Here is a 57,671-nt window from a genome sequence, read left to right as displayed (position 1 = left end):
ACCCTCTCCTCAATACTCATAATATCACCTTAAAATATCCGGTCTTGGGGATGGGCAATGATGTTGTATTTATTAACAGATTTACAGGCAATACTTGAGACATCGTAAGCAATCAGAATTGCCCCCAGCACTGGAATTGTGCGGCCAACAAAGGTTGATAATTTTTTAACCATCACAATTTTCATCTTAGGTGGGAAGTAACCTATTATCGTAGGTAACTTTATGGGCATCATTTTTCCACGAAGATATTTTCTGATAGTTTTCGAAGCCCTTGATGTCCCCGGAGTGGCATCGGAGGGTTTACCTGGCACATCGATATTATTTTTTCCTGAATATAGGAGTGAAACACCCACTACATCATTTACACCGAAATGATCAAGTGTTTCATCAACCATAATCCAGAAAAATAGTTCGCAGGCAGTAAGATTGGAGGTTCCATCGTAGAAATAAGTTCCATTTAGTTCTTCAACCGTATCCATCGTAAAAAACTCCCTTTATGAATGAGGAGTTACGTTATGCCTTTGAACTATAATAAACAATTATCGATGGTTATTTAACGAGATTTTCAGAAAGTTATTATGGATAAATATTCATTAGCGGAATCCCTATTATCACGATTTCAAACATCCTTCTCCCGCAGCGTCTTGCCGACATTTCCGCCCGGATGGACTTTCAGCAAACGCTGCTGGTCGAAACCGTTGCGCAGCATAATGTTGCCGCACAACGCATCGAACACCGCCAGCACCAGCACGATAGACGTCGTGGCCAGCATATTGAGCGGGTCGATTTCGCGCTGAATGTGCGTTTTCACCACCAGCGTAGCGGCGCGGGCAATCGCCGAATCCAGATTCTCTGTCACGCTGATGATTGCCACGCCTTTAGCTTTCAGTGTCGGTAGCAGGCGCGTCAGCTCTTCAGAGTTGCCGCCGCGGGAAATCAAAATCATCAGGTCATTGCTGCGCATAAAACCTAAGTCACCGTGGGCCGCATCGGTAGCACTCAAATACACCGCAGGCTGTTCGACGCACGCCAGCATATGCGCGATTTTCCGCGCTGCAATGCCCGATGTGCCCACGCCGGTGACGGCAACCTTGCCCTTGCAGCCCGTCACCAGCGTCAGTAACTGCTGCCAGACATCCGCATCGAGATTATGCTGCAATGCCAGCAGTTCCTGGCTGTAGGTCTGCCAGCCCTGACATGCCAGCGAGAATTCTTCCTGTGCATTCATTCAGTTTCCCCCTGCATCAGGCGGCGATATTTCATGCTGTCGTGGTACATCTCATGGAATACGCGATATTTACGGTCGTAATACTCTTTGATTTTATTGGTTTGCGGTGTAACGGTTTTGCCGATACGGCTCATGGCGGCCATCGCTTCCGGCAAAGAATCGTATGCGCCTGCCGCGACGGTGCCCATCATGGCGCTGCCAAGCAACATCGCTTCGCTTTCTTCCGGCAATAACATCGCGCAGCCGGTGGCGTTGGAATGTTCCTGCACAAATACCGGGTTTTTGGTGCCGCCGCCGCTGGCCATCATGGTATCAATGCGGTAACCGCTCTGGTTCATGGTCTCGATAATGTGACGGGTGCCGAGCGCCAGCGCCTGAATGGTCGCCAGATAATGCAGGGCCATGTCTTCCGGTGTGCGCGACAGTTTCAGGCCGGTCAGCGTACCGGTCAGCGTCGGATTGGCACGCGGTGAGCGGTTGCCGTGGAAATACGGCAGCATATGAATGTCTTTGGTCAGGAAGGCGATATTCTCCGGTTCACCGGCCATTTTTCGCAGAATGCCGTTGAGCACTTCGTAAATGGTTTTGCCGCTGTCTTTGCCCTGTTTCAGCAAGTCCTGATAACAGGGATGCGACTGGATCACGTGGTCGATCAGTGCGCCGGTGGTAGATTGCCCGCCTTCGTTCAGCCAGTAGTCCGGCAGAATGGCTGAGTAATAAGGCCCCCAGATGCCGCTGATATAACGGGCGCTGCGCGACATCGCCATATGCGCCGTAGACGTGCCGCCAATCAGCGCGATGCGGTTGTCGAAATCCGCTGATTCACCGGAGGCGCCGCTGGCACCGAGAATACCGAGGCTGCCGGCGTGGGCATCAATAATCGAAACGCTGACTGCCGTGCCAGCCATCAGCCCCATTTCGGCGGCAGCGCGCTGGGTCAGACCGTGTCCGAGCGGTTCACCCATGGTTTTCACTTCACTGCCAATTTTCGCCGCATTGTTTTCCAGCAAATCTTCCAGCCCGATCTGGCGGAAATAGCTTGGATCCCAGCGGTCTTCATGGCCGATATAGGTCCATTTGCAGACGGTGGAACACAGCGAGCGGGTGGTGTCCTGCGTGGCGCGCCAGGTCAGGAAATCAGGCAGATCAAACAGGTGACCAACGTTGTTCCAGGTGGTTGGCATATGCTGTTTCAGCCACAGCAATTTCGGTGTCTGCATTTCCGGTGAAATAATCCCACCGACGAATTCCAGCACGCGGTGACCGGTGGCATTGATACGCTCGGCCTGAGTGATGGCGCGGTGATCCATCCACACAATAATGTTCTGCTCGCTGCGCCCGGACGGACTGACGGTCAGCGGTTTGCCTTCTTTATCCAGCACCACCAGCGAACAGGTGGCGTCGAACCCGATACCTTTCACCTGAATCGGGTTGATGTCTGCCTGATTCACCGCGTCTTTCACGGCATTGCAAACGGACTGCCAGATTTCATCGGAAGACTGTTCGACGAAATCGGCTTTCGGGCGGTACAACGTGATTTCACGGCTGGCCTGGCCGACCATGCGGCCGGTCATGTCGAAGACGCCCGCGCGGGCGCTGCCGGTTCCTACGTCAACTCCAATAAAATAACTCGCCATGTTCTTTCCCTTCGGTAAAAAGCTTTCGCTTAAGATTTTCTGTTTTGCAGAGCGATAAACAGGATCAGGACGCCGCCCCAAAGCGCCATTGTCAGGTAACTGCTGACGCCCATCAGGTTCAGGCCGCTTTCCAGCATTTGCAGGACGATCAGTGCCAGTACCAGCCCGATGACCCGACCGAAACCGCCGTCGGGGTTAATCCCGCCGAGCACCGAGGCCAGAATGGTCACCAGCAAATATGAGTCGCCGTAGCCTGCTTTCGCCGAGTTAAATTTGGACATCATCAGCAGTGCCGCGCCCCAGCCCAGCAGGGCGGAAAGCACGTACACCGCGATAGTCACTTTGTGGGTGTTGACGCCGCTGAACCTTGTGGCCTGTTCGTTGGACCCCATCAGATACAGGCTGCGGCCGAGCGTGGTGTGTTCCAGCAAAACCCATAACAGCAGCGCCACCAGCAGGAATAACAGCAGGGCGACCGGAATGCCCAGCAGACTGCCGTTACTGAGATACTGAATCGCCGCCGGGAAGCCGGAAATCACCGCGCCGTTGGTCAGCAGAATGTTCAGTCCGGCAATCATCGTCATGGTGCCGAGCGTTGCCAGAATCGGCGAGACACCAATGTACGCAATCAGCGCGCCGTTTAGCACACCAATCACCACCGCCACAGCGAGACCGGCAAGCATCGCCAGCACGAAATATTGTGGCTGATCCGGATGCGCTACCAGAATCGCCGCCATTGCCAGCGAACAGGCGTTAGCTCCGGCAATCACTGAAAGGTTGATGCCGCCAGTGAGCATGGTGATGCCCATCCCCAGCGCCAGCATGCCCAGAATCGGCAACTGCGAGGAGATCGACTGGAAATTGCCGATGCTGTAAAAACTGCCGCCCAGCGTGAAAGAGAACAACACGGCCACGGCAACGATGATCAGCAACTGCAAACGGATGATGCGGTCGCCGGGGAAGAATCGGTTTAAAGTTGTCATGTCACATCCCCTTTGCCAGTTTGCGTTTTTCATTCCACGCGGTGCTGCTGATGCTGACCAGAATGATCACGCCGCTGAAAACCTGATGCCAGTAAGACGAAATACTCAGCAGAGTCAGGCCGTTTTGCAGGAAGGCCAGCAGCATCACACCGAGAATGGTGCCGGTAAGCGAGCCGCGACCGCCGGTCATGCTGGTGCCGCCTAACACCACCGCTGCCAGCACCGTCAGCTCATAACCGAGCAGGGAATTCGGTGCGACAGACTGAGTGATTTGCGCCTGAACCACGGCAGCGATACCCGCCAGTAATCCCATAAATCCGTAGACGTAAAAATGCAGCCGCAGGATGTTCAGACCAAGGCGCGACGCGGCGTCACGGTTGCTGCCCATGGCGTAAATCTGACGCCCCACGCGGGTGCGGTTCATCAGTACGCCGGTGGCGATGATGACGCCCAGCAGGCTGAGTAACGGCAATGTCAGGCCATAGTCATAACCGTCAGCAGCGGTAAAGGAGAACCAGTTAATGCCGTTCATAAACCAGTCAGGAAAACCGTACAGCCAGGTGCCGTTGGTCAGGTACACCAGCAACCCGTAGAACAGGTTCAGCGTGGCAATCGTAATAATGATGGCCGGAACGCGCAGCCAGTACACCAGAAAACCGTTGACCAGGCCGAGCAGCAAACCGGTACCCATCGACATGGCAAACGCCAGCGGGAAACTGCCGCCGTGGTGGATGATGTAGCTCGCCATCACGTACTGACCGATGGAGGTCACCGCCGGGAAAGAGATGTCGATGCCACCGGCGATCAGCACCACAAACAGGCCGCAGGCCAGAATGCCGAGAATGGCATAACTGGTGGCGACGTCGGTCAGGTTGCCGAGCGTCATAAATTCCTGGGTGCTGAGGCTCAGGCCAATCACCAAAAGCAGCACCAGTAATCCCAGCCAGAATTCGTGCTGAGAAAACAGTTTCGAGAGAGATTTGTTATCCATTGATCGCCTCCGCAATCTGCGCTTCGCTGCTCTGGTGCGGCGCGAATTCCGCCACCAGTTCGCCTTTACGCATCACCAGCACGCGGTGACTGTTGTAATAAGCTTCCGGAATTTCATCGCAAATCATCAGCACCGCCATGCCGGACTCCGCCAGATCGCGGGCGATGCGGTAAATCCCTTCTTTGTTGGCAATATCCACACCGACGGTTGGAGAATCGAGGATCAGGATATGTGGCTGCGTCGCGACCCATTTGGCGATGGCGATACGTTGCGCATTACCGCCGGAAAGCGTCTTCACGGGTAAGCCGCTGTCGGAAACTTTAATGTTCAGGTCACGGATCAGGTCTTTCACCACGGACGCCGCTTTGCGGTGATCCATCAATCCGGTGCCGGTGTGCAGCTTGTCGAAAATCGACACCAGCGTGTTGTCGTAAATGGATTGCTCCATGATCAGCCCCTGTGTCAGACGGTCTTCTGACACATAAGCGATACCGTGACGGATGGCGTCGCGGTTGCTGTGAAATTTAACCGCATTGCCGTTAACGCGGATTTCACCGCTGTCCGGCTGGCTCATGCCAAACAGGCTCAGACATAGCTCGGTGCGCCCCGAACCGAGCAGGCCGATAATTGACATAATTTCGCCCTGGCGCAATGACAGCGAAATATCCTGATACTGGCCTTTGCGGCTCAGATGGCTGACTTCCAGCAACGGCGTCACGTCGGCGGGCGCGCGGTGAGGCAGATGACTGTAGGTAAAACGTTGTCCGGTCATCAGGAATGCCAGCTCATTGCTGTCGAGTTCACTGGCCGGATAGGTGCCGACAAGTTTGCCGTCGCGCATCACGCTGATACGGTCGGCAACTTCCATCACCTCATCAAGACGGTGGCTGACAAAAACCACGCAGATGCCCGCAGCTTTCAGCTCATTCACCACCCGCAGCAGGCCGTTTACTTCGGTGCGGGTCAGCGATGCGGTCGGTTCATCCATGATAACCAGGCTGGCGTCAGCGGCGATTGCGCGGCATATTGCCACTAACTGACGGTCGGCGATCGAGAGTTTTTCGACTTTACGGTCCGGATCGAGAGAAACTCCGACCCGTTGCATCGCTGCGACCGCTTTTTTGCGCATTGCCTCGCGATGTACCCAAAAATCACCGCCTGGTAAATAACGGTGAATGGCAATATTTTCGGCCACCGATAAATTCGGGAATAAAGACAAGTCCTGATAAATAACCTGAATACCGTAATAAGAAGAAAGCTGCGGTGTCAGGGTATGAAAGAGTTTTCCGTCGAGCGTAATCGCCGCGCCTTTTTCCGGCTGATACACACCGGAAATCACTTTAATGATGGTGCTTTTTCCGCAACCATTCTGACCGGCAAGACAATGCACTTCGCCTTTATTCAGCGTCAGGCTGACATTATCCAGCGCTAATACGCCGGGGAATTTTTTACTGATTTTTTCGAGGCTGATAAAGGCCTCAGCAGGGGCAGGGGACGTGCTGAGAGTATTCATCGCAATCCTTACAACATACCCTTCCTACTTCGTGCTGTGGATGCGTTGGCTGCACTCGCTCACCCGAATCACTTACTTATGTAAGCTCATCGGGATTTACTCATTTGCCGCCTTCCCACAACCCGAATTATTTAGGGTATAAGTTTCAATGTCTGATTAGAAATTCAGATACGGCACAGCAAACATCGCCGTATCTGTTTCTATTTGCCTGGTGTGGCGCTGGAGATAAATGTATCTCCGGTAATTATCTGGTAAATAAAAGAATTAAAAAGCTAAATCAGAAGCCGAGTGATTTCGCATTCTCTGGTGTCACTTCCAGAATTTTATTAAAACGAATCACGTGTTTATCCATATCCACATCGGCTTTGCCTAAACCTTCGATGCTCAGGTCTTTGGTCACTTCTTTACCCTGCAACAGCTGGTCGGCGACGGTGACTAAGGCGTAACCGGCATCTTTCGGATCCCACAGCAGCACTTTCTTCACATCACCGCGCATCAGGTATGGCGCAGCCTGAGCAGGCATAGCGATACCGACAACGGCAATTTTGTTTTTCGCACGTTTCTGCTGAACGGCCTGACCGGCACCAATCGGGCCGAGGGAACCGAAACCGATAATCCCTTTCAGATCAGGATAGGTTTTCATTAAATCGAGCGTGGTGGAGTAAGACTTATCGATGTTTTCTGCTACCGGCAGACGTGAAGTCACTTCATGCATATCCGGGTATTTTTCTTTCTGATATTTAATCGCCGCATCTGCCCAGGCGTTATGCAATGGCACGGTCAGGGAACCGACATAAATGGCATAACCGCCTTTGCCGCCCATATCTTTCGCCAGCTCGTCCATATTGGCTTGGGCATATTTCTGGCTGTCGATGGTTTCGATATCCCACTGACCAATCTGCTGATCGGGAGATTCATGTGTTAACACCACGATGCCCTGATCACGGGCTTTTTTCAGCACCGGCTCCAGCACTTTGGCGTCGTTCGGTACCACGATAATGGCGTCGACTTTTTTGGCAATCAGATCTTCAATCACTTTGACCTGCTGGGCAGGATCCGGCGTGGATGCGCCTACCTGATAGGCGTTGACATCCAGTTTCTGCGCGGCTTCTTTTACGCCGACTTCCATGCGGGTGAACCAGGGAATGCCGGTGACTTTGGCGACGACAGCGATGTCGTAAGGTTTGGCGGCGAATGACGGTGTTGTGAATAACATGCATGCTGAAACCACACATGCACTGACTAATGCGAGGTTAAATTTCATGTCGGTACCTTTCTTATGATGTTCTGTTCTTGTGTAGGGGAACGGGCAGTGGTTATTTATTCCACATTCAGAGATTAACTTAAGGGGAAAGCGCTTTTCGCGTGGTCGTGAACGGAATGTGATCAAAGTCCTTAATTGTTAATTTGTATGTATTTAAATGTAAAAATTAGGTTAATAAAATCCAGCTATTCGACCGGAGTTCGGTCGAGTGGCAGACGTTACCGATAACAATGAAACAAATTTGGATCAAATAATTAACATATAAGACACATTGTAAAATCTATACGCGGATTTTTCAGAAAGAAAGGCGGGGGCACTGTTTTTTATTTGCGCAGAGTGTGAACAGCGTCACGGGGAACAGATGCGCCAGAACGGTGCGACATTGCACCTTCATCGGGCGCTGCACCTGAAACAGCCAGGAGCGATACGCGCCGGATCACAATCCTGCATAAAACATTGTGGCTGAAATGAAATTATTTCCCTGCATAGTCATTCTTCATCACCCGTTGCTGCAAAAGGGGATTTTTTCTTTTATTCATTTATTATGCAATTAAAGTGAATAACGGACGGTATTAAGTGGTTGTTTTTTCACGATGTCACTTTTTCTATTCACTTTTTCCCTTTGCTGGCATGAAGACTGCACTCTATGATGTGACTGAGTGAGATTATTTATTAACTTTTAAATAACAAACTAATAACCAAGTTTCCTGCCGGTATGGGGGGCGGGCTCCTGCACCCTGAATTCAGCCAGTCACTGGCCTTACATTAAGAGGTTTATATGGAACACCAACAGCAGCCACAAAACGTCAGCCGCCAGAACTTTGATGACTGGATGGTGCCGGTATATGCCCCTGCGGCGTTTATTCCCGTGCGTGGTGAAGGATCCTGGCTGTGGGATCAGGCGGGCAAAGATTATGTCGATTTTGCGGGCGGCATTGCCGTGAATGCGCTGGGTCATGCGCACCCGGAAATCCTCAAAACGCTGCACGAACAGGCGGATAAAGTCTGGCATCTGGGTAACGGTTACACCAACGAACCGGTGCTGCGTCTGGCCAGGCAACTGATCGACGCCACCTTTGCTGACAAAGTCTTTTTCTGTAACTCCGGCGCGGAAGCTAACGAGGCGGCGCTCAAACTGGCCAGGCTGTACGGCAATAAAGCTGGTGGTGAAAAGAATGAAATCATCGCTTTCAAAAATGCCTTCCATGGCCGCACGCTGTTTACCGTGACGACCGGCGGTCAGCCGAAATATTCCGAAGATTTTGCGCCATTACCGCAGGCGATTACCCATCTGCCGTTTAACGATCTGGCCGCTGTCGCCAGCCATATTTCTTCCCGCACTTGCGCAGTGATCGTTGAGCCCATTCAGGGCGAGGGCGGGGTGGTGCCGGCTGACGCTGAATTCCTGCAAGGTCTGCGTGAGCTGTGTGACAGGCATCAGGCAGTGCTGATTTTCGATGAAGTGCAGACCGGCGTCGGGCGTACCGGCGAGTTGTATGCCTATCAGCATTACGGCGTGGTGCCGGACATTCTGACCAGTGCCAAGGCGCTGGGCGGTGGTTTCCCGATTGGCGCGATGCTGACCACCGACCGTTATGCCGCGCTATTCCAGCCGGGCACCCACGGCACTACTTATGGCGGTAATCCGCTGGCGACGGCGGTGGCGGGTAAGGTGTTTGAGCTGATTAACACGCCGGAAGTGTTAGCCGGAGTCACTAAACGACATGACTGGTTTATCGCCGGGCTTAAACGCATTAACGACCGATATCAGGTGTTCAGCGAAGTGCGCGGCCAGGGTTTGCTGATCGGCGCAGTGATGAGCGAGCGTTATAAAGATCAGGCCAAACAGCTGAATACGCTGGCGGCGGAAGAAGGGCTGATTGCGCTGATTGCCGGACCTAACGTGCTGCGCTTTGCGCCATCGCTGATTATTCCGGGTGCGGATATTGAAGAAGGGCTGAACCGCCTTGAGCGAGCTGTCGCGCGCCTGTGCGTGTGATTAATTGGGTAAAATGAGGTAGAGCATCATGATGTTGATTAGACCTGTGCGGCCCGGCGATCTCGCCGATATTCTGCAGTTATCAGGCAAAACCGGCATCGGTTTAACGTCTTTGCCCAAGGATGAAGCGCATTTACGCGGGCGCATTGAGCGCTCAGTGGCGACCTGGGAAGGTCGTCTGGATAAAGGCGAACAGGGCTATCTGTTCGTCCTCGAAGACACCGAAAAGCAAAAAGTAGTCGGCGTGAGTGCCATTGAAGTGGCGGTCGGATTGAGTGAGCCGTGGTACAACTTTCGCCTCGGTACACTGGTCCATGCCTCCAAAAGCCTGAACATTTACAAACCGGTGCCGACGTTGTTTCTCAGCAACGATCACACCGGTTATACCGAGCTTTGCACGCTGTTTCTTGATGCGGATTACCGCAACGGTAAAAACGGTCAGCTGCTGGCAAAAGTGCGTTTCCTGTTTCTCGCGGCGTTCCGAGAATACTTCTCGCGCAAGGTGATCGCTGAAATGCGCGGTGTATCCGACGACAACGGGCATTCTCCGTTCTGGGACAGCGTCGGGCGGCACTTCTTTGGTATGGAATTCGCCGAAGCCGATCGTCTGACCGGCATGGGGCAGAAATCCTTTATCGCCGAACTGATGCCGAAACATCCTTTATATACCGAACTGCTCAGTCATGAAGCCCGTGAAGTGATCGGCGAAGTGCATCCGCAAACTGCACCGGCGCGTGCCGTGCTTGAAGGCGAAGGGCTGCGCTACGAAGGTTATGTGGATATTTTCGATGCCGGTCCGACGCTCGAGGGCGAAATCGATCAGTTACGCGCGGTGAAAGAAAGCCGCCTGCTGCCGGTACGGCTGGCGGAAGAACGCAGCGGTGACGATGAGCCGCTGTATCTGGTCGCTAATGAGCAGTATCAGAACTTCCGTGCCCTGCTGGTTCCGGGAGGTGACACCCCGGAAAAAAACCTGTCACTTAACGCCGCCGAAGCCGAAATACTCGGCCTGCGCGAAGGCGATTCGTTGCGTGCCGTGGCACTTTTTCCCGGTAACTCCGTTACTCCCGCAACCCAAAATCTCAAAAAGGAAAGTCTCGCATGATGCAACCTGCACTTTTTATTCAGGGCCAGTGGCGCAGCGGACAAGGCGCGCAGCTCAACAAAACCAATCCGGCGGATAACACGTTGTTATGGTCGGCGCTGAGCGCCAATGCAGAAGATGTCGACGCCGCCTGTGCGGCAGCGCGCACGGCATTCCCGGCATGGGCGCGTAAAACCCTGGCCGAACGCGCGGAAGTGATTCAACGTTTCGCGGATTTACTGACTGAACACAAAACCCGGCTGGCAGAGATCATCAGCCAGGAAACCAGCAAACCACGCTGGGAAACGCTGACCGAAATTCAGGCAATGATTGGCAAAGTGGCGATTTCACTGGAAGCTAATCAGCACCGTACTGGCGAAAAACACACCGCTATGTCCGACGGCGAAGCGGTTCTGCGCCACCGGCCCCACGGCGTGCTGGCCGTTTTCGGCCCGTATAACTTCCCCGGCCATCTGCCGAACGGACATATTGTTCCTGCCTTGCTGGCGGGCAATACGCTGGTCTTCAAACCGAGTGAACTGACGCCGAAAACCGCCGAAGAAACCGTGAAGTTGTGGCAACAGGCAGGGTTGCCGGAAGGTGTGCTGAATCTGGTGCAGGGCGGTCGTTCCACCGGCGAAGCGCTGGCGGCCTGCGGCAATATCGACGGGTTGTTGTTTACCGGCAGCGCGGGGACCGGTTACCAGTTGCATCGACAACTGGCCGGGCAGCCTGAAAAAATTCTGGCGCTTGAAATGGGCGGTAACAATGCGCTGATTGTCGAGCCGGCAGAAGACATTGATGCGGCGGTTAACCTGACCATTCAGTCGGCCTTTATTTCTGCCGGACAGCGTTGTACCTGTGCGCGCCGCCTGCTGGTGAAAGAGGGCGCGGCGGGTGATGCGTTTATCGCCCGTTTGCTGGATGTGACCATGCAGTTGCGTGTGGGCGGCTGGAATGACGATCCGCAGCCATTTATGGGGGGCGTTATTTCTGACGCTGCGGCTCGCAATATGCTGAAAGCGCAGGACGAACTGCTGGCGCTGGGCGGAAAGCCCTTGCTGTTGCTGACTCGTCCGGATCCGCTCAATACCGTGCTGACGCCGGGGATCATCGATCTGACCGGCGTGGCGGGCATCCCTGATGAAGAATATTTTGGTCCGTTGCTGGGCATTTATCGCTACAGCGATTTCGATCATGCCATCGCCCTCGCCAATCAGACACGCTTCGGCCTGGCAACCGGACTGATCTCTGCTGAGCGCTCTCAGTTTGAGCAGCTATTATTGGAAGCAAGGGCAGGCATTGTTAACTGGAACAAACCGCTGACCGGCGCATCAAGCAACGCGCCTTTCGGTGGTATCGGCGCTTCAGGCAACCACCGTCCGAGTGCTTATTATGCGGCGGATTATTGTGCCTGGCCGATGGCCTCGCTGGAAACAGACAAGCTGGAACTCCCTGCGACGTTGTCGCCTGGTATTGATTTCCGTACAACCTGAGGAGACAGGAATGTCTGGATGTGAAGCAAATTTCGACGGATTAGTCGGGCCAACGCACCATTATGCGGGGCTGTCGTTTGGCAACGAAGCCTCGACCAAAAATCAGAATGCAGTCGCCAATCCGCGTCTGGCGGCGAAACAGGGCCTGCTGAAAATGAAAGCGCTGGCTGACCTGGGTTTTGCGCAAGGGATTTTGCCACCGCATGAGCGTCCGCATCTGAGCACATTGCGTAAAATGGGTTTTGGTGGCAGCGACCGTGAGGTGCTGACCAAAGCTCAGGCGTATTCGCCACGTTTGCTGTCATCGCTGAGTTCGGCGTCTGCCATGTGGGTCGCGAATGCAGCAACCGTTTCGCCTTCAGCGGACAGCGCCGACGGGCGCGTGCATTTCACCGTCGCGAACCTGAACAATAAATTCCATCGTGCAATCGAGGCTGAAACCACATCTGCGATTTTGCGTGCCACATTCCACGCGGATAAATATTTTGCCCATCACGACGCATTGCCTCAGGTGGCGGCGCTGGGAGACGAGGGCGCCGCCAATCACAACCGTTTATGCGGCGCATACGATAAACCCGGCGTGCAGGTGTTTGTTTATGGCCGTGACGGGCTGGTGAACGACGGGAATGAACCGCTACGTTATCCGGCACGTCAGACCCGTTTGGCCAGTGACGCCGTGGCGCGTTTACATCAGCTTGATGAAAAGCGAACGGTGTTTATCCAGCAAAATCCGCACGCCATCGACAGCGGCGTTTTTCATAACGACGTGATTTCTGTCAGCAACGGCAACGTGCTTTTCCATCATGAACAGGCGTTTGTGAATTCAGATAAAGCACTGGCCGAAATCCGCAAAAAAATGGCGGCGCTTGAGCTGGATTTTCAGCCGATTGAAGTGCCGCAGTCGAAAGTGTCGCTCGATGATGCGGTGGCGACCTATCTGTTTAACAGCCAGTTACTGAGCAAAACGGACGGGAAAATGATGCTGGTGGTGCCGGAAGAGTCTCGCCAGCACGCGGGTGTGTGGGCCTATTTGTCGGCGCTGAAAGACAGCGGCGGGCCCGTCGACCAGATTGAAGTGTTTGATCTGCGGGAAAGTATGCGTAACGGCGGTGGTCCGGCGTGTCTGCGCCTGCGGGTGGCGCTCAACCGCAACGAACTGAACGCCGTGAACGTGGCCTCGCTGATGAGCGACAGTCAGTTTACCCGGCTCAATACCTGGGTGGATACGCATTACCGTGACCGGATGCAGGCGAAAGATCTGGCCGATCCGCAGCTTCTGACCGAAGTGCGTACTGCGCTTGACGAACTGACCAATATTCTGGGGCTGGGTGCGATTTATCCGTTCCAGCGCTGAACCTCAAAGGAGTGAGATATGTTTGATTTACTGGCGACGACGCTTTCCGGCGATGCTCTGACAGAGCCTGCCGGACAAACCGAAACGCTGGACTGGCAGTGGCGCGGTGAGGGCATTCTCGAGCTGTCACCGCGTCAGCCCTGCGAAGCGGCTGTGGTCATTTCCGCCGGTATCCACGGCAATGAAACCGCGCCGGTTGAGTTGCTGAATCAGCTGGTCAGTGAGTTGCTTTCAGGCGAACGGCAGCTGTGCGTCAGGTTGCTGGTTTTGCTGGGCAATCCGCCTTCCATGCGCATCAACAAGCGGTTTGTCGATGCGGACATGAACCGCATGTTCGGCGGGCGTCATGCGCGTTATACGCCGAATGATGAAACCCGACGGGCGCAGGAACTCGAACAGGTGATGGCGCTGTTTTACCGCAGTGCTGCTGCGGCGGGAGCCATGCAGCGATACCATTATGATTTGCACACGGCGATCCGCGGATCACAACATGTCCGTTTTGGTTTATTGCCGCTTCAGGCGCGCCCGAAAAGCGAAGCGATGTTGGCGTGGCTGGATGCCGCCGGGCTGGATGCGCTGGTGCATCACCGGTCGCCGGGCGGTACTTTTACGCATTTCAGCAGCGATGTGTTTAAGGCTGACAGTTGCACGCTGGAACTGGGCAAGGCGCTGCCGTTTGGCAGTAACGATCATACGCAATTCACCGGTATCCGCCGCGCACTGGAAACGCTGGTCAGCGGTGAACCGTTGCCCGCCCGTGAAACCGCCGCACCGCTGGTGCATTACCGCGTGGTGCAGGATGTGATCCGCTCACAGGAAGATTTTGAGCTGTATGTCCCGCCCGATGCCCTGAATTTTACGGCGTTCAGCAAAGGTTTTGTTATCGCGCGGGAAAGCGGCAAAACCTACCAGGTCGAAGCAGACGAGGAGGTTGTGTTGTTTCCCAATCCTAATGTCGCATTAGGATTAAGGGCAGGGCTGATGCTGGTGAAGATGTGATTTTTTGCGAGATGTCTTCCTGAATTGTTCATACAGTATTGCAAGCTAGCGACCTTGTGCGTACTTTATGCTCATCGGATTCGGCATGATGTTGAATTCATTGCATGTTTTTGTAACGTGAAAACGTTATAAAAACGGCTCAGGGAGGATCGTATGAACATGATGTATGACGAATACGATTGGTTTTAAAAGAAACTGATCTCAATAAGGCGGGGAATCCCGCCTTTTTCATGGATGAAAATCATGAAATCAGCCACTGAATGCCAAAAGAAGCCGGTTTATCCGCTGAGTACATGATCTTCACCAAAAGAAAAAGGGTCCTGATTTTCATCAGGACCCTTTTTCTTTAATTTGGCGGTGAGAGAGGGGTTCGAACCCTCGATACGATTTCTCGTATACACACTTTCCAGGCGTGCTCCTTCAGCCACTCAGACACCTCACCGTGTTCGTTACAGCGCATACGTTGCAACGGGGCGCTACTATAGGGAGACAGCCGCGAAGGGTCAAGAAAATTTTCGGCGTTTTGTGCCAGCCGCTCAGACTCTATGCAGCATCAGCCTGCTGAATCTCCACTCTGTGAAGCACCTCAATAGTCATTTTCCCTCAGTGCCATTATCGGGAACTGCTGGCAGGCAGGGAAAGGTTTCCTTTTGCCTGTTTTTTATACTCAATCCGCGTCCCTTCCTAACAATAATTTTAAATCAGGATACAGCGGAAATGACTTCAACCTCATCACCTGCCTTTGAAAAACCGTCAGAAATGTCGAAAGTTGTCTTTGGTATGCCCGTCAAACTTTTCTGGGGCTATATCGCCATTGCTATATTTATGACCGGCGATGGCGTCGAACTGGCCTTTTTATCGAAATACATCATTGATATCGGATTTAACGTTTCGCAAAGCGCAATGGTATTCACCGTTTATGCCATCACTGCCGCCATTGCCAGCTGGCTGTCCGGTGGCATCAGCGAGATTTACGGGCCGCGCAAAATCATGGCGCTGGGCGTAGTCTGGTGGGTCGTGTTCCATGTGCTGTTTATCCACTTTGGACTCGCTGCCAAAAACTATCCCCTGATTCTGGTGTTCTATGCGCTGCGCGGTTTCGCTTATCCGCTGTTCTTCTACGCATTCTATGTGCTGGTAGTACAAAGAACACCTTCACACAGGCTGGCGTCGGCGACGGGCTGGATCTGGTCGATGTTCACCATCGGTTACGGCATCATTGCGTCGTTTCTGCCGAGCGTGACCATTCCATTGTGGGGATTCCTCACCACATTGTGGATGTCACTGGCGTGGGTAATCGTCGGGGGCGCAATAGCATTGTTAACGCTGAAAGAGCTGCCCTCGCAAAATAAAACGGCGATGCCGGGCGCGGCGAAACTGCTGGAAATCAGCCGTGGTATTACCCTGATATTTGCCAACAGAGATATTTGTCTGGCGCTGATTATCCGCATTCTCTGTAACCTCGCGTTGTTTGGATTTCCTATCTTTATGCCGCTGCACTACACCTCACAAAACGTCGGTTTTACTCCTGAGCAATGGATGCGTATCTGGGGCATATTTTTCCTGGTTCAGCCGGTGACTAATGTGCTGTGGGGGATTATCGGTGACCGTATTGGCTGGCTGTTCCAGATGCGCTGGGTTGGCTTCTTCGGTTGCACCATCACCACATTACTTTTTTATTTCATGCCTTTATATTTCCCGGCAAATCTTGGTATGGCCATTTTCTTCGGGCTGCTGCTGGCCTTCACGATTACCTCTTTTGTGCCGATGGGCGCGATTTTCCCGATGCTGGCACCTGAGCATAAAGGCGCGGCGATCTCCGTGCAGAATCTCGGCGGTGGTATCGGCAATTTCATTGGTCCGGCTATCGCTACGGTGCTGTTCAGTGCCTCGTTTGATATCAAAACGGTGGTGATCTGCTACTCGGTGCTCTATTTCATCGGCGGTGTTTTGACCTGGTTTATCCGCAATCCACAGCCCGCACGGGTTCCGGCAAAGACAGAAACGGACCTGACCTCTCTCTCACTGAAGGAAGAAAAATGAACATCAACGAATTTTTTGGCATCAAAGGCAAAATTGCCGTCGTGACAGGGGCATCGGCAGGGATCGGACTGGCGATCACTGAACTGATGATCCAGCTCGGCGCAACCGTCGTGATGGTGGATAAGGATCCACAGGTTGTTGCCCAGGCAGAGAAACTGACCGGCGACGGGTTCGGTATCGCGGCTGACTTGTCGGACATTGCCGCCATTCCCGCGCTAATTGAGCAGGTTATCGTCCGTTACGGACGGATTGATATTCTGGTGAACAACGCCGGAATAGGCATTCTTGAAGCGGCTTCTGAGGTGAAAAAAGAGAGCTGGGATGCCACGTTGTTAGTGAATCTGACCGCACCTTATTTTCTTTCGCAGGCTGCGGGAAAGTACATGATTGCTCAGCAATACGGGCGCATTGTGAATATCGCTTCGCAGGCGAGTGTTAATGCGCTGGAGAATCATGCGGCGTATTGCACCAGCAAGGCCGGTCTGGTGATCGCGTCAAAAGTGCTGGCGGCGGAGTGGGGGCAATTTGGCATTACCGTTAATACGATTTCACCGACGGTGGTGGAAACGGAATTAGGCAAACGCTACTGGCAGGGTGAAAGAGCGGTGGCCATGACGGCAAAAATTCCCGCAGGTCGATTTGCGATGCCGGATGAAATTGCCGGCGCGGTAGCCTATCTGGTCAGCGATAAAGCCGGGATGATCACCGGCGAAAATCTTATCGTCGATGGCGGCTATACGATTATCTGAGTTACCTGTGCCGATTGTCTGAAGCAAAAAAAAAGGTCCTGATTTTCATCAGAACCTTTTTTCTTTAATGTGGTGGAGAGAGAGGGGTTCGAACCCTCGATACGATTGCTCATATACACACTTTCCAGGCGTGCTCCTTCAGCCACTCAGACACCTCTCCAGTCGTCGGCTGCACCGCAGTGCTGCTGACCGGCGCTAATGTAGGGAAAAGTGAGCTCAGCGTCAACCCTCTTTTGCAGGATCCGTGCCGATTAGACAAACTTAGAGCAATCTGATGATTTACAGAACAAAAAGCGCGTGAAGGATGAACAACGGTTATCTGGTTGCCGGGCGTGATTAAAATTGCTTATCAGAATGCATAAGTAATTAGAGGTTTTGCATAAAAGCACAATTATCCGGCAAACACTTTTTGTTACGGCGAAATAGCAAGATATGTTGTGGTAATCGCGGGTGGTAGCGGTATAACAATGCACTGTTAAAAAATGCTTCGCATAAGAACTGTACAAGTCACCGATTGAAGCAGAGTTTGTTTATCACACAAGGGCAGGGGTTATTCTTGAGTCAGTCAAATAACGCGACGACGTCGCAACACCGGACGGCAATACCTGCCGGGGCGGGCACATTATTCTTCGTTCAGACATTCGCGACGCTCGGCTTTGCGGTGCTGTATTCCACGCTGGTTTTATACGCCACCAAAAAACTCGGCTTCAGTGAAGATAACGCCAACGCCATCATGGGCGTGTTCGGCGCATTCAACTACGGGCTGCATATGTTCGGCGGCTATCTTGGCGGACGTTATCTCAGCAACCGTAATCTGTTCGTGCTCGGCATGGTGTTGCAGGTGTTTGGCTGCGCGCTGATTGCGATGGAAGGCGTGACGGGGTTGTACTGGGGGCTGGCGATGTTCCTGACCGGCAGCGGGCTGAACGTTACCTGTTTGAACATGATGCTGACACAGCGCTTTGCACCAGATGATGACCGTCGCGAATCGGCCTTCCTGTGGAATTACGCCGGGATGAACCTCGGCTTCTTTATTGGTTTCGCGGTGGCCGGTTATTTCCAGCTGAGTGAAAACTATCGCGCGCTGTTCCTGTTCGCCACGCTGGGTAATGTGGCTGCCATTGTCGTGACGCTTTCCCGCTGGTCAATTCTGGCTGACATCAGTACACCGCTCAAAGAGGTCAGCCGCAGTCAGTGGTTGCGCCGGCTGGCGGTGGGTATTGCCATTCTGATCGTGCTGGTGCCGGTGATCCGCATATTGCTGACCCACGCAGAATTCAGCAGTTACTTCGTGGTAGCACTGGGTATTGTGATTTTCGCGCTGATGACGGTGGTGACGTTCCGCCATCGTAATGCCGGTGAGCGTCGCCGCATGAAAGCCTATCTGCTGCTGGCGCTGGGCTCACTGGTGTTCTGGATGTTGTATCAGCTCGCGCCGATGGGGCTGATGCTGTTCTCCGAAAATAACATCAACCTGAATGTGTACGGTATTCGCGTCGCACCGCAGTGGATCCAGAACATTAATACCGTGGTGATCGTCATCGGCGGGCCGCTGATGGCGCTGTGGTTTAACCGTCTGCGTCAGCGCGGCTGGAACATTGATATTCCGGCGCAGTTCTCGGCCTCTCTTTTCTGCATGGGGTTAGGCATGCTGGTGCTGCCATTGGGTATTCATCTCGCGGGCGGTGACGGGCTGGTGGCGTTTAAATGGATTGCCATCAGCTATGTATTGCAAAGTATCGGTGAACTGCTGATTTCACCTATCGGTTACGCGATGATCGGCAAACTGGCGCCGCCGCGTTACCAGGGCGTGATGATGGGCTGCTGGATGATGGTGACCGGCGTGGCGTCGGTGCTGGCGAGCTACATTTCCGGACTGATGCCGCAAAATGCCGGCAGTACGCCGTTGCTGACCAATCCGGGATACAGTCAGGTGTTTAACGCACTGGGCTGGGGTTCTGTTGCGACAGGTGTTGTGCTGCTCATTCTTATTCCGCTGCTGCGCCGGATGATCCACCGCGAGCCTTCTGTGGCCTGATTTTTGTCATCACAGCACATCATTTAACAAGCCCCGTTCTTCGGGGCTTGTTCTTTTTTGCGTCACAGGGTTGCATCCCGATGATATTCAGGGAAATCTATCCGCTCACAGGAGGCTTTCCCGATGAACATTATTTTCTACCACCCTACATCTGATGCAAAACCCTGGATTGACGGAGTAACGAAAAGATTACCGCAGGCCAACGTGCGCGCGTGGAATGCTAATGATCATGAACCGGCAGATTACGCCCTGGTCTGGCGGCCGCCGTACGCCATGCTCGCGCCGCGCAGTGCGCTGAAAGGCATTTTCGCGCTGGGGGCGGGCGTCGATGCCATCCTCACGCAGGAACAGCGTCAGCCGGGCACATTGCCTGCCGGTGTGCCATTACTGCGCCTGGAAGATACCGGCATGGCATTACAGATGCAGGAATATGCGCTCGCCAGCGTCCTGCGTTATTTCCGGCGGATGGACGAGTATCAGCTGTTCCAGCAACAAAAACAGTGGCGTCCGCTTTCGCCGCATTCCCGCAGTGAATTCACCATCGGTATTCTCGGTGCTGGCGTACTCGGCAGCAGCGTGGCGCAGGCGCTGGTGGATATGCAGTTTACCGTGCGCAGCTGGAGCCGCAGCGCCAAGTCGCAGGAAGGCGTACAGAGTTTCTATGGCGACGATCAGCTGGCGGCTTTTGCCAGTGACTGCAAGGTGCTGATTAATCTGTTGCCAAATACGCCACACACCGCCGGTATTCTCAATCATCAACTGTTCACAAATCTTTCGCATAATGCGTATCTGATTAACCTTGGCCGGGGCGGACATCTGGTGGAAGGCGATTTGCTGCGAGCGCTCGACAGCGGACAAATAGCGGCTGCCGCACTTGACGTTTTCGTCGAAGAGCCGCTGCCGGGTATGCACCCGTTCTGGTCGCATCCGCGCGTGAGTATTACGCCGCACGTCGCTGCTGATACGCTGCCGGAAGAAGCCATGGACAGCATCGTCAGCAATATTCTGGCGATAGAAGCGGGGCGCGAGCCGAAAGGACGCGTCGATCTCGGTCGGGGTTACTGACATTCATCTGCTAACATTATAAATGCTGCGGTTATTTCGCCGCAGCGGAAGACTTCAAGGAGAGCACATGCCGTACCCGGTTGATTTACATATGCATACTGTTGCCAGCACACACGCCTACAGCACGTTACATGATTACATTGATGAGGCAGCGGAAAAGGGCATTAAGCTGTTTGCCATCACCGATCATGGCCCTGATATGGCCGATGCACCGCACTACTGGCACTTTATGAATATGCGGGTCTGGCCGCGTCTGGTGAACGGAATCGGCATTCTGCGCGGCATTGAATCGAATATCAAAAACATTAACGGTGATATCGACTGTACCGGCCCGATGCTTAAAGAAATTGACGTCATTATTGCTGGTTTCCATGAACCGGTGATGCAACCGGTTGATAAAGAAACCCATACTGCGGCGGTCATTGCGGCAATGGCGGGCGGTGAAGTGCATATTATTTCGCATCCCGGTAACCCGAAATACCCGATTGATATTCCTGCTGTGGCGGCCGCTGCCGCAAAATATAACGTCGCGCTGGAGCTGAATAACTCCTCGTTTATTCATTCCCGCGTGGGCAGCGAGCCTAACTGCCGCGCCATTGCGCTGGCAGTCAAAGAAGCCGGTGGCTGGCTGGCGCTGGGATCAGATTCGCACATTGCTTACTCGCTCGGCGGCTTTGAACATTGCGAACGTATCCTGCGTGAAATTGATTTCCCGGAAGAACGTATCCTTAACGTCAGCCCGCGTCGTTTTCTCGATTTTCTTGAAACACGTGGCCGCGCGCCCATTGCTGAATTAAGCGAACTGTGACATTGTCGCGACCAAATTGCGGGTGATTAACCCTTTTCATTGTCTTATCAGGTTACTGTTATGAATGAATTTTCGATTGTCTGCCGCGTGCTGGGCACCTTGTTTTACCGTCAGCCGCAGGATCCGTTACTGGTTCCGCTGTTTGGTCTGATTCAGGACGGCAAGCTGCGCGAACACTGGCCGCTGGAACAGGATGCGCTACTGGTCCGTTTGCAGGAAAGCGCCAATCCCGAAGCACTGGCCGCTGAATTTAACCGTCTTTTTGTCGGCTCAGAATGCGCGGTTTCGCCGTTCCGCAGTGATTATGTTGACGGTGCAAATGAAATGGATGTGCGTACATTCCTGCAACAGCGCGGAATGCCTTTGGGTGAAACGCCTGCCGATCATTTTGGCGGTATGCTACTGGCAGCTTCCTGGCTGGAAGATCAATCGAAGGAAGATGAAGTCAGCGCGCAGATCACCCTGTTTGATGAATTCCTGTTCCCGTGGTGCGGCAAATTCCTTGGTAAAGTTGAGGCCCATGCCACCAGCGGTTTCTACCGCACACTGTCTGAAATCAGTCGTGAAGCCTTGCAGGCGATGCGCGACGAACTGGAAGAGCAATTGCCGCCAGAGCTGGATGATGCTGAAGAAGACGACCAGTAAACCGGACGACAGAACGTAAAAAGCCCGGCGGTGAGCAATCACGCCGGGCTTTTTATTATCGGTTGACTCGGACTAATCAGTAAAAGGTATCACTAACTGCCCCGGTTTCACTTCAATGCCTTTGGCCAGTTTCTTCGCCATCGCTTCGCCTTTGCTGTGATCGCCATTGAGCACATAAGCCGGACGCTGGTTGAAATAGGTGTTCAGTGAGTTGTTTAGATAAGGCATCAGGCCTTTCATCACGTTATCCATTTTTTCCGGCTTGATGGTGTAATCCACCACCTGCATATCACGCAGGAAAATGGCGCCTTTCTCGCGGTCATACGTCGGATGCGCTTTCAGGGTCAGGCGCATATCGGCTTTTTGCGGACCGAACAATGAAGAGATATCAACATGCGCGTCGCCGGTCAGGGTCACGATGCCGGGTTCTGCGCGACCAATCTGGCTGCTGAGATTGGTCAGGATCAGTTTTGCATCTACCAGTCCGGGAACACCCAACTGTTTCTCGAAGTTGTTGTTCTTTTGCAGGTAGTCATTCACCTGCTGCTCGCTGATGGTGTACTGCGTCAGCTGATTACAACCGGCCAGTACACTGGCACATATCAGGACTGCGGCACCCAGAAATCGCTTTGTCATTCTTCCCTCATTACGTAAATGCTATTTTGTCAGCATGACCCGAAAGCGTCATGGCTCCAATCAGACAACGCTGATTAGCCTAAGTGCCGGAGGCGGGGAAGAAAAGGGAAAATTGCCGGAAGCGCACTTCCGGCAGCTTAGTATGACGGGCTTAGCTCGCGAGGCGGGTTAACAGATTGACCTGCGTTTGCTTCGCCATATTGTCGCGATAGTCCTGCACGCGCGAAGGCCAGTCAATGCCTTGTACAATTGTCAGCGAACGCAGCAGCGGCCACAGATTAATATCATCCTCGGAAAGCTCGCCGTTCACCGCATTCGGCTCGACGATCAGTTTGTCGAGTGCGCGCAAATCCTGACTGATCTTCTTCACCAGACCTTCGGAATGTTGCAGATGCTCTGCGAAACTGCCGCTGGCGGCCTGTTTTTTATCGGAGAAGTATTTACGCGCTTCCGGCGTGGAAAATTCTTCCAATGGTGCGGCAGCAAAACGCGGCAGCAGAAGACGTCCGGTATATTCAGAAACCTGACGCAACCACGCGGCAATTGACGCATTCAGCGGACCGGTCAGCAGCGGCTTGCCGTCGCTTTTGTCGATGTAATGCACGATATCCATGCTCTCAGGCATGAAGCCGCCATCGGCTTTTTGCAGGATAGGTACCATCTTTTTGCCCACCATCGAAACCGGCGTCTTTTCGTCGTCATTGAGCAGTACTTTGATTTCAACCGGGATGTTCTTCAGACCGAAAATCATGCGTGCTTTCACGCAGAAAGGGCAATGTTCGTAAACGTAAAGTCTCATAGTTCGTAGCTCCTGTTGTCGCCGGCGGTGACCTGTAGGGTGCATGAAAACTGCCGGATGTAGGTTCGGATTTTATCTAACGCTATGATTCAGTATGGGTATAGATGCGGGTGAGATCAAACCTGCCCGTCATGCTTGTCGCTGTCACTGTGTTGGCTACGCTCGTTTACCCGAATCACTGACCTTTGTCAGCTCATCGGGGTTCACTCGCTTGCCGCCTTGTTACAACGCCAATCATTTTGGGTATTAAAAAAATGAGTAAGAGATCAGCCCCCGCTGAGCATGGCGGGTTCGATACGGCGCAGATTGAATTGCCAGTACAAACCGGTGAGGGTGATAAAGCCGACAACGGCGAGCAGAAACCACGGTAACTGAGGCAGTTGCAGCGCCCGGCCTGTGTCGTACATCCAGCCGCCGCCGGTGTAACCAATCACACCGCCGAGTGCCAGACCGAGACGGCTGAAGCCCATATAACTGCCGCGTGCGCGGGAATCCGCCAGTGATGCGCTGAGGGTTTCACGCGCTGGTTCGGCAATGATGGAACCGATATAGAAGAAGCCAATCAGCAGTAATAACGGATTGATTGAGGTGACCAGTCCGACCGGTAACAGGCTGAGTGTCATGATCAGCAATCCAAACATCAGGCGCTGCTCGAGGCGGAAGCGTTTTTCGCTCCAGCGGGCAATCGGATATAAAAATGCCAGTGACAGCACGGCTTCGATGGCGTACATCCATTTCACCGCCGACGGACTGCCCGCGACATCATTGACCGCGATAGGCAGCATCAGCATCACCTGCACGGTCAGCATGTAATAGCCGGTGAGCGTCAGGACATAAGCCAGAAAACGGCGGTCTCGCAACACGCGCATCATGCCTTCGCGCATCGGGGTACGCATGGTGGAAATACGGTAAGCAGGCAACAGCCAGGCGTTACAGGCTGCGGCAAGACAGAAAATGGCTGCGCCGGCCCAGCAGACGTAATGAAAGTCGTACTGCAACAGCCAGCTGCCGATCAGTGCGCCAATCACAGCACCGGCACTGTCCTGCATCATCATCAGGGAGAAGAAACGGCTCCGCTCGTGGGGACGGGTCAGTTTGATCACCAGCGCGGTACGTGGCGGATCAAACAAGGTGCCGCCGAGGCCGGAGAGAATACAGGAGCCGACCAGGATCCACGGCTGATCGGCCATCGCCATGGTGGCGAAGCCCGCCGCACGCAATAACATGCCAGTGATAATCATCGGTTTTGCGCCGAACCGGTCAGCAATCGCTCCGCCAAAAATGCCTAATCCCTGTTGTGTAAGCTGACGAACGCCAAGCGCCAGACCGACGGCCATCGCTGCCCAGCCAAGCTGATCGACAAATCGGATCGAGATCAACGGAAAAACCACGAAAAAGCCTAAAATAACCAGCGCGTTGTCTAATAACAGAAAATACTTACCCAAGCTCCGAGCTTGTGATACCAGAGACATGCTTCACCATGAGCGATTATTAGTATCCTGTCCGGCAGATACAGAAAGGAGAAAAGACGCTCCCAGTCTGAACCGGAAACAGGCATTTAGATAGGGCGCTATTGATAATATTTTTTTATCGTCAAGCCGCGTTCTGACTGGCAGAATTAGCGATGATCTGTCATTTCCTATAAATTCTATTTATCGACCCATGCGGGATGTGGAGGGAAGGGATGTTTGGCTACAAATCTGCCGTGCCAAAGGTGCGGCTTACCACTGACCGGATGGTTCTGCGCCTGGTTCATGACCGTGATGCGCACCGGCTGGCTGAATACTACGCCGAGAATCGTGCGTTTCTGAAACCCTGGGAGCCGGTCAGGGATGAAAGCCATTGTTATCCCTCCGGATGGCAGGCGCGTCTGGGGCTGATTACCGAGATGCAAAAGCAGGGCAGCGCCTATTACTTTATTTTGCTCGATCCCGATGAAAACCGGGTGATGGGTGTGGCGAATTTCAGCAACGTACTGCGTGGCTCTTTTCATGCCTGTTTCCTGGGATATTCGCTCGGTCAGGAATGGCAGGGAAAAGGCCTGATGCAGGAAGCGTTGCAGACGCTAATCCGCTATATGCAACGCCAGCAAAAGATGCACCGCATCATGGCGAATTACATGCCGCACAATAAACGCAGCGGTCAGTTGCTGGAGCGTCTCGGTTTTGAACGTGAAGGTTATGCGAAGGACTATTTGCTGATCGACGGCAAGTGGCAGGATCACGTGCTGACAGCATTAACCTGGCAAGAATGGACACCCCCGTCCCGATAAGGAGAGCAGTATGAAACACGAACTCAGCGCCCGGGAGGCCCGTGTCGTGGGCTGTTTGCTTGAAAAACAACTCACCACGCCAGAACAATATCCGATGACCCTCAACGGCCTGACCACGGCCTGCAATCAGAAAACCAACCGCGAGCCGGTCATGGAACTGAGCGAGAGTGAGGTGCAGCAGACGCTGGATTTACTGCTGCGCAAGCACATCATCCGCACCCTGAGCGGCTCGCGCACCATGAAGTACGAGCATCGTTTCTGTAATTCCGAATTCGGTAATCTCAAATTTTCCCCGCAGGAAGTGGCGGTGGTCACCACGCTGTTGCTGCGCGGCGCACAAACGCCCGGTGAACTGCGAACCCGCACTAACCGTTTGCATGATTTCTCTGATGTTGCCGAAGTAGAACAAACCCTGACTGAACTGACGAACCGTGAAGACGGCCCGTTCTGTGTGCGTCTGGCCCGCGAACCGGGTAAACGCGAGAGCCGGTTTATGCATCTTTTTAGCGGAGAAGTCAGCAACGTGGCCGCTGCCGCTGAAGAGACATTATTCAGTTCAGCGCCTGAAAATGCAGATCTGACTGCGCGAGTAGAAACGCTGGAAGCAGAAGTCGCTGAGCTGAAACAGCGTCTGGAAAATTTGTTGCAACACCTGGCTGATTAAAAGGAGCGGGTTGTGAGTAAATTACGAATTGGTGTTATCGGGCTTGGCGGAATTGCGCAGAAAGCGTATCTGCCAGTGCTGAGCCACGCTGAAAACTGGACGCTGGCAGGCGGATTTTCTCCGAATCAGCAAAAAGCACAGGCCGTTTGTGACAGTTACCGCATGGCCTGTTTTTCCCGTATAGATGAACTGGCCAGTCAGTGTGATGCGGTTTTCGTTCACAGCAGCACCGCCAGCCATTACGAGGTGGTCGGGCAGTTGCTGGCGCAGGGCGTGCATGTGTATGTCGATAAACCACTGGCGGCAGAACTTGATCAGGCCGAACAGTTGGTAGAACAGGCGCACAAGGCAGGCAAAGCGCTGATGGTCGGTTTTAACCGCCGTTTCGCGCCGTTGTATCGCCAGCTCAAAGAGAACATGCAGGATGCGGCGTCATTACGCATGGATAAACATCGGACCAACAGTGTCGGACCAAACGATCTGCGTTTCACCTTGCTGGACGATTATCTGCACGTGGTTGATACCGCACTGTGGCTGGCGGGTGGAAATGCCACTCTGGAAAGCGGTCTGCTACAGATTAACGAAGCAGACCAGATGCTCTACGGCGAACACCATTTCCTGTGCGGCGAAACGCTGGTGACGACATCCATGCACCGCCGTGCGGGAACTGCCCGTGAGAGTATTCAGGCGGTAACGGAAGGCGCGGTGTATCAGCTGGACAATATGCAAAACTGGCGCGAGGAACAGCAGGATATTCTGACGCAACTGCCGGTGCCGGGCTGGCAAAGTACGCTGGCGCAGCGCGGATTTGTCGGAGCGATTGAACACTTTGTCGATTGTGTGAGCAATCAAACTGCGCCGGAAACCAGCGGTGAGCAGGCGATTTATGCGCAGGCGATGATCGAGAAAATTCTGAATTCTTAACCTGAGTGCTTAACGGAGAAGCCGTGCGGGATGGCGCGGTTAACACTCTATAACAACATAAAACAACTGCCGGTGGCTATTGCATGGCGGATGCGTAGACTAAGCGCATCTTTGAGCCATGCCGGTTCATCTTTCACGCCTGCTGATGCAGCGTGGTTGTTTAACTGACTCATTTATCAGCTAACCGGTAAACAAGAAAAGTGACATGAATCTACTTAAATCTTTGGCAGCCGTCAGTTCCATGACGATGTTTTCACGTGTATTAGGTTTTGCCCGCGATGCCATTGTGGCACGTGTATTTGGCGCCGGAATGGTCACAGACGCCTTTTTTGTGGCGTTTAAACTCCCCAACCTGCTGCGCCGTATTTTTGCCGAAGGGGCATTTTCTCAGGCTTTCGTGCCGATCCTGGCTGAGTACAAAACGCAGCAGGGCGAAGAAGCCACCCGCACCTTTATCGCTTATGTTTCCGGCTTACTGACGCTGGTTCTGGCGATTGTGACCGTTCTGGGCATGATTGCTGCGCCGTGGGTGATTTATATTACGGCGCCGGGCTTTGTTGATTCACCGGATAAATTTGCGCTAACCAGTTCGCTGCTGCGTATTACTTTCCCATATATCCTGCTGATTTCACTGGCATCGCTGGTCGGTGCGATACTCAATACCTGGAACCGTTTCTCGATACCGGCGTTTGCGCCGACGTTCCTGAACGTCAGCATGATCGGTTTTGCGTTGTTTGCCGCTCCGTACTTCCATCCGCCGGTGCTGGCGCTGGCCTGGGCGGTGGTGGCTGGTGGTTTGCTGCAACTCGGTTATCAGCTGCCGCATCTGAAGAAAATCGGCATGCTGGTGTTGCCACGTCTGAATCTGAAAGACGCCGGTGTGTGGCGCGTGATGCGTCAGATGGGACCCGCGATTTTGGGCGTTTCCGTCAGCCAGATTTCCCTGATCATCAACACGATCTTCGCGTCATTCCTTGTGTCCGGTTCCGTTTCATGGATGTATTACGCTGACCGCCTGATGGAGTTTCCTTCCGGCGTGCTGGGCGTGGCGCTGGGCACCATACTGCTGCCGTCACTGGCACGCAGTTTCTCCAGCGGTAATCATGGCGAATACAACCGCCTGATGGACTGGGGCTTGCGTCTGTGCTTCCTGCTGGCGCTGCCAAGCTCTGTCGCACTGGGCATTCTGGCGAAACCATTGACGGTCGCCTTGTTCCAGTACGGTAAATTCAGTGCGTTTGATGCCTCGATGACGCAACGTGCGCTGGTGGCGTATTCCGTCGGCCTGATGGGTCTTATCGTCGTGAAAGTGCTGGCACCGGGCTTCTATTCCCGTCAGGACATCAAAACGCCGGTGAAAATTGCCATCATTACCTTGCTGATGACGCAGGTGATGAACCTGGCCTTTATCGGACCGCTGAAACACGCGGGACTTTCCCTGTCGATTGGTCTGGCAGCTTGCCTGAATGCTTCGCTGCTGTACTGGCAATTGCGCAAGCAGGATATATTTCAGCCTCAACCGGGCTGGAGAACGTTCCTGATCAAACTGTTTGTGGCAGTGATAGCGATGTCCGCGGCACTGCTGGGCATGATGTATGTGATGCCAGCGTGGGACGTGGGCGGTATGGCATATCGTCTGGCGCGTCTGGCAGCGGTGGTCGCGGTGGGCGTGGTGGCGTATTTTGCCGTACTCGGACTGCTGGGCTTCCGCGTGAAAGAATTTGCGAGACGTCTGGATTGATTGGATTAGATTCCGGAAACATAAAAGGGCGCATAAGCGCCCTTTTTTAATATCGAAATACTGCGAATTACATACGTTCTACAGTTTCGATACCCAGTGTATCCAGACCGGTTTTCAGCGTGCGTTGTGTCAGCAATGCCAGTTTCAGACGGCTGTTGCGGCTGGTTTCGTCTTCTGCGTTCAGGATAGGGCAATGCTCGTAGAAGCTGGAGAACAGGCCTGCCACGTCGTACAGGTACGCACACATGGTGTGTGGCGTGCCTTCACGGGCGACGACAGTCAGCACTTCTTCGAACTGCAACAGGCGGGTTGCCAGCGCGGCTTCGCGCTCTTCACTCAGCACAACTGGCTGGGTCAGGCTGTTCACGTCGATTTCTGCACGTTTGAAGATGGAAGCCACGCGGGTATAAGCATATTGCATGTACGGCGCAGTGTTACCTTCGAACGCCAGCATGTTATCCCAGTCGAAGACGTAATCGGTGGTACGGCTTTTTGACAGGTCAGCGTATTTGATTGCGCCGATACCGACAGCATTCACCAGTTTTTCCAGTTCAGCAGCGTCTTTCATTTCTGGATTTTTTTCGGTGATCAGCTTACGTGCGCGATCAATTGCTTCATCCAGCAGATCAGACAGTTTGACTGTGCCGCCGGAACGGGTTTTGAACGGCTTGCCGTCTTTGCCCAGCATCATGCCGAACATATGGTGTTCCAGCGCCACAGAATCCGGCACGTAACCGGCTTTACGCGCAATGGTCCACGCCTGCATCAGATGCTGGTGCTGACGGGAATCGATGTAATACAGAACGCGGTCGGCACCGAGTGTTTCGTAGCGGTATTTCGCGCAGGCGATGTCAGTGGTGGTGTACAGGTAGCCGCCATCTTTTTTACGGATGATAACGCCCATCGGGTCGCCGTCTTTGTTTTTGTATTCATCCAGATAAACGACCACGGCGCCTTCACTGTCGACTGCCAGCCCTTTGGCCTGCAGGTCGGAGACAATGCCAGGCAGCATGCTGTTGTACAGGCTTTCACCCATCACATCATCTTCTGTCAGGGTCACGTTCAGGCGGTTATACGTCAGCTGGTTTTGCTTCATGGTCACGTCAACCAGTTTGCGCCACATTTGCAGGCAGTATTCGTCGCCGCCTTGCAATTTAACCACGTAACCACGTGCGCGCTCGGCGAAGGCTTCGTCTTCGTCGTAGTTTTTCTTGGCTGCGCGGTAGAACTCTTCCAGATCCGCCAGATTCATGTCACCGGCATTTTCGTTCTGCACTTTTTCCAGATAAGCAATCAGCATCCCGAACTGCGTGCCCCAGTCGCCGACGTGGTTAGCGCGGATCACTTTATGGCCGAGGAATTCATTGGTGCGCACGGCGGCGTCACCGATGATGGTGGAACGGATGTGGCCGACGTGCATTTCCTTCGCCACGTTGGGCGCGGAATAGTCGATAACGATGGTTTGCGGTTCAACGGGCGTGATGCCCAGCTTTTCATCGTTCAGAGCGCTGTCAACGTGCGCGCCAACAAACGCAGGATCGAGGAAAATGTTGATGAATCCCGGACCGGCGATTTCGACTTTATTTGCGATACCGTTCAGATCTAACAGCTCAACCACTTTCTCTGCCAGTTGTCGTGGTGGCATACCCAGTTTTTTTGCCACGGACATTACGCCATTTGCCTGATAGTCGCCGAACTGCGCTTTGGCGGACTGACGGACTTGCGCTTCGCTGTCGGCGGAGGCGCCTGCTGCGATCAGCGCCTGGCTGACTTTTTCTGAAAGAAGTGACTGAATATTCACCGAAGTACCTTTATTTAGGAATGGAGTTGTTTGCTGTTCATCCCAATGCGGATGAACCTAAAATGATGCGTGTTTATATCATATTAGCCCTGCGACGTCAGTATCGCCGCACGCCTGACGGCAATGAAAACGCGATTCTGCGGCGCGTCTCTGGCAACCGGATGAAAGGCTGTGTAAATTACCCGACCCTGAAGATAAGCAAACTGAAATGAGATAGGATACCTGCCATGAACCAAGTGCCTGAGTTACAGGATTTAGCCGACGATATGCCGCGGTTTGTCAGCGTATTGACGGCGTTTGCCGCAAAATTGCAGATCAAACTGGGCGAGTTTCATGCGGATCATATTTCAGTGCGCTGTCACCAGAATACGACAGCGGACCGGTGGCGCGCCGGGCTGGAAAAATGCGGGCAACTGCTTAATGAAACGATGATTAACGGCAGGCCGATTTGCTTGTTTACCCTCAATCAGCCGCTGGTTGTCGGGCCGCTGAGTATCGATCTGGTGGAATTGCCATATCCCGGCGATAAGCGCTATCCGCATGAAGGCTGGGAGCACATTGAGATTGTCCTGGAAGGTCGCGAGGACGAATTGTATACGCGGGCGCTGGCACTGATTGCCGACGAAGCGCTGATGACGCCCGGTATAAAACTGAAACAAAGTGCGCCAAAGGGCGAGAATGAGCGATTGCCTAACCCGACGCTGGCGATCACCGACGGGTCAGTGACCATTAAATTCCATCCCCACAGCTTGCGCGATATTGTTGCCAGCGAGAAGGCTGAAGGCTAACGTTCGAGCGACTGCAAGGCGGCCTCCATGCGGTCCATTGCCTTTTCCAGCAATGCCCGCTGGCAACCGAAATTGATGCGCACAAAACCGGGAGCACCAAATGCTGCGCCGCCGGAAAATCCGACGCCAGCTTCTACAAAGAACCGGTACGGATCCTGAACCGGCAATGCACTGGCATCAATCCAGCCGAGATACGTGCCTTCCGGTGGCAGCATGCGTAATCCCGGCATGGCGTTGATTCTGGCTGTCACTAATTCCCGGTTTACGCGCAAATAGTCGAGTTGTGCGCTGAGCCATTCTTCTCCATCACGGTAAGCGGCGGTCGCAGCGACATAGGCCAGAATATTGACGTGCGGAACTATACCCTCGCTGGTGTCGAGAAAGTTTTTCCGTAACTGAGGATTAGGGATGATGGCCATTGAGGCGCCGAGACCGGCCAGATTGAAGGTTTTCGACGGCGACAGCAGGGTAATGGAACGCTGTTCTGCATCAGCATTGAGCGAGGCAAACGGGATATGTTTCAGCCCCGGTTCGAGGATCAGGTCGCAGTGAATTTCATCGCAGCACACCACTAAGTTGTGGCGTCGGGCGAACTCCTGCTGTTCCAGCAACTCTTCGCGGCGATATACCGTTCCGCCCGGATTATACGGGTTGCATAGCATCAGCAACTTTTCGCTGCCATCCATTTGATTTTCGGCAGCGGCGAAATCGGCCACCCAACGCTGATTCTGCTCAATTACATTAACCGATTTAAACTGACGCCCTTCGGATTGCGCTGCCTGCATAAACGGCGGGTAAATCGGCGCGGGCATCAGGCTGGTCTCATGCTGATTCACGTTGGCGCGCACGGCGACGTTTAATCCGCACACCAGTCCGGGCAGCCAGACAATCCATTCGGGCTCAATAGCCCAGCCATAACGTTCTGCCAGACGTTTTACCACTAAATCAATCAGTTCCGGCGGCGTAAAACCATAACCGAACACGCCTTCTGCCACGCGTTGCTGCAACTCTTTGATAACCTGAGGCGGAGAAGTGAAGTCGGTATCGGCGACCCAAAGTGGAATGACATCCTGATTATTGTATTTATTCCACTTAACGCTATCACTGTGACTGCGGTCTACCCATAAATCAAAATTGAGTGTCATAGTTAGCTTTCCTAAGCAAGCAGGTTGGGCGGGGATGCTCATCTCAAAGCCTACGCGACATGGCCGGTTACAGACAAGTGTTGTAGCATAATGCCGTAATCAGGAGAGATCACATGACTAAATTAGAAGTGTGTTGTTACAGCGTAGACTGTGCGTTGACAGCAGAACAAGCCGGAGCCGATCGCGTCGAATTATGTGCGAGTCAGGCTGACGGCGGGATTACGCCGAGTTACGGTACCCTTAAACTGGCGAGGGAAAAAGTGACAATCCCGGTACATCCGATTGTACGCCCGAGGGGGGGTGACTTTTGCTATAGCCAGAGCGAATTTGATGTGCTGAAAAGTGACATCGCCTGCATTCGTGATCTCGGTTTTCCGGGACTGGTCGTCGGTATGCTGGATGCGGAAGGGCATATCGATATGCCGAGAATGTGGGAAGTCATGGCGCTGTGCGGCGATATGGCCGTGACATTCCATCGCGCGTTCGATATGTGTCTCAATCCGAAGATTGCGTTAGAGCAGTTGACTCAGTTAGGGGTGGCGCGCATTCTGACTTCCGGACAGCAACAAAATGCAGAAGTAGGTTTACCGATGCTTCGGGAACTCAACCAGCTGACGCGTGGTCCAATCATTATGGCTGGCGCGGGCGTGCGACTGACCAATCTGCAAAAGTTTGTGGATATCGGGCTGACTGAATTGCACAGCTCGGCTGGGCGTCAGGTGCCTTCTTCTATGCGTTACCGCAAAGCCGGTGTCACGATGAGTTCTGACACCGATTTTGATGAATTCAGTCGTTATTGCGTGGACGGCGATATTGTTGCCGCAATGAAAAGAACATTGCAGTTCGACGATGAAGTATCCCGCTCGGCGTAATAACTCTAAAGTTTAACCGGGTCACACGACCCTTATTGCGTCGCCCTGCGCAAGTACCAGGCCCCGTCACTTTGGCGGGGCTTTTTTTATTCTTCGTTCTTTATAAGTGCGGGATAACTGCGGGAGATTACAGTCGTCATTAACCGGAATGACTTCTCAGCCCCAGGTCAGCAATGCCACGCCAAACATCCCTGCTTTAACGACCAGACACATGACAAAAAGACCTAAAACAATAACGGCGCGGTCCATGAGGAAACGAATTCTTCTGCGCATTGATTTCTCCGCGAAATAATCGCGTACGGATAAATTGGTTGGCCGAATTTATACACGAAAAACTATCAATCAATCCAATGTTATAACGTCAAAACGCGAAGCTTTACAAAGGGCTTTGACAGAAGAGGGGAACCGCTACTTTTCATAGAAGTTTTTAATCCTGATCGCGACGTCAATATTGGCCCAGTGTAATTCGTCCTCTTTATGCAGACTGCTGCTGCCATCTTCCCAGGAAACGAAATAGGACACGGTGCCTGTCTGTGATTCGAAGGTATTCATGATGCGACCTTTGATATCTCCGGATCTGTGTTTAACGATGCTGCCTTTAGGGAATTTCATACTTCCTCCCAATACGTTAACGACGATCTCTGTCAGAACAAACAGATAGCTTCAATAAAGGTTAGACCTTTTTACGGCGCGATGTACAGAGCCATGTGGCTGAAAGTGAGGGTAAAGTGTGAGCAATAAATTCCGCCAGACCGGAGGATGTCTGGCGGAGGAAGAGGGAGTTAAGGCTTGCGGGCGATAAGCAGGGCGCGACGCGGTGCCGGATAACCTTCGATGGTTTTGGTCGGGTCATTCGGATCGAGGAATTCAGCCAGTGACTCACTGGTCATCCAGTCGGTACGGCGTTGTTCTTCCAGCGTGGTGACGCTGACATCCGCAATGCGTACATCAACAAAGCCGCATTTGATCAGCCAGTTTTTCAGTGCTGCTGCAGAAGGGATGAAATAGATATTCCCCATCTGCGCGTAACGGTCGCCCGGTACCAGCACCTGCTCGCTGTCGCCTTCAATCACTAAGGTTTCCAGCACCAGTTCGCCTCCGCTGACCAGCTGATTTTTCAGCTGCAGAAGGTGATCCAGCGGCGAACGACGGTGATACAAAACGCCCATCGAGAACACCGTATCGAAAGCGTTCAGCTCAGGTAATTGTTCGATACCCAGCGGCAAAAGGTGCGCGCGTTGATCGCCGCCCAGTAATTTACGCACGGCCTCGAACTGGCACAGGAACAGCTGCATCGGGTCGATACCCACGGCCAGATGCGCGCCTGCGCCAATCATGCGCCACATGTGGTATCCGCTGCCGCAGCCGACATCAAGAATAGTGCGGCCTGCCAGCGAAGAGATATGCGGCAGTACGCGATCCCATTTCCAGTCAGAACGCCATTCGGTATTGATTTCAACGTCGTACAGCGAAAATGGCCCTTTACGCCATGGCATCATATTGCGCAGCAGATTTTCAATCCCTTCGCGCTGACCGGCTGGCAAAGGCACTTCCATATTTGCGCTGACGCTATGCAGCAAATCCAGACGTTCTGGCTGCAACAATGGCAAACGATCGACGGAGTTAAACCACAGTTTGAACTTGCCGTGCAGCGATTCTTTCTGCCATGCAGTCAGTTGCGATGGCAGGGTATTAAGCCACGGGCTCAGCGGCCCTTTGGCGATAACGCGATAAAAATCACCGAAATCAATCATTCTGCTTCTCCGGCTTTCAGCGCAATCAGTGAGCCGAAGTTAAAGCACTGGAACCAGACTTCTGTGTGCTGGAACCCGGCCTGGTGCAGGCGGGCTTTGTGAGTTTCAACCGAATCGGTCAGCATTACATTTTCGAGCATGCTGCGTTTCTGGCTGATTTCCAGCTCGCTGTAGCCGTTCGCACGTTTGAAATCGTGATGCATATTGAACAGCAGTTCGCCGACGTCTTTATCTTCAAAGCTGAATTTTTCAGACAGTACCAGCGCAGCACCCGGACGCATGCCCTGATACACCTGATTCAGCAAGCGCTGACGGTCAGCCGGTTCAAGGAATTGCAGCGTAAAGTTAAGCACCACCATCGAGGCATTTTTCAGCTCGATATCCAGAATGTCGGATTCAATCACGTTAACCGGCGTATCGGCACGGAAAGCATCAATGTGGCGGCGGCAGCGTTCTACCATGGCGGAGGAGTTATCGACAGCAATGATTTCGCAGCCCGGAACCTTGATGTTGCGACGCATCGACAGCGTGGCAGCACCCAGCGAGCAGCCCAGATCGTAAACATTCGAGTCGGGCTGAACGAAGCGCTCGGCGAGCATACCAATCATCGAAATAATGTTGGAATAGCCCGGAACTGAGCGTTGGATCATGTCAGGGAAAACTTCAGCAACGCGTTCATCGAACGTCCAGTCGCCCAGCTTATCTATTGGTGCAGAAAACAGCGTATCGTGGTTTGCCATAGCGGTGAGTCAGGCCAAAAAGAGTGTGGGTAAAAAGTTGAGGGCAGATTTTAGCAGATACTGGCGCAGGCAGATACCTGCGCGCTCGGGAGTTGTTTCAAAACTGCATCAAAACAGCCCGGGGAAAGCGGGGCGATCAGTCGAAGTTCAGAAATTGTGACCATGGCAGATAGATAATATTCACCACGACCATCAGAACCAGCGAGATATACGTCGCGGCCATGCCGTTGCGGCGCCAGGCAAATTCGCGGTTCTTCAGCCCGTAATAATGGAATAACCGGCCCAGAATCAACAACAAACCGCAGGCATGGACTGTCCAGATGGGTGAACCGTTCATTTCCATAAACAGCAGCAGTAAACAGCCAATCGGCAGATATTCTACGGCGTTACCGTGGACACGGATGGCGGTTTGTAATTCGTAGGAACCGCCGTCGCCGGTGGCAATGCGGTATTGCATCCGCAGGCGGACAACATCGAAAGAGAGTTTGATCAAAAGTATGGCAGCAAGCACGACATATAACGCGCTAATCATGATGACTTCCTTGGTTAATCCCTGTTTTCTGGCGGAACTAATGCCTTCCGCTTCGCCGCTATGATAACGGGCTGCCGTAAGACTGTCGTCAGAAAATCCTGAATATTCTCAGAACAAGGTGTCCTGTTCTGGCCAGTCAGGTGCGGGCTGAACAGAGGGCATCTGCCGGTGCAAATCCTGCCACAGGCTGCGCGCCTGCTGCGGAGCATCTGTGCAGTCAGGCGTATGAATAAACAGATACGGTGATAATCCCTGAGATTGCCAGTCGTCGAGTTTTTTAATCCACTGTCCGAACAGCGGACGGTTAGCGTCCAGACTGTCGCCGCCGATAAAACGCACAATGGGCCGGGATGATGTCGCCAGCGCGTGCAGCGGCAGAATCGGTTTTTTGCGTTTAGCTTCGAGCACTGCTTCAGTTGTGGATTTCGAACTGTGAACCGGACGGCTGTCGAGAATGGCGCGGTTAATTCCACGCTGATGTAAGCCCTGATTCAGCGCACGTTCTTCCCCGCCTTTGTTGAAAAAATCTTGATGGCGCACTTCAACGCCGTAATCGAAACCCGCGGGAAGGGCATCCAGAAATTGCCACAGTCGGTCAAGGTGAACGGGGGCAAACGTGGCAGGAAGTTGCAGCCAGAGCTGACCAATGCGTTCACCGAGCGGTTCGAGCGTGCGGTAAAACAAATCGACGTTTTCCTGACAATTCGTCAGTGCCGCTTTATGGCTGATGTCCGATGGGAATTTGAAACAAAAACGGAAAGATTCCGGCGTCATGTCGCGCCAGCGCATCACCACTTCCTGTTTGGGCAGGGCGTAAAAGGTGGTATTGCCTTCGACGCAATTGAAATACCGCGCGTAATCGGCCAGATCACGCAAACCGATTTTTGCCCAGGCGTTGTGGTGCCATTGCGGTAAACCAATATACATAATCATGCTCCCTGTTTTCTGAGCCGGAATTCCCAAATAAAACGCCGCCTCAGCGGGCGGCGTTCAGGCAAGAAATTCAGGGTAACGTTACTCCGGCAGAGCGGCAAGCACTTCGGCAGTTGAACGTACGCGACTGATACGCGGGAAGATAAATTGCACGCTGGACTGATGATGGTCATTGTTGTGCGCGCTGCAGGCGTCTTCAGCAATGACCAGTTCATAGCCGTGTTCCCAGGCGTTACGCGCAGTGGATTCCACGCCGATGTTAGTGGAGATACCGGCCAGCACGATGCTTTTGATGCCACGACGACGCAGTTGCAGATCCAGATCGGTGCCATAGAACGCGCCCCACTGGCGCTTAATCACCAGCAGATCATTGTCGGTGACGCCCAGTTGTTCCGGGAATTCCCACCAGCTTGCGGGTAAACCGCCTTCCGGTGCAGCCGCAGGGATATCAACCGGTTGTTTCAGCGCTTCGTCAAAAGAATTTGACCAGCCCACGCGAACCATGACGACCGGCGCGCCCAGTTTACGAAAACGATTTGCCAGTTCAGTAGCATTATCAAGCACCTGCTGTGCGGTGTGCGGGCCACCAGCGAACGGTAAAATCCCTTTCTGTAAGTCGATCAATACCAGTGCGGTAGTTTTTGGGTCAAGTTTCATGTGTAGCTCCCGGTTTTCAATAGGGGTAATGAGAGAAAGGAATTATTTACTGCGTGTACAAAGGGGATGGCGCGAGTCTATTCTAACGGGCAGACTGAAATGAGATAATTTTGTTAAATTATGTGTAGCTTGCAACACGAATGAATTTCCGCGTCAGCGTTGACGTGTTCGTACTTATCCTTCGCCGGAAATTCCTTTATAATAGCCGCCTTTTTTCGACCTGAATAAAACCCATTCCGAGCGCTGCTGAGTTTTGCGGCGAGCGACCAGAGTCAATAACCGTTTCTGTGCCTGTGCGCCATGAGGCCGGGTAGTGGGATCAAAAGGATACCGTTATGCGTACTGTATATTGTGGAAAACTGAATGCGTCCAATGTGGGCCAGGAAGTAACATTGTGTGGCTGGGTTAACCGTCGCCGCGATTTGGGTGGTTTGATTTTCATCGATATGCGTGACCGCGAAGGCATCGTTCAGGTTTTCTTCGACCCGGATCAGGCTGAAGCCTACAAACTGGCGTCTGAACTGCGTAACGAATTCTGTATTCAGCTGACCGGTACCGTGCGTGCGCGTCCTGAAAGTCAGTTCAACAAAGACATGGCGACCGGCGAAGTGGAAGTGTTCGCCAGCAATCTGAACATCATCAACCGTTCTGAATCGCTGCCGCTGGACTCCAACCACGTCAACACTGAAGAAGCGCGTCTGAAATACCGCTATCTGGATCTGCGTCGTCCTGAAATGGCTAACCGCCTGAAAGCCCGTGCAAAAATTACCAGTTTTGTGCGCCGTTTCATGGACAGCCATGACTTCCTCGACATCGAAACTCCGATGCTCACCAAAGCCACGCCGGAAGGTGCGCGTGACTATCTGGTGCCGAGCCGTGTGCATAAAGGCAAGTTCTACGCCTTACCGCAGTCTCCTCAGCTGTTCAAACAGCTGCTGATGATGTCCGGTTTTGACCGTTACTATCAGATTGTTAAATGCTTCCGTGACGAAGATTTACGTGCTGACCGCCAGCCTGAATTCACCCAGATCGACGTGGAAACCTCCTTCATGAGCGCTGAACAAGTGCGTGAAGTGATGGAAAAACTGGCCCGCGAACTGTGGCAGGAAGTGAAAGGCGTGGATCTGGGCGATTTCCCGATCATGACTTTTGCAGAGGCTATGCGTCGTTTCGGCTCTGATAAACCGGACCTGCGTAACCCGATGGAAATGGTCGATGTGGCCGACCTGATGAAAAACATCGAGTTCAAAGTGTTTGCTGATCCGGCTAACGATCCAAAAGGCCGCGTGGCTGCGCTGCGTGTTCCGGGTGGTGCCTCCCTGAGCCGTAAGCAAATTGACGAATACGCAAAATTCATCGAAATCTACGGCGCGAAAGGTCTGGCATACATCAAAGTGAATGAAGTGGCGAAAGGTCTGGAAGGTATCCAGAGCCCGGTCGCGAAATTCCTTAACGAAGAACTGCTGGCAGCCCTGATCGAACGTACCGGTGCGCAAGATGGCGACATGATCTTCTTCGGCGCAGCCAGCGCGAAGATTGTGACTGATGCGATTGGCGCACTGCGTCTGAAAGTTGGTCGTGACCTGAAAATCACCAAAGAAGACATGTGGGCTCCGCTGTGGGTTATTGACTTCCCGATGTTTGAAGACACCGACGAAGGCGGCCTGAGCGCCATGCACCACCCGTTCACTGCGCCAAAAGACATGACGGCAGAAGAACTGGCGGCGAACCCGGTTTCCGCTATCGCAAACGCCTACGACATGGTGATCAACGGCTACGAAGTGGGCGGCGGTTCTGTGCGTATTCACCGCAGCGAAATGCAGCAAACCGTGTTCAGCATTCTGGGTATTAACGAGCACGAACAGCGCGAGAAATTTGGCTTCCTGCTCGACGCCCTGAAATACGGTACGCCTCCGCATGCGGGTCTGGCATTTGGTCTGGATCGCCTGGTGATGTTGCTGACCGGTACCGACAATATCCGTGACGTGATCGCCTTCCCGAAAACTACCGCGGCTGCGTGTCTGATGACCGAAGCGCCAAGCTTTGCCAACCCGGCTTCACTGCTGGAACTGGGCATCGCAGTGGTGGCGAAAAAAGAAGTGACGCCAGACACAAATACAGAGAATAACTAATGAGCTATAAGCGTCCTGAGTCGATACTGTGCGTCATCTACGCCAGAAACACCGGCAGGGTGCTGATGCTCCAACGAAAGGATGACCCAAATTTCTGGCAGTCGGTGACCGGCAGTCTGGAAGGCGGGGAATCCCCGAATCAAACCACGCAGCGTGAAGTCATGGAAGAGGTCGGTATCGACATGGCAGGTGAAAACCTGACTCTGCAGGATTGCCAGCGCTGCGAGGACTTTGAAATATTTGCGCATTTGCGCCATCGCTATGCTCCCGGCGTGACCCGTAACAAAGAACATTGGTTCTGTCTGGCGTTACCCGACGAGCGTGATGTGGTTCTTACAGAACATCATGCGTACCGGTGGCTCGATAAATCCGCAGCGGCTGCGCTGACGGTGTCTCCGAGCAACCAGCAGGCGATTGAAGAATTTGTAAACTATTCGGTCTGTTAAGACTTTAGACTTTTTGGAGATATTTATGGCAGGTCACAGTAAGTGGGCCAACACCAAGCACCGCAAAGCGGCGCAAGATTCTAAACGCGGCAAAATTTTTACAAAAATCATTCGTGAGCTGGTGACAGCTGCACGTCTGGGCGGCGGCGATGCGGGTTCAAACCCACGTCTGCGTGCGGCAATTGATAAAGCGCTGTCGAACAACATGACGCGCGATACCCTCAACCGTGCTATCGCACGTGGCGTGGGCGGTGACGAAGACACCAACATGGAAACCATCATTTATGAAGGTTACGGTCCGGGTGGCTCAGCCATCATGGTTGAATGTCTGAGTGATAACCGCAACCGTACCGTGGCAGAAGTGCGTCATGCCTTCACCAAAACCGGTGGCAATCTGGGTACCGACGGTTCCGTGGCTTACCTGTTCTCCAAAAAAGGCGTGATTACTTTCGCTCCTGGCCTGGATGAAGACGTGCTGATGGAAGCCGCGCTGGAAGCGGGCGCTGAAGACATCATTTCTTACGATGACGGCGCTATTGATGTCTTCACTGCCTGGGAAAATCTGGGCGAAGTGAAAGATGCGCTGGAAGCTGCCGGTTACAAAGCTGATTCCGCTGAAGTCACCATGATCCCATCGACCAAAGCCGACATGGATGCAGAAACTGCACCTAAACTGTTGCGCCTGATCGACATGCTGGAAGATTGTGACGATGTGCAGGAGGTTTACCACAACGGTGAAATCTCCGACGAGATCGCAGAAACTCTGTAATCTCAGTGCCGCCGGTGGCTACCACCGGCTGGCTATCCTGTTGTGCCTCAGCAGTTTATACTCTCCCCCAACTTTCCAAAAAAAACGACAACACAAGGCGTTGACTGGCTATGGCTATTATTCTGGGGATCGACCCCGGTTCGCGTATTACCGGCTATGGCATTATCCGCCAGACAGGGCGTCAGCTCAGCTATCTCGGCAGCGGGTGCATCCGCACGGTGGTGGACGATATGCCGGGACGTCTGAAACTGATTTACGCCGGTGTGTCGGAAATCATTACCCAGTTTCAGCCTGATTTTTTTGCCATCGAATCGGTGTTTATGGCGAAGAATGCCGACTCGGCGTTAAAGCTCGGGCAGGCACGTGGCGCGGCGATCGTGGCAGCGGTGAATCAGGATTTGCCGGTGTTTGAATACGCGGCGAGGCAGGTGAAACAGACTGTCGTGGGTACCGGTGCGGCTGAAAAATCGCAGGTTCAGCATATGGTGCGTTCAATCCTGAAATTACCGGCCAATCCCCAGGCGGATGCCGCCGATGCGCTGGCGATTGCGATTACACATTGCCACATGAGCCAGAACGCCATTCGTCTGAGCTCAGACAAATTACAGATGGCTCGCGGACGTATGCGATAGACGCCGCAAGTCCATTAGGCTGGATATTCATCCAGCCTTTTTTATGATATAAACATCGCTGCTTTTGACCTGATAAGGAAAATGAACGTGATAGGCAGACTACGAGGCATTATTCTGGAAAAACAGCCCCCTTTGGTGCTGCTTGAAACTAACGGCGTGGGCTATGAAGTGCATATGCCGATGACCTGTTTTTACGAGTTGCCGGAGCTGGGTCAGGAAGCTATCATCTTCACGCAATTTATCGTCCGTGAAGATGCCCAGTTGCTCTACGGATTTAACGATAAGCAAGAGCGCGCGCTGTTCCGTGAACTGATCAAGGTGAACGGTGTGGGGCCGAAGCTGGCGCTGGCGATCCTGTCAGGCATGTCGGCACAGCAGTTTGTCAGTGCGGTGGAAAAGGAAGAAATCACCGCATTAATCAAGTTACCTGGCGTCGGTAAGAAAACCGCAGAACGCCTGGTCGTTGAAATGAAAGACCGGTTTAAAGGATTAAACGGTGATCTATTTAACAATCATACTGATATCACGCTACCTGCATCGGCGTCGAAAGCAAAAGAATCTGACGCCGAAGGCGAAGCCGTTGCAGCCCTGATATCCCTCGGATACAAACCACCTGAAGCCAGCCGCATGATCAGCAAAGTGGCGAAGCCGGGTGCGGAATCTGAAACGTTGATTAGAGAAGCGCTGCGCGCGGCGCTGTGAGGTAAACGATGATTGAAGCTGACCGCCTGATTTCTTCCGAAGTTTTCAGTGAAGAAGAAGTCATTGACCGTGCGATCCGCCCGAAGTTGCTCAGCGAATACGTCGGGCAGCCGCATGTGCGTTCGCAAATGGAAATCTTTATTCAGGCGGCTAAGCAACGCAAAGATGCGCTCGATCACCTGCTGATTTTCGGCCCTCCGGGACTGGGGAAAACCACGCTGGCTAACATCGTGGCGAACGAAATGGGCGTCAATTTACGCACCACGTCGGGTCCGGTGCTTGAAAAGGCCGGTGATCTGGCCGCGATGCTGACCAATCTTGAGCCGCATGACGTGCTGTTCATCGATGAAATCCACCGTCTGTCGCCGGTTGTTGAAGAAATTTTGTATCCGGCAATGGAAGACTACCAGCTGGATATCATGATTGGTGAAGGCCCGGCGGCGCGTTCCATCAAACTCGATTTACCCCCGTTTACCCTGATTGGTGCCACCACCCGCGCCGGTTCCCTGACGTCACCGTTGCGTGACCGTTTTGGTATTGTGCAACGTCTGGAATTTTATCAGGTGGCAGATTTACAGCACATCGTCGGGCGCAGTGCGTCGTGTCTCGGGCTGGAATTGTCGGAGGAGGGCGCGCATCAGATAGCCCGCCGTTCACGTGGTACGCCGCGTATCGCTAACCGCCTGTTGCGCCGTGTGCGTGATTTCGCGGAAGTCAAAGGCGATGGCACCATTAACGGTGATGTGGCTAACGGCGCGCTTGACATGCTGGATGTCGATGCCGAAGGTTTCGATTACATGGACCGCAAACTGCTGCTGGCGATTATCGATAAGTTCACCGGCGGGCCGGTCGGGCTGGATAACTTAGCTGCGGCGATTGGTGAAGAGCGCGAGACGATTGAAGATGTCATCGAACCGTTCCTGATCCAGCAAGGCTTTATTCAGCGCACACCGCGCGGGCGTATGGCGACGAATCATGCTTATAAGCACTTCGGTATCGCGAGAGAAACGGAATAACCGGTTCTGTGCGCAGAAAGCAAAACGGACGCCCTGAGCGTCCGTTTTGCTTATTTCAGCCAGCAGAAATTACTGACTGACTTCACAACGGCTGACCATCCGCCAGTTGCGTGGCAACTCGCGCACTTTACCCGCCAGAATCACCTTTCCTGTTGCATGAATATCGGCGCTCGAGGAGCCCACCTGAACTTCAACAGAACCCGGTTCGACGATGCGCTTACCGGCGTGACTGGTGAAATTCAGCATGTCGGTCGGGATGCTGAAATTTAGCGTTGCGGTTTGTCCGGCCTCCAGCTCTACGCGCTCAAAAGCTTTGAGTTCCTGCATCGGGCGTACCAGTGATGCCACACAGTCACGCAGATAAACCTGCACCACCTCGCTGCCCGCCTGATTTCCGGTATTGGTGACTTTGATTTGTACTGCAATATCGCCATTTTCGATAGCGACCGGTTGCTGATTGAGTTGCAGATCGTGATAGCGGAACGTGGTGCCGCTCAGCCCGAAGCCAAACGGGTATTTTGCACCGAAGTGGAACGCAATCGGCGTACCGCCACTTTTCAGTTTGTGATTGTAATAATAGGGCATGGCACCGGCGCTTTTCGGTACGGAAACCACCAGCCTGCCGGACGGTGCTTCTTTGCCGCTGACGATATCGGCAATTGCACGTCCGCCTTCCTGACCGGGCGCAAATGCCATCAGGAACCCGGCGACTTTTTCCTCCAGTCCGCCAAGGGAATACGGACGACCGCCGGTCATTACCACAATGGTCGGTTTGCCGGTCGCGACAATCTCTTCCAGCAACTGTTGCTGAACACCCGGTAATTGCAGGCTGTCCGTATCAGAACCTTCACCGACGGTGCCGCTCTGGAATAATCCGGCCAGATCGCCGACAAACACTAACGCGACATCACTTTCCTGCGCCAGTTTCACGGCCTGTGGGATAAGCGCGGTACTTCGTGATACCGGCGATTTTTGCATGGCTGAGCCGGCATCGCCGGGGAAGACCGGCGCGCCCGCTGTGCGTTTTTCAAGAATATGGCAACCTTTTGCATACCGGATATTTTGCTCGCCGTAGGCGTCACGCAAGGCCTGTAACGGCGTGGTGACCTGTTCCGTCTGCGCTTCCATTTCGCTGATGATCAGATGCACGGGGAAGCTGTAACCGCTGAGCAAGGCCAGCGGATCATCTGCCGTCGGGCCGATCACTGCAATTTTCTGCCCGGATTTGGGTTTCAGCGGCAGGATGCCGTTATTCTCCAGCTGGGTGATGGAACGGACGGCGGCTTTCCAGGCCAGTTCACGCGTGGCGGGTTGTTGTAATTGCGGCTGGGGATCGCGGGCGTAGGGTTGTTCAAACAGCCCGAGGCGGAATTTTTCGGTCAGCACGCGGGCGACGATCTCGTCAATTTTCGCCATATCAATCAGGCCACGTGAAACCGCATCGGCAAGATGCTGCGCGCAATCGCCTTTCGGCAACTCGATATCCAGTCCGGCATTAAACGCCAGCGCGGCGGATTCCGCATCGTCATGGCTGACACCGTGATGCTGATGCAGCAGGCTAACGCCACCGTAATCGGCAACAATCAGACCATCGAATCCCCACTGTTCGCGCAAAACTTCTGTCAGCAGGAAGTGATCGCTGTGGCAAGGTTGCCCGTCGATGTCGTGATAAGCTGGCATCACCGAACCGGCATTCGCCAGCTTTACCGCCATCTCAAACGGCAGCAGGAAAGTATCATTCAGCTCGAGAAAACCGAGATGTACCGGCGCATGGTTGCGCGCCCCTTCGCTGAATGAATGCCCGACATAATGTTTCAGCGTGGCCAGCAGGTCACGTTTTTCACCCTGCAAACCGCGCACGTAAGCCGTCGCCATAATGCCGACCAGATACGGATCTTCGCCAAAGGTTTCCTCTGTTCGTCCCCAGCGGACATCGCGGGAAACATCCAGCACCGGCGCCAGGCCCTGATGACAACCAACGCTTTGCGCTTCATCGCGGATAGCGCCTGCAATTTGCTCCACCAGTTGCGGATCCCACGTCGAGGCATAACTCAGGGAAGAGGGGAACAGTGTGGCGTCTTTGCACAATAAACCGACCAGACATTCTTCGTGGAACATCGCCGGAATGCCCAGCCGTGTTTCTTCAACCAGCATTTTTTGCAGCCGATTCAGGGCGCGCACGCCTTCTGCCGGGCTGACCACGTGCGTTCCCAGGGGGCGCGTGATTTGTCCCGCGCCCAGCGCCAGTTGCTCCTCCAGCGCCAGAGTCTGTTTATGCCCGGCAAAATCATCGCTCAGATCGGACCGTTCTTTATGCTTCCCGTTGCTGTCGAGGATCAGCCAGAACGCGTGCATCTGGGCATATTTCTCAGCGGGCGTCATGCGGGCGAGCAGGTCGGCGACGCGGGTAGCGACGGGCTGTGAAGCATCCTGATACAGGTGAGTCATTTTATATCTCCTTGATTTTCCGGATGGGAATGCAGGGATAACGCGTTAAAAGACGAAATATAAACAGAAGTATTGAGAATGGAGTGCGCGTAAACAATTGAGGAAACGAATATGCATTTTACGTTATTTAATTTTGTTTCCGGTTTGTGAGCAGGATCAGATTGAGGCTGCTCCGGTCAGATGCCTGCTTTTAGCACAAAATCTGAAGCCGATCACAGTTTCATCATCCGGCGAATATTACGACTTGTTTCTGTTTCCGATTCGCCAGAGAATCCGTTTCAGAAAGCAGGATTGTTACTGTCTGACAGGCAAAACCTAAACTTCTCGTTTCTTCGTGTATGACGAAGAGACCGGACGTTTAGGTTTTTTTTTGGCCTGAATTCAGGGGCAGGCCGCCCCTTTGAAATACAACGGCAATGTCGTGCACGACGCCCTTACTCTGATGAGATAACACCATGGAATACAGTACATTAGCCGATGAAATTCTCCGCGGAGTGGGCGGAAAAGACAACGTCAACAGCGTGGTGCATTGTGCCACCCGATTACGTTTTAAATTAAAAGATACGAGTAAAGCCGACGCTGCCGGATTAAAAGAAAACCCGGGTGTCATCATGGTCGTCGAGAGCGGCGGCCAGTTTCAGGTGGTGATCGGCAACCACGTTGGTGCGGTTTATGAAGCGCTGGTGAAAGGCAGTGCGCTTTCCGACAGCGGCGACGATGACAGCGGTGATAAGGGCAGTTTATTTGCCCAGGCGATTGACGTTATTTCCGGTATTTTTACCCCGTTTATCGGCATCATGGCCGCGTCGGGGATCCTGAAAGGTTTTCTGGCACTGGCGCTGGCGTGCGGCTGGATGGTGCCGGAAACCGGTACCTACAAAGTCTGGTTCGCCGCCAGTGACGCCATGTTTTACTTCTTCCCGCTGGTGATCGGTTTCACTGCCGGTAAAAAATTCGGCGGTAACCCGTTCGTTACCATGATGATTGGCGGGGCGATGGTGCATCCGCTGATGATCGCCGCGTTTGAGGCACAGCAACCTGGTGCGCAGGGCGAGCATTTCTTCGGTATTCCGCTGGTCTTTATTAATTACGCCTCATCGGTGATCCCGGTGATCCTGGCCGCGTGGGTATCAAGCTGGCTGGAAAAACGGGCCATGAAAATCCTGCCTTCTGCGCTGCGTAACTTTATCACGCCGCTTATTTGCCTGATGGTCGTGGTGCCGCTGACCTTCCTGATTATCGGTCCTGTCGCCACCTGGGCCAGCCAGCAACTGGCTAACGGCTATCAGTTTGTGTATCACATCAGCCCGATGATTGCCGGTGCCTTTATGGGCGCACTGTGGCAGGTGTGTGTGATTTTCGGTCTGCACTGGGGGCTGGTGCCTCTGATGATCAACAACTTCAGTATTCTCGGTCACGACACCATGCTGCCGCTGTTATTGCCCGCCGTGATGGGGCAGGTCGGGGCAGTGATTGGCGTGATGCTGCGCGCCAGAGATGCGCGAACGAAAGCGCTGGCGGGTTCAGCCATCAGCGCGGGGATTTTTGGGATTACGGAACCCGCGGTTTACGGCATCAATCTGCCGCGTCGGCGTCCGTTTATTTTCGGTTGCGCCGGTGGTGCACTGGGTGCGGCGATCCTCGGGTATTTCCAGACCACGGCGTATTCCTTCGGATTCGCCAGCATCTTCACTTTCACGCAGATTATTCCGCCAACCGGCTTTGATAAAACGGTGACCGCCGCCATTGCCGGGACGCTGATTGCCCTGGTGTTTGCCGCATTTGCAACCTATTTCTTCGGCATGAAAGAAGAAGCGGCAACGCCGGAAATCACCGAAAAGGCCAAAGCGGAGGCCGTTCAGGCACCACGCGGAAAAACCCTGATTGCCAGCCCGATGACCGGTACCTGTATCGCACTCGATCAGGTTAAAGACCCGACGTTCGCCAGTGGTCTGCTGGGCAAAGGCGTGGCGGTGGTGCCAGCAGTGGGGCGGGTAGTATCGCCGGTAAATGGCACCGTGGTTTCCCTGTTCAAAACCCATCACGCCATCGGGATTGAATCTGACGAGGGTGCAGAAATTCTGATCCACGTCGGCATCGATACGGTGAAGCTGGACGGCAAATTCTTTACGCCACGCATCGCGGTTGATGCGGTGGTGAAGCAGGGCGATTTGTTGCTGGAATTCGATATGCAGGGCATTTCCGATGCCGGCTATGACCTGACCACACCGGTGCTGGTCACCAACAGCGATGACTATCTTGATGTCATTCCGGCAAGCGTTGGTCAGGACACCAGCGAACAAGCTTCATTACTCACTTTATTACGATAACGACCAGAGCCAGGAGGTTCACATGAACAAGCAATTCCCAGACGGTTTCTTATGGGGCGGCGCAGTCGCAGCCAATCAGGTGGAAGGTGCATATCTGACTGACGGTAAAGGCTTATCAACATCTGACCTGCAACCGCAAGGCGTTTTTGGTCCGGTGCAGGAACGTACTGAAGGCGATTTCGGCGTGAAAGATGTGGCGATTGATTTCTATCATCGTTATCCGGAAGACATGAAATTGTTCGCCGAAATGGGCTTCACCGTGCTGCGTACCTCAATTGCCTGGACGCGTATTTTCCCGCAGGGCGATGAATTGCAGCCAAATGAAGCCGGCCTGGCCTTTTATGACCGCCTGTTTGATGAAATGGCAAAATACGGGATTACACCGCTGGTGACGCTTTCTCACTATGAAATGCCGTATGGTATCGTGAAAAACCACGGTGGCTGGGGCAGTCGCGACACTATCGGTTTCTTTGAAAACTACGCCCGTACGGTGTTCAGCCGTTACAAAAATAAGGTGAAACACTGGCTGACGTTCAACGAAATCAACATGTCGCTGCATGCGCCGTTCACCGGCGTCGGTTTGCCGGAAGACAGCAGCAAACAGGAAATTTATCAGGCCATTCATCATCAGCTGGTGGCCAGCGCCAGAGCGGTAAAAGCCTGCCACGAGATCATCCCTGACGGCAAAATCGGCAATATGCTGCTCGGCGGAATGTTGTATCCGCTGACCTGCAAACCGGCTGATATGATGGAAACCTTGCAGCAAAACCGCGACTGGTTATTCTTTGGCGATGTTCAGGTGCGCGGCGCATATCCGGCATACATGAAGCGTTTCTTTAAAGATCGTGGCATGGAAATTAATATTACTGCTGAAGATAAAGCGGCACTGAAAGAAACGGTCGACTTTATTTCATTCAGTTATTATATGACCGGTTGTGTAACCACTGACGAAGAGCAAAATATTAAAGCGCGCGCCAATATATTAAATATGGTGCCTAACCCGCATCTGCAAAGTTCCGAATGGGGCTGGCAGATTGATCCGGTAGGTTTGCGCTTTTTAATGAATGAACTTTATGATCGTTACCAGAAGCCATTATTTATTGTGGAAAACGGATTAGGTGCGCGTGATAAAGTCGAAGCAGATGGCAGCATCAACGACGATTACCGCATTGAATATATCAATGACCATCTGGTTCAGGTACGTGAAGCCATTGAAGACGGTGTGGAAGTGATGGGCTACACCAGCTGGGGGCCGATTGATCTGGTCAGCGCCTCGAAAGCCGAGTTCTCCAAACGCTATGGTTATATCTACGTTGACCGTGATGACCAAGGGAATGGCACGCTGGAACGTCGCCGTAAGAAAAGCTTCTTTTGGTATAAAGAAGTGATCAATTCGAACGGCGCGGCTTTAAAATCCTGATCTGAACTTAACCTTTAATAATAAATAACTGATGCGGCTTATAAATTTATAAGCCGCCTGTCCGCCCTTGTATTGCCCAAAAAAATAATGATGATTTAAAATAATAAAACGGAAATATAAAGATGAAAATTTCTCAGACTTCTGCAACACCTACCTGTAAAGTTAAAAATAATAACCGGTTTCTAAAAACCAGTGTTCTGGCGCTGTGTATTTCAATCACAGGTATTCATTCAGCACAGGCTGCGGATAACTGGAATGGTACGGTATTAGGTTTTGAGGCGCCCGGCGAAGGTATGTTCGGCGATATGCTGGGTATTCGCCCGATTATTGAAGACCATGGATTTCATTATCAGCTTGGTTATCTGAGCGAGTCGTCTTATAACGCAGGCGGCGGTTATAACCATGATAAACATCTGGCGTATATCGATCAGTTCTCGCTGACGTTTACTCAGGATCTGGAGATGTACACCGGCATTCCTGATGCGGCCATTGAAGGGAACATTGTTAACCGTAACCACGATGACAACCTGACGTCCAAACGTACGCAGGATCCGCGCGTCGGGTTTAACGATCTCGCCCAGGAAAGCTGGGGCGGACAGTCGATAACCCGTCTGGGCTGGCTGACGTTTGGTCGTAGTTTCGATGACCGTAAACTGCACTGGCGCATCGGTATGATGAACAAGAATCAGGATTTCGATCAGATTATCCCGTGTGATTTCCAGCTGCTGAGCCAGTGTGGCGGTAAATCGGCTAACTCGATGACCTGGTATAACTGGAATAAACACTACTGGGGCACCACTTTCCAGTACAAGCTGACGCCAGAACTGACGCTGAAAACCGGTATTATGGAACAAAACCCCGATGCTTCTGACCGCAAATACGCCTGGAGCGGCTCGCTGAAAGGCGCGCGCGGCATTCTGCTGCCGATGGAGGCCGAACTGAAAACCAAAGTGAATGGTTTGCCGGGCATTTATAACGTTGGTTTGCTGTATACCAACTCGCCGCAAACCGATTTATCGGAAGGGAAAACGCAGAGCGTGGGCGCAACAGATCCCGAAGGTTATCGCAAACACAGCAGCACCTGGTTTATGTATACCGGTTTCAACCAGCAGGTGACACAACGTGGCGACGATCCGAACCGTGGCATGAGCGTGTCATACAGCCTAGGTCTGGGGGATCAGCGCAGCAATGCCATTCATCATACGCAGGCTGCTTCCATGCGCTATCGCGGGTTGTTTGATGCGCGTCCTGACGACTGGCTGGGTTTTGGTATGACGTATATTAAAATGAGTAATCATTACCGCCAGAATCAGGAAAACCTGAATACGATTTATCAGGTGGATGATTACGGCAATCCGCTCTATACGCCGCTGTCCGGTCACTCGGTGAACGCCGATTTGTACTATCAGATAAAAGTCCGTTCGTGGCTGATTCTGCAACCGGATTTGCAGTACTGGTACCGTCCGGGCGGGGTGAAGGAAACGCAGGATGCGTGGGTGACAGGATTGAAAGCCATCGTCACGTTCTGAGTGCAAATTTTACGTCTGGCTGAGGATCGGATCTGGTAAAATTATCAGGCAGATCCAAAGACTGCGGCAGACAAAACCTGACCATCCATTCGGACGGTCGGGTTTTTCTTTTCAGGGAATAACAATGAAAATCGCCAAAATACTCAATAATAACGTGGTGGTGGTTGTCAACGATCAGCAGCGGGAACAGGTCGTCATGGGCCGCGGGCTGGCGTTTATGAAGAAAACCGGAGACGAACTCGATGACAGTAAAATCGAAAAAATCTTCGCATTACAGAGCGACGAACTGGTCGCGCATCTGACAGAACTGCTCTCGCATATTCCGATGGAAGTCATGACCACCTGCGACCAGATCATCACGCTGGCGCGCGGACGGCTGGGGAAATTGCAGGAAAATTTATACATTGCGCTCACTGATCACTGTAATTTTGCCATTGAGCGACAGAAAAAGGGCGTGCCGATCAGCAATGCGTTGCTGTGGGAAACCCGCCGCCTTTATCCGAAAGAGTATGCGCTGGGACTGGAGGCGCTGGAGATTATCCATGCGCGCCTGGGGGTGCGCCTTCCGGTGGATGAAGCCGGGTTTATCGCACTGCATCTGGTGAACGCTCAGCTTAATGGCGAAATGCCGGAAGTGGCGCAAATCACCCGCGTGATGCAGGAAATCCTCAATCTGGTGAAATACCAGCTGCGTATCGAATATGACGAAGAATCGCTGAGTTATCAGCGTTTCGTCACCCATCTGAAATTCTTCGCACAGCGCATGCTCAGCCGCACTGTTGTCGCGGATGACGACATGACCCTGCATGTGGCCGTGAAAGAGAACTATCCGCAAGCCTGGCAGTGTTCGGAGAAAATCGGCGATTACCTTGCCGCCCAATATCAGCGGGATCTGACGACGGAAGAGATCATGTATCTGTCGATCAATATTGAGCGGGTGAGAAAAGAATGTTCGCCTAAAGAAACCCCGTAACCGCACGCAAGCGCAAAATTCGTTGCGCGAAATATGACTGTTCACAATTTTTAATGACGTTTTTTTTTGCCACGGTTAATGAGAAAAGGTAGCATCCTTCGCCGTTATTGCACCAAAACAGTTCCGGCTAAAAAAACTACAGTGGGTAAACCCCATAAACGTTGAGGCTTGCAATCGTTTGCTTGCAGCACCCGACGTCAGGTGAAGGTTATTTTTGGAGAACAAGATCGAATGAAGTCTCATAAAAAATCGGCTGAGGCGAAGCACGCGGCGAAAAGACGCTGGCTGGACTCGCACGAACACGGGTATCACAAAAGTATGGGCAATCGTCAGGTTCAGATGATTGCCATTGGTGGTTCTATCGGCACCGGTTTATTTCTCGGCGCGGGCGCGCGTTTACAGATGGCTGGCCCGGCGCTGGCAATCGTGTATGCGGTGTGTGGTATTTTCTCATTCTTTATTTTACGTGCGCTGGGTGAACTGGTTTTACACCGTCCGACCAGCGGCAGTTTCGTCTCTTATGCCCGCGAGTTCTTGGGCGAAAAAGCCTCTTACGTTGCAGGCTGGATGTACTTCCTCAACTGGGCGATGACCGGCATTGTCGATATCACCGCAGTGGCTCTTTACATGCACTATTGGGGAACCTTCGGTGATGTCCCGCAATGGATGTTTGCGCTGGGCGCGCTGGCGATTGTCGCCACCATGAACATGATCGGCGTGAAGTGGTTCGCTGAGATGGAATTCTGGTTTGCGCTGATCAAAGTCGCGGCGATTGCCCTGTTCCTGGTTGTCGGCGTGGTGTTCCTCGGCACCGGCAAACAGCTGGACGGCAATACCACCGGTTTCCATCTGATCACCGATAACGGCGGTATTTTCCCGCACGGGTTGTTACCGGCGCTGGTTCTGGTGCAGGGCGTGGTCTTCGCGTTCGCGGCTATCGAACTGGTCGGTACGGCGGCAGGTGAAACCAAAGATCCTGAGAAAGTGCTGCCGAAAGCCATCAACAGCGTGATCTGGCGTATCGCGTTATTCTACGTCGGTTCCGTGGTGTTGCTGGTTCTGCTGTTACCGTGGAATGCGTATCAGGCAGGGCAAAGCCCGTTTGTGACCTTCTTCAGCAAGCTGGGCGTGCCTTACATCGGCACGATCATGAACATCGTGGTACTGACTGCGGCGCTGTCGAGTCTGAACTCCGGCTTGTATTCCACCGGTCGTATTCTGCGTTCCCTGTCGATGGGCGGTTCGGCACCGAAATTCATGTCGAAGATGAGCGCACAGCAGGTGCCTTACGCCGGTATTCTGGTCACTGTGGGTATTTATGTCATCGGCGTGGTACTCAACTACTACGTGCCATCGCAGGTATTTGAAATTGTCCTGAACGTCGCGTCACTCGGCATCCTCAGTTCATGGGCTTTCATCATCGTATGTCAGATGAAGCTGCGTAAGGCTATCAAAGAAGGCCGTGCGAAAGACGTCTCCTTCAAAATGCCGTGGGCACCGGTCACCTCGTGGCTGACGCTGGCATTTCTGGCGGGCGTACTGATCCTGATGGCGTTTGACTATCCGAACGGCACTTACACCGTGGCGACGATTCCGGTACTGATTATCCTGCTGGTTCTGGGCTGGATTGGTCTGCGCAAACGTGCGGCGGAAGTCCATGCTGAGCAGGCCGCTCACGAAGAAGCACATCACCAAAGTCTGGATGCGAAGTAATTAATTTACTTCAGAGATTTTCAGCAAAGGGCTGCCGCAAGGTGGCCCTTTTTCGTTACATGCAGCACTAAAAATGTTGTTGCCTGTAAAAAATCCGAAAGCGTGAAAGTATCCCTCATTTTTGACTAGGCTTACTCTTTAGTTAAAAGAGGCAAACTATGTTTAAGATTATGTTACAGATTTTCTCCAGCCCGGAAAAATTCCTCGGGCTGTTCAGTGCAGCAGACATGGAAGATACGATTGAGGAGGGTGAGCGTATTTTGATTGATGAAAACGGTACCGCCTCGGTGAATCCGGCAAATCAGGATATGCGTGAAGACTTCGACCGCCACGTCAAACGCATGAGCGTGCTGTAATGGCGACAGCGGTTTTCATGGTGTTAATGGTTTGCGGGTACTGGTACACCACCCGCGACATCTCATCGCGCTTCAAACTCAAACGTACCTTCGGCTGGGACGTCTATTTTCTGGTGGCGTTATACGGCTGCATTTTTGTCCTGCAGGGCGTGCTGGTGATTGCTCTGGTGTATATGGCGCTGTGGGGAATTTCAGACGTCGTGAACTGGCTGCCTGCCATCCCGCATTTGCATCAGGATGTGCATTACCACAGAGATTTCATCAACTGGAGTTTCTTAGGCATTCAGGCGCCGGTCGTCATCATGCTCGGTGTTTCCGTGATGCTGTGTCTGGTGCGCACCACCTGGTCGCCGGGCTTGCGGCTCAATACCGCCGGACGCAAACAGTTGTACAAACAGCTCACCCGCGCCAACGGTGTGGAAGGGCTTTTGTACCAGTGCATGGAAGAGGGCGATATGGTGTTTATCACCTTACAGTCGCGGCGCGTCTATATTGGCATGGTGCATACCGCGCGATGTGAAACCAGTTCGTCGGACAATGTGGTGGTGATCCCGATGGTCAGCGGGTATCGCGATAAAGATACGCTGGAGCTGCGCGTCGAGCATAACTATGCCCGTTATTATCAGGAACACGGCATTACGCCGGTATCGGATCCGGTGAATGCGCTGAAATTTCGCAAAGTGATTTTACTCAGTCAGATTGAAACGCTGTCGCTTTTCGACCCTTCAAGCGCCTGTGCATTTGAGAAGTTAATCCCGATTATCGAGGAAGAGAATCAGAGAAAAATCGGAGAGAAGGACGCCTGAAGCCAGACGTCCTCAATGAATCACACGATGGTGAAGCTGAAATCGCTCAGGCCTTCGATACCACCGGTAATCACATCACCGCGCACCACAGCGCCAACGCCTGCCGGTGTGCCGGTGTAAATCAGATCGCCAGGTTTAAGTTCAACGGCCTGCGACAGATAACTGATGACATCCGCCACCTGCCAGATCTGATCACGTAAATCACCGCGCTGACGTTTTTCACCGTTCACATCCAGCCAGATTTTACCGCTGGCAGGATGACCGGTCTGACTGACGGGCAGCAGCGGGTTGGCCGGTGCGGAATCATCAAAACCTTTGGCGAAATCCCACGGACGACCTTGTTTCTTGGCCTGCGCCTGAATATCGCGACGGGTCAGATCCACGCCGACGGTATAACCCCAGACATGCGACAGCGCATCTTCAGCCGTGATATTTTTGCCACCTTTGGCAATCGCGACAACCAGTTCCACTTCGTAATGCAGATCTTCGGTCAGTGTCGGATAAGGCACGTTACCGCTGGCAGGGATAACGGCATCAGCGGGTTTGCCAAAGAAGAACGGCGGCTCGCGATCCGGATCATGACCCATTTCGCGGGCGTGCTCGGAATAGTTACGGCCAACGCAGTACACGCGGCGCAATGGAAAACGGGCGCTCTGGCCTACGATGGCGAGAGACGGAACTTCGGGTGCAGCAATTACATATTCGGTCATCGTATTCACTTCACAAAGTTGTCGAATTAACATATTTGCAAAGCGAATCAACATTGACCAGTAAATTTATGTTACTGGTCAATGTCTCACTGTCAGGCTTTGTAACGTGGTGCCGCGTGAGCTTGCAGGAAGTTCGGCACCATCGCGCCGCGCAGGGCATCAAAGTCGTCCCACTGTTTTTCGTCCTGCAATGGCGGAATAGTGATTTTTTCTTTGCGATCGAAGCCCAGCAAGGCAGCATCCACCAGTTCACCGACTTCCATTACCCCTGGTACTTCATCAATATTTTTACCCGAACGTTCCCAGATTTCTGTACGCGTTGCGGCAGGTAATACGGCCTGAACGTACAAACCGCGTTCTGCCATTTCAAATTGCAGCGTCTGGCTGAAGGTAAGCACAAAAGCTTTCGTCGCGGAATACACAGCAGATTGCAGCTCCGGCGTCAGCGCCATTACCGAGGCGATATTAATAATCGCGCCGTCTTTATGCTTGATCAGGCCATCAAACGCCACGCGGGAAAGGCGTGCCACCGAGGTGACGTTCAGGGTGATCAGATTCTCGATGGCATCGGCATCACTGTTCTCAAAACCTGCTTTGAGTGACGCGCCGGCGTTATTGATCAGCAGGGAAATTTGCGGCGTCGCGCGGATAAACTCTTCTACTCGCGACAGGTCTTCGCTGCGGGTTAAGTCTGCGGGTAACACCGTCACTTTTACGCCGGACTCCTGTTGCAGCTTTTCAGCCAGCGCATTCAGGCGCTGTGCATCACGGGCCACAAGAATAAGATCATAGCCGCGTTTAGCGAGACGATCGGCGTATGTCGCACCAATACCGGTGGATGCGCCGGTGATTAACGCCAAAGACTGAGAACGAATGGAATCTGACATAAGAACCTCTGGGTTGATTTAGTGGTTTAATAATGAAACCAGATGATTTTTAGCACTGGTGGTTTTATAATGCAACCAGATTCTTTAAGCAGGAGGTGCCATGAAACGAACACGTCTGGAAAACACGCCTTGTCCGGCTGGCCGCGCATTGGATCTCATTGGTGACTGGTGGACGCTGCTGATTGTCCGCGACGCCATGCGTGGCATTTCGCGTTTCAGCGAGTTCCAGCGCAGTCTGGGTGCGGCAAAAAACATTCTCAGCGCACGCCTGAAAGCGTTGGTGGCCGAAGGCATTTTGAAAATTGAACCGGCGGCTGATGGCTCGGCGTATCAGGATTACGTGCTGACCGAAAAGGGGCTGGCGCTGCAACCGGTGCTGGTCGCGCTGGGGCAGTGGGGAAGTGAATACTTGTTTGAGGAAGGCGAAGCCTGTACGCAGCTTGTGGACAGTGAAAACCGCGAGCCACTGCGCAAACTGGAAATCCGAGCGCAGGACGGACGGGTGCTGGAGAGCCGGGATATTACGGCGATCATTCCTGAAATCTGATACAGAATTCGGGCAACTCCCTCCATTTCGCACGGAAAAGGGCAAATCTCGATCTGCTCCCTTACCTGCGAAGGGGAGGGCTGGGGTGGGGTATTAAAGCG

53 protein-coding genes and 2 tRNA genes (1 of these 55 running past the window's edge) are annotated in these 57,671 nt (G+C 53.1%); 31 read left to right on the top strand and 24 right to left on the bottom strand.

All coding sequences use genetic code 11. From position 1 onward, the window contains the following. The 8 genes from UC15_RS09795 to UC15_RS09760 all read right to left on the bottom strand — a co-directional run. Positions 1-20, bottom strand: the 5' end (the start) of a protein-coding gene (locus UC15_RS09795) for a DUF1493 family protein (protein ID WP_112288269.1). Its footprint begins 313 nt before the window's first position; only the first 20 of its 333 coding nucleotides appear in the window; it begins with the start codon at positions 18-20; its stop codon lies off the left edge, out of view. Positions 21-29: 9 nt separating this feature from the next. Next, positions 30-479 (bottom strand): STM2901 family protein, encoded by a 450-nt coding sequence (locus tag UC15_RS09790; RefSeq protein ID WP_112288268.1) that lies wholly within the window; start codon positions 477-479, stop codon positions 30-32. Between the two features lie 140 nt (positions 480-619). Next, complete coding sequence (locus UC15_RS09785; RefSeq protein WP_112288267.1) at positions 620-1,228, bottom strand: SIS domain-containing protein; 609 nt, start codon at positions 1,226-1,228, stop codon at positions 620-622. After that, positions 1,225-2,865 (bottom strand): FGGY-family carbohydrate kinase, encoded by a 1,641-nt coding sequence (locus tag UC15_RS09780; RefSeq protein ID WP_112288266.1) that lies wholly within the window; start codon positions 2,863-2,865, stop codon positions 1,225-1,227. The genes UC15_RS09785 and UC15_RS09780 overlap by 4 nt, the downstream gene beginning before the upstream one ends. A gap of 29 nt (positions 2,866-2,894) precedes the next feature. Beyond that, positions 2,895-3,848: an ABC transporter permease gene (locus tag UC15_RS09775; protein ID WP_112288265.1), complete on the bottom strand. Its 954-nt coding sequence runs from the start codon at positions 3,846-3,848 to the stop codon at positions 2,895-2,897. Between the two features lies 1 nt (position 3,849). Further along, positions 3,850-4,839 carry an ABC transporter permease gene (locus UC15_RS09770; RefSeq protein ID WP_112288264.1) on the bottom strand — a complete coding sequence of 330 codons (990 nt, stop codon included), beginning with the start codon at positions 4,837-4,839 and terminating at the stop codon, positions 3,850-3,852. Further along, a complete protein-coding gene (locus UC15_RS09765) occupies positions 4,832-6,352 on the bottom strand; it encodes a sugar ABC transporter ATP-binding protein (RefSeq protein WP_112288263.1) in 1,521 nt (506 codons plus the stop codon). Before UC15_RS09765 ends, UC15_RS09770 begins: the two co-directional genes overlap by 8 nt. 277 nt (positions 6,353-6,629) lie before the next feature. After that, positions 6,630-7,616 (bottom strand): autoinducer 2 ABC transporter substrate-binding protein, encoded by a 987-nt coding sequence (locus UC15_RS09760; RefSeq protein WP_112288262.1) that lies wholly within the window; start codon positions 7,614-7,616, stop codon positions 6,630-6,632. Positions 7,617-8,394: 778 nt separating this feature from the next. On the opposite strand from UC15_RS09760, the gene UC15_RS09755 reads away from it, so the two are divergent. Genes UC15_RS09755 through astE form a run of 5 tightly spaced genes read left to right on the top strand, consistent with a single transcriptional unit; the run spans position 8,395 to position 14,548 of the window. Further along, on the top strand, positions 8,395-9,615 hold the full coding sequence (locus UC15_RS09755; RefSeq protein ID WP_112288261.1) for an aspartate aminotransferase family protein: 1,221 nt from the start codon (positions 8,395-8,397) through the stop codon (positions 9,613-9,615). A 28-nt stretch (positions 9,616-9,643) separates the two neighbouring features. Continuing rightward, positions 9,644-10,720: an arginine N-succinyltransferase gene (gene astA / locus UC15_RS09750; RefSeq protein WP_112288260.1), complete on the top strand. Its 1,077-nt coding sequence runs from the start codon at positions 9,644-9,646 to the stop codon at positions 10,718-10,720. Then, a complete protein-coding gene (astD, locus tag UC15_RS09745; RefSeq protein WP_112288259.1) occupies positions 10,717-12,195 on the top strand; it encodes a succinylglutamate-semialdehyde dehydrogenase in 1,479 nt (492 codons plus the stop codon). The genes astA and astD overlap by 4 nt, the downstream gene beginning before the upstream one ends. A gap of 10 nt (positions 12,196-12,205) precedes the next feature. Further along, positions 12,206-13,549 carry an N-succinylarginine dihydrolase gene (astB, locus tag UC15_RS09740; protein ID WP_112288258.1) on the top strand — a complete coding sequence of 448 codons (1,344 nt, stop codon included), beginning with the start codon at positions 12,206-12,208 and terminating at the stop codon, positions 13,547-13,549. 18 nt (positions 13,550-13,567) lie between these two features. Then, positions 13,568-14,548: a succinylglutamate desuccinylase gene (astE, locus tag UC15_RS09735; RefSeq protein WP_112288257.1), complete on the top strand. Its 981-nt coding sequence runs from the start codon at positions 13,568-13,570 to the stop codon at positions 14,546-14,548. A 352-nt stretch (positions 14,549-14,900) separates the two neighbouring features. Here astE and UC15_RS09730 read toward each other — a convergent pair. After that, positions 14,901-14,990: transfer RNA gene (locus tag UC15_RS09730), tRNA-Ser, on the bottom strand. Between the two features lie 275 nt (positions 14,991-15,265). On the opposite strand from UC15_RS09730, the gene UC15_RS09725 reads away from it, so the two are divergent. Beyond that, positions 15,266-16,591, top strand: a complete 1,326-nt coding sequence (locus UC15_RS09725; RefSeq protein WP_112288256.1) for an MFS transporter — start codon at positions 15,266-15,268, stop codon at positions 16,589-16,591. Then, positions 16,588-17,340 carry a GolD/DthD family dehydrogenase gene (locus tag UC15_RS09720; protein WP_112288255.1) on the top strand — a complete coding sequence of 251 codons (753 nt, stop codon included), beginning with the start codon at positions 16,588-16,590 and terminating at the stop codon, positions 17,338-17,340. Before UC15_RS09725 ends, UC15_RS09720 begins: the two co-directional genes overlap by 4 nt. 70 nt (positions 17,341-17,410) lie before the next feature. Here UC15_RS09720 and UC15_RS09715 read toward each other — a convergent pair. After that, a tRNA-Ser gene (locus tag UC15_RS09715) sits at positions 17,411-17,500 on the bottom strand. 396 nt (positions 17,501-17,896) lie between these two features. Between UC15_RS09715 and UC15_RS09710 the strand changes: the two genes are divergently transcribed. The 4 genes from UC15_RS09710 to UC15_RS09695 all read left to right on the top strand — a co-directional run bounded on the left by UC15_RS09710 (position 17,897) and on the right by UC15_RS09695 (position 21,896). Beyond that, positions 17,897-19,378, top strand: coding sequence for a peptide MFS transporter (locus UC15_RS09710; RefSeq protein WP_112288254.1), 1,482 nt, complete (start codon positions 17,897-17,899; stop codon positions 19,376-19,378). 123 nt (positions 19,379-19,501) lie between these two features. Beyond that, positions 19,502-20,443: a glyoxylate/hydroxypyruvate reductase GhrA gene (gene ghrA / locus UC15_RS09705; RefSeq protein ID WP_112288253.1), complete on the top strand. Its 942-nt coding sequence runs from the start codon at positions 19,502-19,504 to the stop codon at positions 20,441-20,443. A 67-nt stretch (positions 20,444-20,510) separates the two neighbouring features. Next, complete coding sequence (locus UC15_RS09700; RefSeq protein WP_112288252.1) at positions 20,511-21,251, top strand: phosphatase; 741 nt, start codon at positions 20,511-20,513, stop codon at positions 21,249-21,251. A gap of 60 nt (positions 21,252-21,311) precedes the next feature. Next, on the top strand, positions 21,312-21,896 hold the full coding sequence (locus UC15_RS09695) for a molecular chaperone (protein WP_112288251.1): 585 nt from the start codon (positions 21,312-21,314) through the stop codon (positions 21,894-21,896). 72 nt (positions 21,897-21,968) lie between these two features. Here UC15_RS09695 and UC15_RS09690 read toward each other — a convergent pair whose 3' ends face one another. The 3 genes from UC15_RS09690 to mdtH all read right to left on the bottom strand — a co-directional run bounded on the left by UC15_RS09690 (position 21,969) and on the right by mdtH (position 24,803). After that, positions 21,969-22,532, bottom strand: a complete 564-nt coding sequence (locus UC15_RS09690; protein ID WP_112288250.1) for a lipoprotein — start codon at positions 22,530-22,532, stop codon at positions 21,969-21,971. A 151-nt stretch (positions 22,533-22,683) separates the two neighbouring features. After that, positions 22,684-23,331 carry a glutaredoxin 2 gene (gene grxB, locus UC15_RS09685; protein ID WP_112288249.1) on the bottom strand — a complete coding sequence of 216 codons (648 nt, stop codon included), beginning with the start codon at positions 23,329-23,331 and terminating at the stop codon, positions 22,684-22,686. 266 nt (positions 23,332-23,597) lie between these two features. After that, complete coding sequence (gene mdtH, locus UC15_RS09680; RefSeq protein WP_112288248.1) at positions 23,598-24,803, bottom strand: multidrug efflux MFS transporter MdtH; 1,206 nt, start codon at positions 24,801-24,803, stop codon at positions 23,598-23,600. Positions 24,804-25,015: 212 nt separating this feature from the next. On the opposite strand from mdtH, the gene rimJ reads away from it, so the two are divergent. The 4 genes from rimJ to murJ all read left to right on the top strand — a co-directional run bounded on the left by rimJ (position 25,016) and on the right by murJ (position 28,932). Beyond that, complete coding sequence (gene rimJ, locus UC15_RS09675; protein WP_013575017.1) at positions 25,016-25,603, top strand: ribosomal protein S5-alanine N-acetyltransferase; 588 nt, start codon at positions 25,016-25,018, stop codon at positions 25,601-25,603. Positions 25,604-25,613: 10 nt separating this feature from the next. Beyond that, positions 25,614-26,267 (top strand): YceH family protein, encoded by a 654-nt coding sequence (locus UC15_RS09670; protein ID WP_112288247.1) that lies wholly within the window; start codon positions 25,614-25,616, stop codon positions 26,265-26,267. A 12-nt stretch (positions 26,268-26,279) separates the two neighbouring features. Continuing rightward, entirely contained in the window at positions 26,280-27,191 is a 912-nt protein-coding gene (locus UC15_RS09665) for a Gfo/Idh/MocA family protein (RefSeq protein ID WP_112288246.1), read from the top strand. Between the two features lie 205 nt (positions 27,192-27,396). Beyond that, entirely contained in the window at positions 27,397-28,932 is a 1,536-nt protein-coding gene (murJ, locus tag UC15_RS09660) for a murein biosynthesis integral membrane protein MurJ (protein WP_112288245.1), read from the top strand. Positions 28,933-28,999: 67 nt separating this feature from the next. Here the strand turns inward: murJ and argS are convergent, their stop codons facing one another. Further along, entirely contained in the window at positions 29,000-30,733 is a 1,734-nt protein-coding gene (argS, locus tag UC15_RS09655; RefSeq protein WP_112288244.1) for an arginine--tRNA ligase, read from the bottom strand. A 227-nt stretch (positions 30,734-30,960) separates the two neighbouring features. On the opposite strand from argS, the gene UC15_RS09645 reads away from it, so the two are divergent. After that, the gene (locus UC15_RS09645) at positions 30,961-31,521 is read left to right on the top strand and encodes a VOC family protein (protein ID WP_112288242.1); all 561 of its coding nucleotides are present in this window, start codon (positions 30,961-30,963) and stop codon (positions 31,519-31,521) included. Here the strand turns inward: UC15_RS09645 and UC15_RS09640 are convergent. Next, positions 31,518-32,666 (bottom strand): MalY/PatB family protein, encoded by a 1,149-nt coding sequence (locus UC15_RS09640; RefSeq protein WP_112288241.1) that lies wholly within the window; start codon positions 32,664-32,666, stop codon positions 31,518-31,520. The genes UC15_RS09645 and UC15_RS09640 overlap by 4 nt on opposite strands. Before the next feature lie 113 nt (positions 32,667-32,779). Here UC15_RS09640 and cutC point away from each other — a divergent pair, with 113 nt between their 5' ends. Further along, positions 32,780-33,538, top strand: coding sequence for a copper homeostasis protein CutC (cutC, locus tag UC15_RS09635; protein ID WP_112288240.1), 759 nt, complete (start codon positions 32,780-32,782; stop codon positions 33,536-33,538). 408 nt (positions 33,539-33,946) lie between these two features. On the opposite strand, the gene UC15_RS09630 is transcribed toward cutC, so the two are convergent. The 6 genes from UC15_RS09630 to UC15_RS09605 form a co-directional block, all read right to left on the bottom strand. Next, positions 33,947-34,150, bottom strand: a complete 204-nt coding sequence (locus UC15_RS09630; protein WP_112288239.1) for a hypothetical protein — start codon at positions 34,148-34,150, stop codon at positions 33,947-33,949. A gap of 170 nt (positions 34,151-34,320) precedes the next feature. Then, positions 34,321-35,292, bottom strand: coding sequence for a tRNA 5-methoxyuridine(34)/uridine 5-oxyacetic acid(34) synthase CmoB (cmoB, locus tag UC15_RS09625; RefSeq protein ID WP_112288238.1), 972 nt, complete (start codon positions 35,290-35,292; stop codon positions 34,321-34,323). Continuing rightward, entirely contained in the window at positions 35,289-36,032 is a 744-nt protein-coding gene (gene cmoA / locus UC15_RS09620) for a carboxy-S-adenosyl-L-methionine synthase CmoA (protein WP_112288237.1), read from the bottom strand. The genes cmoB and cmoA overlap by 4 nt, the downstream gene beginning before the upstream one ends. Before the next feature lie 136 nt (positions 36,033-36,168). Next, complete coding sequence (locus UC15_RS09615; RefSeq protein WP_112288236.1) at positions 36,169-36,564, bottom strand: MAPEG family protein; 396 nt, start codon at positions 36,562-36,564, stop codon at positions 36,169-36,171. A gap of 108 nt (positions 36,565-36,672) precedes the next feature. Then, entirely contained in the window at positions 36,673-37,491 is an 819-nt protein-coding gene (locus UC15_RS09610) for a DUF72 domain-containing protein (protein ID WP_112288235.1), read from the bottom strand. An 87-nt stretch (positions 37,492-37,578) separates the two neighbouring features. Next, positions 37,579-38,154: a hydrolase gene (locus UC15_RS09605; protein ID WP_112288234.1), complete on the bottom strand. Its 576-nt coding sequence runs from the start codon at positions 38,152-38,154 to the stop codon at positions 37,579-37,581. Positions 38,155-38,489: 335 nt separating this feature from the next. Here UC15_RS09605 and aspS point away from each other — a divergent pair, with 335 nt between their 5' ends. From aspS to ruvB, 6 genes are all read left to right on the top strand, one after another. Next, a complete protein-coding gene (gene aspS, locus UC15_RS09600) occupies positions 38,490-40,286 on the top strand; it encodes an aspartate--tRNA ligase (protein WP_112288233.1) in 1,797 nt (598 codons plus the stop codon). Further along, positions 40,286-40,732: a dihydroneopterin triphosphate diphosphatase gene (gene nudB / locus UC15_RS09595; protein ID WP_112288232.1), complete on the top strand. Its 447-nt coding sequence runs from the start codon at positions 40,286-40,288 to the stop codon at positions 40,730-40,732. Before aspS ends, nudB begins: the two co-directional genes overlap by 1 nt. Before the next feature lie 25 nt (positions 40,733-40,757). After that, the gene (locus UC15_RS09590) at positions 40,758-41,501 is read left to right on the top strand and encodes a YebC/PmpR family DNA-binding transcriptional regulator (RefSeq protein WP_013575035.1); all 744 of its coding nucleotides are present in this window, start codon (positions 40,758-40,760) and stop codon (positions 41,499-41,501) included. Positions 41,502-41,611: 110 nt separating this feature from the next. Further along, the gene (gene ruvC, locus UC15_RS09585; RefSeq protein ID WP_015696865.1) at positions 41,612-42,133 is read left to right on the top strand and encodes a crossover junction endodeoxyribonuclease RuvC; all 522 of its coding nucleotides are present in this window, start codon (positions 41,612-41,614) and stop codon (positions 42,131-42,133) included. Positions 42,134-42,220: 87 nt separating this feature from the next. Continuing rightward, a complete protein-coding gene (gene ruvA / locus UC15_RS09580) occupies positions 42,221-42,835 on the top strand; it encodes a Holliday junction branch migration protein RuvA (RefSeq protein WP_013575037.1) in 615 nt (204 codons plus the stop codon). 8 nt (positions 42,836-42,843) lie between these two features. Beyond that, complete coding sequence (ruvB, locus tag UC15_RS09575) at positions 42,844-43,851, top strand: Holliday junction branch migration DNA helicase RuvB (protein ID WP_112288231.1); 1,008 nt, start codon at positions 42,844-42,846, stop codon at positions 43,849-43,851. Positions 43,852-43,920: 69 nt separating this feature from the next. Here ruvB and UC15_RS09570 read toward each other — a convergent pair whose 3' ends face one another. Then, a complete protein-coding gene (locus UC15_RS09570; RefSeq protein ID WP_112288230.1) occupies positions 43,921-46,299 on the bottom strand; it encodes a glycoside hydrolase family 3 N-terminal domain-containing protein in 2,379 nt (792 codons plus the stop codon). Positions 46,300-46,754: 455 nt separating this feature from the next. Between UC15_RS09570 and bglF the strand changes: the two genes are divergently transcribed. The 7 genes from bglF (at position 46,755) to UC15_RS09535 (ending at position 55,426) form a co-directional block, all read left to right on the top strand. Further along, positions 46,755-48,629, top strand: coding sequence for a PTS beta-glucoside transporter subunit IIABC (gene bglF / locus UC15_RS09565; protein ID WP_112288229.1), 1,875 nt, complete (start codon positions 46,755-46,757; stop codon positions 48,627-48,629). 22 nt (positions 48,630-48,651) lie between these two features. Beyond that, entirely contained in the window at positions 48,652-50,049 is a 1,398-nt protein-coding gene (locus UC15_RS09560) for a glycoside hydrolase family 1 protein (protein ID WP_112288228.1), read from the top strand. Between the two features lie 122 nt (positions 50,050-50,171). Beyond that, on the top strand, positions 50,172-51,578 hold the full coding sequence (locus UC15_RS09555; protein ID WP_112288227.1) for a carbohydrate porin: 1,407 nt from the start codon (positions 50,172-50,174) through the stop codon (positions 51,576-51,578). A gap of 124 nt (positions 51,579-51,702) precedes the next feature. Beyond that, positions 51,703-52,551 (top strand): transcriptional antiterminator BglG, encoded by an 849-nt coding sequence (gene bglG, locus UC15_RS09550; protein ID WP_112288226.1) that lies wholly within the window; start codon positions 51,703-51,705, stop codon positions 52,549-52,551. Between the two features lie 231 nt (positions 52,552-52,782). Beyond that, complete coding sequence (ansP, locus tag UC15_RS09545; RefSeq protein ID WP_112288225.1) at positions 52,783-54,264, top strand: L-asparagine permease; 1,482 nt, start codon at positions 52,783-52,785, stop codon at positions 54,262-54,264. Positions 54,265-54,422: 158 nt separating this feature from the next. Further along, positions 54,423-54,620 (top strand): hypothetical protein, encoded by a 198-nt coding sequence (locus tag UC15_RS09540; protein ID WP_112288224.1) that lies wholly within the window; start codon positions 54,423-54,425, stop codon positions 54,618-54,620. Beyond that, positions 54,620-55,426: a hypothetical protein gene (locus UC15_RS09535; RefSeq protein WP_112288223.1), complete on the top strand. Its 807-nt coding sequence runs from the start codon at positions 54,620-54,622 to the stop codon at positions 55,424-55,426. Before UC15_RS09540 ends, UC15_RS09535 begins: the two co-directional genes overlap by 1 nt. A 20-nt stretch (positions 55,427-55,446) precedes the next feature. Here UC15_RS09535 and UC15_RS09530 read toward each other — a convergent pair whose 3' ends face one another. Together UC15_RS09530 and UC15_RS09525 are read right to left on the bottom strand one after the other, a co-directional pair. Beyond that, a complete protein-coding gene (locus UC15_RS09530) occupies positions 55,447-56,136 on the bottom strand; it encodes a fumarylacetoacetate hydrolase family protein (RefSeq protein ID WP_112288222.1) in 690 nt (229 codons plus the stop codon). Between the two features lie 92 nt (positions 56,137-56,228). Further along, positions 56,229-57,023 (bottom strand): SDR family oxidoreductase, encoded by a 795-nt coding sequence (locus tag UC15_RS09525; RefSeq protein WP_112288221.1) that lies wholly within the window; start codon positions 57,021-57,023, stop codon positions 56,229-56,231. A gap of 100 nt (positions 57,024-57,123) precedes the next feature. Between UC15_RS09525 and UC15_RS09520 the strand changes: the two genes are divergently transcribed. Next, complete coding sequence (locus UC15_RS09520) at positions 57,124-57,570, top strand: helix-turn-helix domain-containing protein (protein ID WP_112288220.1); 447 nt, start codon at positions 57,124-57,126, stop codon at positions 57,568-57,570. Positions 57,571-57,671 lie beyond the last annotated feature (101 nt).

Source organism: Rahnella sp. AN3-3W3, from assembly GCF_003263545.1.
GTDB classification, from domain to species: Bacteria; Pseudomonadota; Gammaproteobacteria; order Enterobacterales; family Enterobacteriaceae; genus Rahnella; species Rahnella variigena.
This window is presented reverse-complemented; position numbering and strand designations above follow the sequence as displayed.

Coding starts and splice junctions, on each gene's coding strand:
- UC15_RS09790 (WP_112288268.1), bottom strand. CDS start 479: ATGGATACGGTTGAAGAACTAAATGGAACTTATTTCTACGATGGAACC.
- UC15_RS09785 (WP_112288267.1), bottom strand. CDS start 1,228: ATGAATGCACAGGAAGAATTCTCGCTGGCATGTCAGGGCTGGCAGACC.
- UC15_RS09780 (WP_112288266.1), bottom strand. CDS start 2,865: ATGGCGAGTTATTTTATTGGAGTTGACGTAGGAACCGGCAGCGCCCGC.
- UC15_RS09775 (WP_112288265.1), bottom strand. CDS start 3,848: ATGACAACTTTAAACCGATTCTTCCCCGGCGACCGCATCATCCGTTTG.
- UC15_RS09770 (WP_112288264.1), bottom strand. CDS start 4,839: ATGGATAACAAATCTCTCTCGAAACTGTTTTCTCAGCACGAATTCTGG.
- UC15_RS09765 (WP_112288263.1), bottom strand. CDS start 6,352: ATGAATACTCTCAGCACGTCCCCTGCCCCTGCTGAGGCCTTTATCAGC.
- UC15_RS09760 (WP_112288262.1), bottom strand. CDS start 7,616: ATGAAATTTAACCTCGCATTAGTCAGTGCATGTGTGGTTTCAGCATGC.
- UC15_RS09755 (WP_112288261.1), top strand. CDS start 8,395: ATGGAACACCAACAGCAGCCACAAAACGTCAGCCGCCAGAACTTTGAT.
- astA (WP_112288260.1), top strand. CDS start 9,644: ATGATGTTGATTAGACCTGTGCGGCCCGGCGATCTCGCCGATATTCTG.
- astD (WP_112288259.1), top strand. CDS start 10,717: ATGATGCAACCTGCACTTTTTATTCAGGGCCAGTGGCGCAGCGGACAA.
- astB (WP_112288258.1), top strand. CDS start 12,206: ATGTCTGGATGTGAAGCAAATTTCGACGGATTAGTCGGGCCAACGCAC.
- astE (WP_112288257.1), top strand. CDS start 13,568: ATGTTTGATTTACTGGCGACGACGCTTTCCGGCGATGCTCTGACAGAG.
- UC15_RS09725 (WP_112288256.1), top strand. CDS start 15,266: ATGACTTCAACCTCATCACCTGCCTTTGAAAAACCGTCAGAAATGTCG.
- UC15_RS09720 (WP_112288255.1), top strand. CDS start 16,588: ATGAACATCAACGAATTTTTTGGCATCAAAGGCAAAATTGCCGTCGTG.
- ghrA (WP_112288253.1), top strand. CDS start 19,502: ATGAACATTATTTTCTACCACCCTACATCTGATGCAAAACCCTGGATT.
- UC15_RS09700 (WP_112288252.1), top strand. CDS start 20,511: ATGCCGTACCCGGTTGATTTACATATGCATACTGTTGCCAGCACACAC.
- UC15_RS09695 (WP_112288251.1), top strand. CDS start 21,312: ATGAATGAATTTTCGATTGTCTGCCGCGTGCTGGGCACCTTGTTTTAC.
- UC15_RS09690 (WP_112288250.1), bottom strand. CDS start 22,532: ATGACAAAGCGATTTCTGGGTGCCGCAGTCCTGATATGTGCCAGTGTA.
- grxB (WP_112288249.1), bottom strand. CDS start 23,331: ATGAGACTTTACGTTTACGAACATTGCCCTTTCTGCGTGAAAGCACGC.
- mdtH (WP_112288248.1), bottom strand. CDS start 24,803: ATGTCTCTGGTATCACAAGCTCGGAGCTTGGGTAAGTATTTTCTGTTA.
- rimJ (WP_013575017.1), top strand. CDS start 25,016: ATGTTTGGCTACAAATCTGCCGTGCCAAAGGTGCGGCTTACCACTGAC.
- UC15_RS09670 (WP_112288247.1), top strand. CDS start 25,614: ATGAAACACGAACTCAGCGCCCGGGAGGCCCGTGTCGTGGGCTGTTTG.
- murJ (WP_112288245.1), top strand. CDS start 27,397: ATGAATCTACTTAAATCTTTGGCAGCCGTCAGTTCCATGACGATGTTT.
- UC15_RS09645 (WP_112288242.1), top strand. CDS start 30,961: ATGAACCAAGTGCCTGAGTTACAGGATTTAGCCGACGATATGCCGCGG.
- UC15_RS09640 (WP_112288241.1), bottom strand. CDS start 32,666: ATGACACTCAATTTTGATTTATGGGTAGACCGCAGTCACAGTGATAGC.
- cutC (WP_112288240.1), top strand. CDS start 32,780: ATGACTAAATTAGAAGTGTGTTGTTACAGCGTAGACTGTGCGTTGACA.
- UC15_RS09630 (WP_112288239.1), bottom strand. CDS start 34,150: ATGAAATTCCCTAAAGGCAGCATCGTTAAACACAGATCCGGAGATATC.
- cmoB (WP_112288238.1), bottom strand. CDS start 35,292: ATGATTGATTTCGGTGATTTTTATCGCGTTATCGCCAAAGGGCCGCTG.
- cmoA (WP_112288237.1), bottom strand. CDS start 36,032: ATGGCAAACCACGATACGCTGTTTTCTGCACCAATAGATAAGCTGGGC.
- UC15_RS09615 (WP_112288236.1), bottom strand. CDS start 36,564: ATGATTAGCGCGTTATATGTCGTGCTTGCTGCCATACTTTTGATCAAA.
- UC15_RS09610 (WP_112288235.1), bottom strand. CDS start 37,491: ATGTATATTGGTTTACCGCAATGGCACCACAACGCCTGGGCAAAAATC.
- UC15_RS09605 (WP_112288234.1), bottom strand. CDS start 38,154: ATGAAACTTGACCCAAAAACTACCGCACTGGTATTGATCGACTTACAG.
- aspS (WP_112288233.1), top strand. CDS start 38,490: ATGCGTACTGTATATTGTGGAAAACTGAATGCGTCCAATGTGGGCCAG.
- nudB (WP_112288232.1), top strand. CDS start 40,286: ATGAGCTATAAGCGTCCTGAGTCGATACTGTGCGTCATCTACGCCAGA.
- UC15_RS09590 (WP_013575035.1), top strand. CDS start 40,758: ATGGCAGGTCACAGTAAGTGGGCCAACACCAAGCACCGCAAAGCGGCG.
- ruvC (WP_015696865.1), top strand. CDS start 41,612: ATGGCTATTATTCTGGGGATCGACCCCGGTTCGCGTATTACCGGCTAT.
- ruvB (WP_112288231.1), top strand. CDS start 42,844: ATGATTGAAGCTGACCGCCTGATTTCTTCCGAAGTTTTCAGTGAAGAA.
- UC15_RS09570 (WP_112288230.1), bottom strand. CDS start 46,299: ATGACTCACCTGTATCAGGATGCTTCACAGCCCGTCGCTACCCGCGTC.
- bglF (WP_112288229.1), top strand. CDS start 46,755: ATGGAATACAGTACATTAGCCGATGAAATTCTCCGCGGAGTGGGCGGA.
- UC15_RS09560 (WP_112288228.1), top strand. CDS start 48,652: ATGAACAAGCAATTCCCAGACGGTTTCTTATGGGGCGGCGCAGTCGCA.
- UC15_RS09555 (WP_112288227.1), top strand. CDS start 50,172: ATGAAAATTTCTCAGACTTCTGCAACACCTACCTGTAAAGTTAAAAAT.
- bglG (WP_112288226.1), top strand. CDS start 51,703: ATGAAAATCGCCAAAATACTCAATAATAACGTGGTGGTGGTTGTCAAC.
- ansP (WP_112288225.1), top strand. CDS start 52,783: ATGAAGTCTCATAAAAAATCGGCTGAGGCGAAGCACGCGGCGAAAAGA.
- UC15_RS09540 (WP_112288224.1), top strand. CDS start 54,423: ATGTTTAAGATTATGTTACAGATTTTCTCCAGCCCGGAAAAATTCCTC.
- UC15_RS09535 (WP_112288223.1), top strand. CDS start 54,620: ATGGCGACAGCGGTTTTCATGGTGTTAATGGTTTGCGGGTACTGGTAC.
- UC15_RS09530 (WP_112288222.1), bottom strand. CDS start 56,136: ATGACCGAATATGTAATTGCTGCACCCGAAGTTCCGTCTCTCGCCATC.
- UC15_RS09525 (WP_112288221.1), bottom strand. CDS start 57,023: ATGTCAGATTCCATTCGTTCTCAGTCTTTGGCGTTAATCACCGGCGCA.
- UC15_RS09520 (WP_112288220.1), top strand. CDS start 57,124: ATGAAACGAACACGTCTGGAAAACACGCCTTGTCCGGCTGGCCGCGCA.